Source organism: [Clostridium] ultunense DSM 10521 (genome assembly GCF_000511955.1).
GTDB classification, from domain to species: Bacteria; Bacillota; Clostridia; order Tissierellales; family Tepidimicrobiaceae; genus Schnuerera; species Schnuerera ultunensis.
In genome coordinates this window covers 40,617-86,108 of sequence record NZ_AZSU01000007.1, presented here as the reverse complement: position 1 = coordinate 86,108, position 45,492 = coordinate 40,617, and the positions used below count along the sequence as shown (strand labels likewise).

Genomic DNA, 45,492 nt, shown 5'->3' with positions numbered 1-45,492 from the left:
TTCATCACCTTGTGGAAGAATGATCTACGTTTATCCTGAAAAGGATCTTCGTGCTTATCCAGGGACTCTTCGTGATACAGAAGAATGGGATAAAGTTTATAAAATCCGTTCAGTAGTAGAGCAGTCCATAAATCATTTTAAAGAAAGTTTCTGTATTGCTGGACGTAAAACCCAAAATGAGAAAACCATTCATGCCGATTTACTACTAGCAGGCATCACACAATTAATTACTGTTGTCCTTGCTGATAAAATACATAAGCACGAGTACATCAGAAGTTTAAAACCATTAATTGCTTAGGTATTTATTTTAGATATTCATTTTTCTAGAAATTTGATACCTTTATTTTGTGTACCCTTTTTTAAGAACAACTTTTAGTTCTCGCTAAACTTTCACTTGGATTCCACTTTCCATTCTTGAAACTCTTTTTTTGAAGGATCTATATTCCTATTATTCAGTTTTTAGAAAGAGTTTCGCAATTACTTATAAAATATAAAATATAATTCTATTATATCAAATAGATATATAAACAGAAGCCAGTTCATATTATCATCAAAAAAACTCTAGTTTCAATAATATTTCATGAAACTAGAGTTTTACATCAAATTTATAATTTCATTCCCATTTAGGTTCATTGAAATTGCTGGGATCTTTTATCCTTTTAGCTTCTTCTTCAGATACAATATATCCAACTATACCTTTATTGTCGTAATCTTTAACTAGATTTATTGCTTCCTTTTTAGACATGGGTTCCGAAAACTTATTATTAGTTATAACAATGTACTTATCATCCATAGGCTTCTTCCTTTCATTTTAATGTTTAATTAGTATATGCAATTAGTTTAAAATTATAAAGGTATATCCTTAAAATCAGTTTGAAACCTTGTATATACGGTTAAAGCTACAGTTAATGTCAAAGCTTCACAAACTAAAGAGGAAATCCAGATTCCAAAATTTCCCCATATATTGGGAAGAATAAATAATATTAAGGTGATTAAAACATATCCTCTTAATGTTGAAATAACCGTTCCTTTAGTAGTTTCTTTTAATGCAGTAAAATAGCCAGAGAGAATGATATTAAATCCACAAATTAGAAATCCAAAACTAAATATCTTCAAGCCTTTTATGGACAACAAAAAAGCGTTCCTATTGGATGGCTCTATAAAGAAGGAAACCAATTGTTTTGGAAATAGCTGGGAAATTCCAAAGAATAAAACTGCAAAAGATATAGAGGTTTTTAAAGCTAGATCTAATAAATAATCAATATTCTTATAGTTGCCTTTCCCATTATAATAACTAATTAAAGGTTGCATTCCTTGATTTATGCCTACCATGGTCATAAGGACTAGATTATTTAAGTACATAATGACTCCGAAGGCTGCTAGGCCATAAGTACCTATATGTTTTGAAATTGCAAAGTTAAATACAAAGGTAGTGAAACCTGCCGATAACTCAGTTAAAGCTTCAGGAATACCTATGGTAAATAATTTGGCTATGGAAGAAAAATTAAATTTAGGCTTAACAAATTTCAAATTGGATTTTCCAAATAAAAAGTGGAATAAAAATGCCATACAGGATATAAACTGAGAAGCACCAGTAGCAAAGGCTGCACCTTTTATTCCATAGTTATAACGGATCACAAGAATATAATCTAGTACTATATTGGTTATGGCAGCTAGTGTAACGAATATTATGGAGTAGATAGGAAAACCATCGGCTTTAACTAGAACCTCTAGTGAATAAGCCACCATAAAGAAAGTGCTAAAAAGGATAATTATTTTTAAATAATCTACAACATAAGGTAATGTTTCAGCATTTGCTCCCAAAAAATATGCTATTTTTTCAATAAACATCAATGAAAGTCCAGTTAATACAATACCTATAATAGAAAGAAGGATTATATTTAAAGTAAATATTTCATTACTTTTTTCCTTTTCATTTTTGCCAAAATAGAATGTTATTAAAGTAGAAGATCCGACTGAAATCAACAGGGATACTGCAAAAACACCATTAATATAAGGCATAGATAGATTAACAGCTGCCAGGGCAATAGGGCCTACTCCTTTTCCGACGAATATTCCATCTACCATGGTGTAAATAGAAAAAAACCACATGGCGGTTACTGAAGGTACTAGGTATTTAAAAAATTTTTTAGTCAAATATGATTTCGACGTGTTTTGTTGCATAAAAATCACTCCTTGATTACTAATATAAACCTTGGTACAATACTAATGTCAAGGAAAAGTATAGGGGAGAAAATATATGAAGAAAGAATATACTATAGGCCAAATATGCAAACTATATAATTTAGGACCTGATTCCATCCGTTACTATGAAAGGAAAGGGCTTATTAATCCAAAAAGAAAGCCTAATGGATATAGAGTGTATTCTATAGACGATATTTGGCGATTAAATATAATCAAGGATTTGAGAAAATTAGATTTTTCTACTAAACAAATAAAAGAATATCTAGAAAATAGGAGTATAGATACTACCATCCATTTAATGGAGACAGAGATCCAATTGATTGAGGAGAAGATTAAACCATTGTTGGAATTAAAAGAAAATTTACGGGAAAAACTAGTAAATTTGGAGGGATTTAAGGATATAGATTCTTACGGAGAAATAAAGGTAAAGGAGATAAAAGGGAGAAAAATCATCTTAATTGAAGGTGTTATGTCGGAAGATGAAGAAGTAGATTTAGCTTTTCGTAAACTCGAAGGTAGGGATGATTCTAAATTATTCTTATTTGGGAATAAGGATATGGGAGTTTTTATTGCTGATGAAGGATTGGAAAGGGAGAATTATAGTTTATATGAAAATGCCTTCTTTTTCGTAGATGATCAAGAGAAAGATTATAATATGATATTGCCCCCAGGGTATTTTGTAACATTGATCTATCGTGGTTCCTATGAAAAAAGCCAAAAGTATTTTGAAAAGATGATGGATTTTATCAATAGAAATGGATATATACTTAATGGAAGACCTATGGAAATTTACCGTTTAGATATACATGGAACATCAAAGGAAAAGGAGTTTATAACAGAGATTCAAATTCCTATAAAGAAATGAAAAGCAACAGCCGTTGCTTTTCATTCTTCAATTACTATATCATATGTAACTGATGTGACCTTTTTAAGCATTGCAGTAACACCACAATATTTTTCTTGTGAAAGAGATACAGCCTTTTCTATATTTTTTTTCGGCAGATTCTTTCCTTTAAATATATAGGTTAAATGGATATTTTCATAAACCTTTGGATGTTCTTCTGTATTGTCAGCCTCCACTTGAATTTTTAAATCCTCAAGCTCTACTTTCATTTTTCTTAATATGGACATTACATCTATACCAGTGCAGCCAATTAAACCTGCCAAAAGGAGTTGTTTGGGCCGAGGGCCTAAATTATTACCCCCAATTTTCTCTGAGGCATCGGTAATGAAATTATGACCATCTAATTCCATTTCAAATCCCATAATTCCTTTTAATCGAGCTTCAATTTTAGTTTTTTTCATTTAAATGACCCCTTTCTAAAGACTTATACCTATGATACCCAAAAATACAAAGTCTAAAAGGAATCTATATTAGGAATAGTTTCTTGACTTTTTTGTGAAAATATTATATGATTATTTAAATTAAGTTAAATTCAATGCGTAGAAATAGTAGCTAAAGGTATATGGTTTTAGCGAGTCGGAGTTGGTGAAAGTCCGATATCATAGTTTTAGCGAATGGGTCTACAAGAAGTTTGTCGAAATGATTAGAATCAGAGTAGTCAATACCGGGGATTTCCCGTTATAGGAATAGGATATATAGCCTTAGGCTAGGTATCTGTGGAGGGGAGATTATCCAATGGATAGTCTAATTAAGGTGGCACCGCGAAAGCAGTCTTTCGTCCTTTTATAGGATGAGAGGCTTTTTTTATTTGATTAAATATAAAGGTGGTGAAGTAGAATGTTGTGAACAGAACTGGATGATTGGGAAAAAAGAAAAATAAAAAATGAAAAAGGAGATGTTTATAATGAAGTTGAGAAACAATATTTTTACAACATTGCTATTAGCCATTGGTTTTATTTTACACCAGATTACTCCAGGTATATTGGGTGGTATGAAATTTGATTTTCTTTTAATTTTTATGATAGTTTCACTCTTGCTGAATCCAAAATTTGAAAATGCTATATTAACTGGATTGTTGGCAGGATTACTCTCTGCTATGACTACCACTTTCCCAGGAGGTCAATTACCCAATATAATTGATAAAGTAGTTACATGTTTAATCCTATTTTTTATTATTAAATATCTTAGCCGAATTAAAATAAATCCTGTTGTAGTTGGATTAATTGGGGGATTGGGAACCTTTTTAAGTGGAATAATCTTTTTAGGGTCTGCTGCTTTTATTACAGGATTACCTGTTCCCATGAAGATGTTAATAACAACTGTAGTAATTCCCACTACTATAATAAATGGAATAGGTACAGTCTTTATTTACGGAATAACTAAAAAGGCTATAAAGTTATCGGGAATTGCTTTACATTAGTACAAGCTTGAATATAGTGACGAATTTTCCCGTCACTATATTCAAAAAGTTAACCTTCAAAATCAACTTTTATTAGTTTACCTGTTTCATCTAAGGTTATTTGTGTAATCTTAACTAATTTAGGCATATCATCAACTTTGGCACATTCAAGGACTTGATATACTTTCGAACTATCCTTATTTTCTTTAAAAACCTGTTTTAAAAGTTTAAAAATTGAATAGGGATGTTCTGGATCCTTTATACTTATGAAAGCGGAATTAGGGATAGCCATAGCTTGGGCTATTAATTTCTCAAAATTAATATCATTAATGCCCGGGATCAAGAAGTATTCAGCTTCATCATTTTTCAAATCATCAAAGCCTTTAACTTGAACGGCTTTAGAATTTATTTTAGCTACAGCCATTAAAGTAGCCATTAAAGGACGAATTCCCCAACCCTTATGGCCTGAAACTATGATTGATTCTTTTCTTGTGATAGCTTCCTCCAAATATTCACCCTGAGACTCTGTCATGAAATCCTGGTCGACTAATTTCTTTAACATTGGGTTCATTTATTATCACTCCTTTACCTATTTATATGCTACCTTTATATAATACCCTTTTTTCAGAATAAATAATAGTTTCAACTTAAATATGAAATTTATACTTGACCAGGACGAAAAAAAGTAGTATTATCTTATACGATGGGGATATAGTTCAGTGGGAGAATGCTTGACTGGCAGTCAAGAGGTCAGGGGTTCGAATCCCCTTATCTCCACCAATAAAGATAAAGGTCTTCTTAGTGCTAAGAAGACCTTTTAATATTATTTTCTAAATAAGCTTAGGAATCTTTCAAAAAAGCTTTTTTTACCTTCAACTCTTAATTCAATTTCTTTCCTTTCAGGTACAAGTTTAATAGCTGGGGTTTGCATTATAAATTGGAAAGTAGTATTGTTTTCATTTTTGTCATGGACAAAAGAGGTATATTTATTATCTGATTCATCTAATATAGAAAATCCATCAATTGAGTTTTTAATTTTTAATAATCCTTCATCATTTAAAGTGCTAATACCTTTTGTTATATTATTTTGTCCATCTATTAGCTTATCTACTTTGTTAGGCAAAGATTTAGTTTTATTGTTTAATTCTTCAAAGCTTCTAGTCATAGGTTCAAACCCATTAAAGATTGAATTAATACCTTCTGTTAATTGACTATGTCCTTTATACATATTTTCTAGTTCTTCAGGTAAGGGTTTTAACTGTTGGATTAGTTCATTTAAACCATATCCAATTGTATTAATACCTTTATTATATTCTTGGAATCCTAAGTCCAGTTCATTGACTTTTTCTCCAAGGATAATCAATCCATTAAAAGAATTGTTTGCACCTTGACTTAGGGCATCTATAGCTATCCCTTCTTTTATAACACCTTCAGCTAAGGCTCTAACCCTAGGGTCATTACTACTTGACAAGCTTTCTGCTAGAGTAACTAGATCCTTATGATTGGAATTAAGTTCATTTAACCCATCTTTTAATTGTTCGAATCCTTTATTTACTTCTTTAGTACCCTGATTAAAAGATGAAATGCCTTCTTGAATATTTTGTGTCTCAGTTTTTATTTCGTTAAAACCGTGGTTCAAATTATTGATTCCATTCCATAAACCTAGGATATTGTCAGTTAAAAGCTTAAAACCATTATTGAAATCCAGGAGACCTTTAGTTAATATTTGACTATTGGTACTAATTTCATTAAAACCAGAATAGAACTTGCCTATTCCACTGCTCAGTGTCTTAAGACCTTCCTTTAAACTGATAGTTCCCTTAGTTAGTTCAAAAGAACCCTCTTCTAATTCTCTTGCAGCTTTTGACATTTTGTTTATACCTTCAGAGAAACTGCCTATATCCTCTCCTAAATTTTTGGGTAAGGGTATATTAGATGGAGTAGAAGCTATGAGTATAGGATCCAATTCAATATTTTCACCTTTTGCTTCAATGCTAAATTCTTGGTTTTCAATGGGAAGATGGGTAAATACTACAGTCATAGTTTTTCCAATTACAGAATTTACTCCATTTCCTACTTTTATATCGGAAAATATATCTAGATTTAAAGGTATTTGGAATTGAGTAGTCAGGTCAGTACTATTTTTAATGGATATATTAATTTTCAAATTACCAGATTTTCCTGCTAACTCTTCTCCTTCAATCTCTTTCCCATCTAAAAAATAATCTATATCTATGGTCATGGGCAAATCCTTATTTAAACTGCCTTCGTAGTAGATATCCCTATTTCCTAAAAAAACTGTAGGCCATTTAATCGTATGGTCTTCTATTATTGGGTCAACTCCATCTACTAAGACTTTTAGGTCTTCATACTGACCATAATCTGTATAATACTCTTCCTTGCTATTTCCAGAAATATGATTTACTACTTTTATATTCTTAGTGGTACCATCATGATTCAAGTTTACATAGATAGTCTCGTTTCTATCTATTTCTGCTAATCCCAAAGTTGAAAAGGAGAATATCATAGTAAAAATCATTAAAAAACTTAAAAACCTTTTCATTGATTTCCCTCCTATTATTTACTTAACTCCTTTGGCCAATTGATTGTGGTTTTGCCTATTAAACCATTGCAAACAATCAAAATTGAAGGAAGTGCTACTAAAACCAATATTAAACTAATGATAGCACCTCTACCTATAAGAAGCGTCAGCTCTGCAGCGTTCCTCATACTTGTAATGAGATAGACACTTAAAGTACCAGTAAAGAGTATTAGAGCAGAGGTAAGTATAGGCCTTCCCGTATCCTCTATAGTTTTAATAGCTGCTTTCTCTTTATTTGGCAATATCTCTAGGTTTTCTTTGAAGCGAGAGGTATATAATATGGCATAGTCTACCGTTGCGCCTAACTGTATTGCACCTATTATGATGAAGGCAATGAAATTTAGAGAGGTTCCCTGGAAATAGGGTATGGCTAAATTTATCCATATGCCTAATTGGATGACAAAGACTAGTATTATAGGTAGAGTTAAAGATTTAGATGCTATAAGGATAATTCCACTTATTATGGCAATGGATAGTATAGTTACATTTTTAAAATCTTTGGAAGTTACCCTTTGTAAATCTGAATATATGGCTGCTTCTCCAGTTAAATACCATTCGTCATATATTTTAGATACAGTTTCTTTTATGGAATTTAAAGCTCTATCTGTAGACTTTCCTTCTATAGGTAAATTCATATTCATATTTATTAAAGTATATTTTTCTGATTGGAAATTGGTTTTAACGTCTTCAGGGATAAAATCTTCGGGTATGGTAATGTCTACCAAGGAATATAGCCCTTTAACTTCAGTAATTTCTTCTATATTTGTCAATTTATCTATTAAATTGAATTCCTTTAATTTGTCTCCCTTCGGTACAATAAGGGTCAATTGGTTCTTATTTGAAAACAATCTATCTATTTCCCTATTAGCCACATTGAAATCCGTAGATTCAGGTAGAATTTTTTCATCGGCGTAATAGTATTCTACATTGGCCTGAGCTAAAAAGGAAGGGATTGTAATCAATATAACAACTACTAAAAATACATAACGATTTTTAACTATGAATCTAGAGGATTTTTTAAAATTGGGTAGTAATATCCTATGGCGATACTTTTCTATTTGTCTATCAAATATTAATATCAATATTGGCAAAAGAGTAATTACAGATATTAGACTAAAAAACACACCTTTAGCAAGGACCAACCCTATATCCTTACCAATCCCATAGTTCATGGATATAAGGGCAAGGAACCCTCCTATGGTAGTTAAGGAAGATGATATTATGGAATTAAAGGTTTTTCCTATAGCTTTGACCATAGCTTGTTCTTTGTTTTTTTGGATTGTCTTTTCTTCAATATATCTATGGAGTAAAAAGATTGAATAATCCATAGAAACTGCTAACTGGATTATACTGGCTACAGAGTGAGTGGTAAAAGAGATGCTGTCAAATACTATGTTAGTCCCCATATTAAGTATTATGGCTACCCCTATGGCTATAAAAAATAGAATAGGTTCTACGAAGGATTCCATGGACATAAAAAGAATTATGGAGATAATTACAAAGGCTATAATAGAATAGTAGACCACTTCTTTTTTTGTAATGGTTTGCATATCCTTTGAAAGGGCAGCAGGGCCTCCTACATATCCAGATTTCCCCACAATTTTCTGTATTTTTCCTATGGCTTCCACAGTTTCTAATGAATCGTTGGAATTAATAAATCTAATTTGAATTAAATTTGAATTTTCTGATAGGAATTCCTCTTTAATATTGTCATCCATAAAACTTTCTGGTTTTAATATATCTTCACCAGTTCCAAGCCAGATTATATCCTTTACCTCTTCCATAGATTCTATGGTTTTAACAACTTTTTCTACTTCAGGCAAGGATTTGTCTTTCATCATCAAGAAAGCAATGCCATTAATGTCAAACTCTTCTTCCAATATATTTTTTCCCTTTATAGAATTAGCTTCCAAGGGTAAATAAGTGCTTAAATCATAGTTGATTTCCACGTAGTTATTTCCTATAAAGGATGAGACGATAAAGATGATGTATAAGATAAGAATAAATTTTTTATGGTTTACCACGAAATTTGCTAAGATATCCACATAAAATCCCCCCAATAAAAAATGTATTTAAACATATGATTAAAACAATTGTTTAAATACATCTTAATACTAAAGGTGAAAAAAATCAATCTTTTATTTTAATATGGTATCTACTAAATCTTCTATATATTTCTTTCTTTCTTTTTCCACACTAAAATCTATAAAGACACTTTTCTGACCTGAAATATTAGGCATAACCTGGAATAAAATTGGACCAAGGATACCAGAAAAAAGTTGTATGTATTTATAATTTAGAATCTCTTTATCTTTTATATGGGTAATAGAAGATATTATCCCTTCAATCTTCTCTTTAAACTCTATATTGTCGAAAAACTTCTTTATTATTTCAGGATTATAACTTTCATCCTGGATTACTAAATTTGCAACTAAAGGTATTAAGGCCGGACATTGAAACATAAATTCCATTAAATTATTTGCCCAGATGGTTAGTTTATCTTTTGGGCTGCTAGTTGGGTCTTTCAGGATTTGGTTTTGCATATCATATAAAAGATTAGAATAGTGTCTTTCTACAGCCTTTAAGAGATTATCTTTGCTTTGGAAATGGTAATTTATAGAGGCTACATTAACTCCTGCTTTATTTGCAATCTCCCTTGTAGTCATGTCTCCTTTAGAACCATATAGTTGAATAGCTGCAGAAAGTATTTTCTCCTGTGTAGTTGTATATTTACTATCCATTAAAATCACTCCTATCCAATCTATTATACCATTTAGTTCAAAAAAGAGGGTACTGACTTCGAAGTCAGTACCCTTTTTTTAAATCTATAATATTGATTAGCTTTTTTTTGTTTATATACCGTTTCATATTTTTATAGGCAATTTCATACCTTCTTCTAAAATTCATCTCTGAAGCCCAGGAATTATGTGGGGAGATGATTACATTCTCCATATCCCATAAAGGGCTATCTTCTGATAAAGGTTCAATTTCAAATACATCTAAAGCCGCTTTTTTTATCTTTCCTGATTTCAAATTGTTAATAAGTGCTTTTTCGTCTATTATATTACCACGGGCTATGTTGATTAGATAGGTTCCATCTTTCATACTTTTAAAAACATCTTCACTTATAAGATAATGGGTTTTTTCAGTATAAGGTGCAGCTACTATTAGAACATCACATTGACCTACTATATCGTTTATCTTATCTATGCTATGACATTGATGGAAGTAATCTGCTTTTTTTCCGCTAGCATTTACCCCAATTATATTTACACCAAATCCTTCAAATCTCTTTGCAGCTTCCTGAGCAATGGAACCGGTACCTATGAATCCTATGGTCTTCCCATAAATCTCCAAAAGAGAAGTATCTACTTTCCAGTCTTTATTTTTCTGTTTTTCATAAAATTCTTTGCTATTCTTATACATTTCCAAAGTTTTAAGAACAATCCATTCAGCTATAGGGATACTGTATCCTCCCCTATTATTGGTGAGGATAATATTTTGATTTACCATTTTATCTATTGGCACTTGATTGATACCGGCACTTAGAAGTTGAATCCACTTTAGGTTTGGCAACATGCTAATATCTAATTTGTCGAAGGGGTCGAAACATACCATAATGTCCGCATCTTTAATATCATTGGAAAAACTTATATCCCTTTCATCCTTAAAAATTATGTCGTAACCTAGGTCTTCTAGGCTTTTAAACTCTTCATCTGTATATTTAAAGGTGATAAGCGCTTTCAAAAGAAATCCTCCTTCCTCTTTTGTTTAATGTAATATTCCTTAATATATAAAATTATAAATGTTTAAAAATCCAATCTACCAGTTCTATACAAAGATCTGCTGTGATATCGTTTTCATCTAGGTAAGGATTTAATTCTACTAAATCCATAGATTTTATTGTCCTTGTATTCAAAAATTCTTTTAAGATTATTTTACCTTCTTCCAAGCTAAAACCATTCTCAACTGGGGTCCCGGTTCCCGGTACTAAACTTTTATCCAACACATCAATATCAAAGCTTAAATGGACTCCATCTATATTAGATTTGTTTATTTTATCAATAACTTCTTGTATTACAGATTCTAGGCCAACTTTTCTAATAGTGTCCATGGTATATAGGTTCAAATTTAATTCTTTAGCTAGTTTAATTTCTCCTTTATCCAAATCCCTGGCGCCGATAATGAATACATTCTCAGGTTTTACCTTGGATCCATTATAATAGACGTTAATTAGGGAAGGTTCCCCAACTCCTAAAGCTGCAGCTAAGGGCATACCATGGGAATTACCTGATGGAGATGTTTCATGGGTATTTATATCACCATGGGCATCAACCCATATTACTGCTAAATCCTTATGAAATTTACTCGAACCTGAGATACTACCTAGACCGATGGAATGATCTCCACCTATTATGAAAGGGAAACTTTTTGAAGCTAATGTGCTAAAGACCGAATGGGCCAAATTGGTATTTATATCAACCACAGGTTTTAAATACTTGATTTTCTTATGATGGGCATATTTATCTACTTCTGGAACATTGGGTATAAATAGATTTCCTAAATCATAAATATTTTCTCTATGTTTCTTTATAATATCTATTATACCTTTCTGTCTTAACTTTTCTGGTCCATATTGAGCGCCTTGGCGATCACAACCATACATAATGGGTACTCCAATTAAACTAATATCCATTATAAAACCTCCTTTATAATATAATATTTGACAAAAATAGCACTTGATACAATTTAATTATATCATTAATAATTTTCAGGACAAGTAGACATTTTAGATTATTGAAAATTTTTAGTCTTAAATAAATTCTTAATGTTTTCAAACAATAAGGTATATGGACCATATTAAAAAGAAGAAAAAAGACCCAAGGACTAGAAAATAGATGGAAGAAGTAGTAGAATGGATATACTAATATGAATTTAAGAGGTGGACTATGGCTAAGTACTATTATGCAGTCAGAAATGGTAGAAAAATAGGCATATATGAGACTTGGGTTGAATGCCAAGCTCAGGTGAAAGGTTATTCTAATGCAATATATAAGAAATTTTCTACTTATGAAGAAGCTTTAAGTTTTATTGAAGGCGCTGAAAAACCATCTGAAGAAAGAGATATAACGGAATTAAAAGAAAATGAAATGATTGCCTACGTAGATGGTAGTTTCGATTCAGACAATAAATACTACAGTTTTGGTGCTGTTATATTTACAGATCAAGGGAAGGAAACCTATTCAAAAAAAGAAAAGGATGTAAATCTAGTGGATATGAGAAATGTAGCTGGAGAAATAAGTGGATCCATATTTGCAATGGAGGAGGCTTTGAAAAGAGGTAAGGATATTCTCTACCTATATTATGATTATGTAGGGATAGAAAAATGGGCAATTGATCAATGGAAAACCAATAAACATGGCACCAAAGAATATAAAAAATATTATGATTCCATAAAGGATAGATTAAAGGTAGTATTTATAAAGGTAAAGGCCCATTCCGGAAATAAATACAATGAGGAAGCAGATAGATTAGCAAAGGAAGCCTTAGGAATATAGCACTAATGGGTATACCCATTAGTGCTATATTCTTTCAAAAGAAACATTATTTTTTTTCAATAATTCTATTGCATAATCATCAATCCTATAGCTATGCTTGTAAAAAAATTTTTTAATCCCAGCTTGTATTAATGCCTTCGTACAATTCAGACAAGGAAAATGGGTGACATATATTTTACAATCTTTAACTGAAATGCCTTCCCTAGCACAATATAGTAGGGCATTCATTTCAGCGTGTATGGTAGCTATACAATGGCCATCTCTCATAGTATGTCCTACATCATCACAATGGGGATTACCAGAGATAGAACCATTATATCCTGTAGACACTATCCTATTATCATCGTTAACGATTAAACACCCAACTTCTGCCCTGTCACAGGTAGAACGGGTTGCTACTATTTCAGCTATTTGCATAAAATACTCATTCCAAGTTTTTCTCTTTCCCATTTATCTTTTCTCCTTTTTAGATAATTTTATAATATATTATCATATTTTATTATTTAATTGAACCTAAAGGTTAGAGTATATGGATATATTTATCTATATATAATATAATGTAAGTACCTAGATATTTAATATAGATATAAGGAGAATGTGATGAGATATATAATTAAAGAAAAAATTTTTACGTTTGCAGATAGATTCAATATTGAGGATGAACATGGATATCCCCAATATGAGGTAGTAGGAAAAATATTTTCTTTGGGAAACAAATTGAATATATATGATTTAAATGGAAGAGAGCTTATATATATAGAACAACAAGTATTTAGATTTTTACCAGAGTATAATATCTATAGGGAAAGAAACCTTATTGGAAAGATTAAAAAGGAGTTTACGTTTTTTAAGCCTAAATTTTATATAGAAAGCTCCTATGCTAATTTTACCATCGAAGGGGATGTATTCCATCATAATTTCAATATTTTGAAAAATGGTAAATCCATTGCATGGATAAATAAGAAATGGATATCTCTTTCCGATACCTATTCTGTGGATATACTAGATGAGGAAGATCAGCCATTTATTCTATCCATTGTAATAGTATTAGACCAAATATTTTATGATGGTAATAGAAACAATTCCTAGAAAAATTTAAGGGATGTGGTATTAATGGAGTTGTTTGATATACAAAAATCCGTTCGGGAAGTAGCTGAGGCTATTTCCGCAGTGTTAAATGTAGATGTAACCATTGTAGATAAAAATTTAAATAGGGTAGCAGCTACGGGTATGTATAGGGGTCTAATTGGTAAACCCTTACCTAAAAATTGTTCATTTGAATTAGTAGCTGAAAAAAGAGAAGCTGAATTCATTGACAATCCCAATATAAGTGAAAAATGTTTTGGTTGTAGTTTAAAGGGGAATTGCGCTGAATTAGCCACTATTGGGTATCCGATTATAAGTCAAGGGGAATTACTAGGTGTTATTGGGCTTATAGCTTTTAACATAGAACAAAAAAGGAAAATCCAAGAGGATTATAATTCTTTAATCGTTTTTTTAAGCAAGCTAGGAGACCTATTAGCAGGGAATTTAAAATATGCCAATATGATAACTGCTTTAACTATACAAGGTGAAGAAACAAAGATGATTATAGATGGGCTAGGCAATGGAATTATATGTACCGATATTGAAGGGAGTATAAAGTTTATCAATTCTAAAACTGAAGACTATTTACAAATCAGAGCTTATGATTTAATTAACAAATCAATATCTGAAATCTTACCAGAGCTGAAATTCGATTTAAAGGCACAAATTCCCATTGAAACTAAAATAACTGTGAGAGGGAAAAGAAAAAGTTTTATAATAAAAGCCTTTCCAGTAATGGTAAAAAATGAAAAAGTAAGTAATATAATCGAAATACACGAAACTTCGGACATGATAAAAAGTGCATATAAATTAATAGAAGGTGGAAGTAGTATAACCTTTGACCATATAATTGGAAATAGTCCTAAAATGGTAGAAGTAAAAAATTTAGCTAATAAAGTAGCCTCAAGCCAATCTACAGTATTACTAAGGGGAGAAAGCGGTACAGGGAAGGAATTGTTTGCTAGGGCTATTCACAATGCTAGTAATAGAAGAAGTTTTCCCTTTGTAGCTATAAACTGTGCTTCAATTCCAGATAATCTGTTGGAGAGTGAATTATTTGGCTATGATGGAGGGGCTTTTACAGGAGCAAGTAAGGAAGGACAGATGGGTAAGTTTGAACTAGCCAATGGTGGTACTTTATTTTTAGATGAAATAGGGGATTTGCCCTTACATTTACAGCCAAAGATTTTAAGGGTTCTACAAGAGGGAGCTTTTATGAGGGTAGGAGGTAGAGAATTAATTTCTGTAGACTTTAGATTGATAGCCGCTACCAATCGGAATTTAGAACAGATGATAAAGGAAGAAGAATTTAGGGGGGATTTATACTATAGACTAAATGTTATACCTATCTATATTCCATCTTTGAGAGAAAGGATAGAGGATATTGATAAGTTGAGCCAATATTTACTTATTAAATATTGTAACAGACTGGGAAAAGATTTAAAGGTTTTTTCTAAGGAGGTAGAAGAAGCTTTCCGTAGATATAATTGGCCAGGCAATGTAAGGGAATTAGAAAATGTTGTTGAATACCTTGTAAATGTGGTAAAGGATGAAGAGATAGTATTTGAAAATTTACCTCATATAATAAAGAATTATTGTGATAATAGCCATATAAAAATAGAAAAAAATAATAGGTTAAATGATATTCTAGATAATTATGAGAAGGGAATACTCGAATCCTATTTAAAAGAATATGGTAGAACTACAGAGGATAAAGAAAAAATATCTTCAATTTTAGGAATTAACTTATCCACTCTATATAGGAAATTAAATAAATACAATTTGCAATAATGCAAAAAATTTGCAAAAATGAGGAATTTAATGATCCCGCTATTTTTGTAGGGTAATATAAGCATATTCTTATGGTTTAATATATAATTCTCAATAATAGGAAAGATCTCTTATTAAAATTTTAGTCAAATGAAAGGACAAACTGAGAAATCATCAGTTTGTCCTTTTGTTTTTTTATATTGGCATAAATATTGCATGAATAATAGGGTAGTAACCTATGAAAAGAAAGGCGGTGGCAGAATGGTAGACAATAGCATAGTAGAAAAACTATTAATCATAATAAAAGAGGAAACCATACCGGCTTTAGGATGTACTGAACCTGTGGCTGTAGCTTATGCAGCCTCCGTTGTCAACAAATATTTTGAGGGAGAAATTGATAGACTGAAAATAAGGACAAGCAAGAATATATTTAAAAACGGCAAATCTGTTATTATTCCCAATACAAAGGAATGGGGTCTAGATTTAGCGGGAGTTTTAGGAATTATAGTAGGGAATCCAGATGATGAACTTATGATTTTGAAAAATATAAAGGATGAACATATTAGAAAGGCTCATGAAATATTAGAGCAGGGTATAGTAGATGTGGATTATCTGGAAAACACTCCTGATGTATATGTGGAGATATATGTACAAGGAGAAGAAAGGATAGTGGAAGTAGTATTGAAAGATGCCCATAATCATATAGATAGGGTAAAGGTAGATGGAAAAGTAGTTTACAAAGGCATGTTAGATCAGGATAAAGGTTTAGCTCCAGATTTTATTAAAGATCTATCATTTAATGATATAATAGAAATTACGGAATCAATGCCCATAGAATCCATCGCTTTTGTAGAAGATGGAATAAGGATGAATAGGAAGGCTGCTGAAATGGGAATAAAGATAGAAAATGGCTTGAATATTGGTGGAGGCCTTATAAAATTAGAAAGGGAAGGAAGATTAAAAATTGATGGGCCAACTAGGGCAAGAATTCTAACTGCGGCAGCTGCAGATATGAGAATGGGCGGAGGTAATTGCCCAATAATGACTAGTTCAGGTAGTGGTAATCAAGGCCTAGGAGTGGTTTTACCTATAATAGTAGTGGCAGAGGAAAATGATATATCAAGGGAAAGATTAATTAGGGCTATATTCCTAGCCCATATAATAAATAAATATGTGAAATTGCATACTGGCAAACTTTCTGCCATGTGTGGTTGTGCCATTGGAGCTGGAGTTGGAGCCAGTGGAGCCATATCTTGGATGTTGGGAGGTAGTCAAGAACAGATTAGCGGAGCTTCTAATAATATGTTAGCTAACCTAACTGGTATGATATGCGATGGAGCTAAGGACACTTGTGCTTTAAAACTATCTGCATCAGCAGAAGAAGCGGTTATTGCTGCTTACCTAGCCAATGAAAATATTATAGTTAAACCAAATATCGGAATTATAGGTAATGCTGTAGAGGAAACTATTAAGAATTTAGAAATCCTATGTAAAGAAGGTCTTTCCAATGCAGATTCAATAATTGTAGATATAATAAAAGCATCTGATAATTAGCAGATGTTTTTATTATGATAACAATGGGTATTAATTAACAAACAAAACATATGCTAGGAGGAATTAAAGTGTTCAAAGAATTTAAAGAATTTGCAGTAAAAGGTAATGTAATTGATTTAGCAATAGGAGTTATTATAGGCGGAGCTTTTGGTAAAATAGTCTCTTCTTTAGTAAATGATGTGATAATGCCTGTAGTTGGTGGATTAATTGGAAATATTGATTTTAGTAATTTTTTTATCAGCCTTGATGGTAATAATTATTCAACACTGCAACAAGCTAAAGACGCAGGTGCTGCTACTCTAAACTATGGTTTGTTTTTAAATACCGTCATTGAATTCTTAATAATATCCTTCTCTTTATTCTTAGTCATTAGGCAGATTAATAGGTTTAAAAGAAAAGAAGAGCCAGTTCCTGTTACAACTAAAAAATGTGAGTATTGCTTTAGTGAAATACCTATAAAAGCTACAAGATGTCCCCATTGTACTTCAGTATTAGAAGAAAAATAGGTTTAGAATTTTTAGATCCTTCATATAATAAAAGAATAAAATTGGTTTAATTGAGGTGTAAATTATGTATGGTTTAGTATTAGAAGGCGGTGGAGCCAAAGGTGCCTATCATATTGGGGTTTATAAAGCGTTAATAGAAGAAGGTATTGAGGTAAAAGGCATAGCCGGTACATCTGTGGGAGCTTTAAATGGGGCTATGATAGCCCAAAGTGATTTTCAAAGAGCCTATGAAATATGGCATGATATTTCCTATTCTAAAATTATCAATGCTAGTGAAGAAGAGGTAAAAAGGATAAAAAGTGGTAGATTAAGCAAAGAGGATATTTCCTTATTGGTAGATAATATTAGGGGATTTTTTGTTGACAAAGGATTAGATATAACACCTTTAAAAAATCTCCTATTGGAATTAATAGATGAAGAAAAAATTAGAAATTCAGGCAAGGATTTTGGAATAGTCACCGTTTCATTAACGGATCTGAAACCATTGGAGATATACATTGAAGATATTCCCTCTGGACAACTGGTGGAGTATTTACTGGCTAGCGCCTACCTACCTGTATTTAAATCAGAAAGGATAGATGGGAAAAGATATATAGACGGGGGAATTTATAATAATTTACCTGTAAATTTGTTAAAGGATAAGGGATACAAGGACTTAATAATAGTTAGAACCCATGCTCCAGGTATTGTTAAAAAGATGAACTTTGACGGATTGAATATTATAACTATATCCCCAAAAGATAACTTAGGAAGGGTCTTGGATTTTGACACGGAAACTGCTAGATATAATATTAAATTAGGATATTATGATGGGTTAAAAGCCCTTAGGGGATTAAAAGGACATCATTATTATATTGAGTCTATCAATGATGAAGATTATATTATAGATTATTTGTTGAGCTTAGATGAGGAAAGGATAGGGAAGTTGAAAGGGATATTTAAGATAGAAGGTACTCCTGATAAAAGAGCCTTATTCGAATTGATTATTCCTAAACTATCGACTATTCTAGGGGTAGAAAAAGGAGCAGACTATGAAGGTATATTTATATCTTTATTAGATAGACTAGCAGAAATCTATGAGATTGAAAGGTTTAAAATTTATACTTATCAGGAATTACTAAATCTAGTGAAAAAAAATTTAATCTCACAAGAATATGAAAAGGTCGGGATAATTGATAGGATAATAGAAAAGGTAGATGTATTGTCTTTACTTACCAAAAGGGAGATTATAAAAGAAGTTGGGAAGATTATTCTATAACTTTAGTTTTTAAATAATATTTGGATTAAATTATCAAAAATTAGTTGCTATTTTTTTCAATACGGGTTATAATTAATTGAAACTTTAATTCATCAGTAAAACATATTTATTGAGATTCACTTAATTGAAATTGGTTTAAAGAAATAAGATTTATATAGATTATAAAATCTCCAAATCTTTATTTCTTATTAAGGCCCTGTGAATTAAAGGAAATAAATTTTTGGAGGTAGTTAAGAATGACTAACGGTACAGTTAAATGGTTTAACTCAGAAAAAGGTTTTGGATTTATTCAAACTGAAGAAGGAAACGACGTATTCGTACATTTTTCCCAAATCAATAAACAAGGATTCAAAACTCTAGAAGAAGGAGAAGCAGTATCCTTCAGAATAGTTGAAGGCCAAAAAGGTCCTCAAGCAGAAGACGTTACACCAATTAAGTAATCAAAAACCCTAAAGCCAATGGCTTTAGGGTTTTTAAATAAATAGCAATAAGTTCTATTTATAGTGCCAGGCACCAGAATAAGAACTTATTATGATAGTGATAATTATTATCAAATCATGTTTAAAAATTTTAAAAATGGATATAAATAAGATAGTTGCAAAAGAATAGACTTAAATATAGGAGGTAAGAAATGGAAAGATTAGTAGGAAGAAAAGCACCAGATTTTGTAATGAATGCTTGTGAAGGGGACGGAAGTGATTTTTGTAAAATTGGGTTAAAGGATTATGAAGGCAAATGGCTGGTTATGTTCTTCTACCCATTGGATTTTACATTCGTATGTCCTACGGAAATTACAGGATATAGTAAGAGATATGAAGATTTTAAAAAAGAAAATGCAGAAGTACTTGCTATAAGTGTGGATAGTGAACATTCTCATAAAGCTTGGATTAATTCGAGTCTAGGAAAAATTAATTTCCCAATAGCATCAGATATGACAAAGAAGGTTGCAAAAGATTATGGAGTATTAATTGAAGAAGAAGGCGTTGCTCTAAGGGGGCTATTTATAATTGATCCAGAAGGCATTGTTAGATATTCTGTAGTACATGATCTAAATGTGGGAAGATCTGTTGACGAAACATTAAGGGTGTTAAGGGCACTTAAAACAGGGGGACTTTGTCCAGTAGATTGGGATGAAGGAGAAGCTCTGTTATAATATAAGAAGGCGGTCATGTATGACCGCTTAAATTTTTTATGGGGGTATATCTATGGATATAGAAGATATTATTAATAAGATAAAGGGAAGAAGACCAGAACCATTGGAGGTCAAGCAAAAATATGCAGTTCTTATTCCATTAATAAAAAATCAAGGTAGATGGGAATTAATATATGAATTAAGAGCTAAAAGCTTAAAAAGACAACCTGGAGAAATATCTTTTCCAGGAGGACAATTAGAAAAAGATGAAACTTATAGGGAAGCAGCTATAAGGGAAACTATGGAAGAACTTAATATTGAAAAGGAAAATATAAATATAATAGGAGAATTAGATTATCTTGTTTCCCATGCTAATACAGTAATCCATTCTTTTTTAGGCACAATCCATAATATAGATGTGGATAAGATTAAGCCAAATGAGGATGAAGTAGACCATATATTCACAGTTCCAATAGATTTTTTTATAAATAATGAACCTAACCTTTATTATATAGATTTGCATCCAGCTATAAGTGAGGATTTTCCATATAATCTAATACCTAATGGAAAAGATTATAACTGGCGGTTCGATAAGCATTCGGTCTATTTTTATAATTATAATGATTATATAATCTGGGGTTATACTGCTAAGATGACTAAGCATTTCATAGATTTAATAAAATGAGTTCCCTTTTGGCATGAAGCCAAAAGAGAACTCATTTGTTTTACCTTTCTTCGATCATCCTATTATTTATGTGAATACCATTATTTAATTCTTTTAAATCCTTTATCAAAAATAAAGCGGTTACAATTGATGCAGTCAGGTCCGATACTGGACCTGCTAACCATACTCCTGTTAGACCAAAAAATCTTGGTAAAATCAATAGGGCTGGTATTAGAACTAACACTTGCCTAGATAGACTTAAAAAGGCAGATTGTTTAGGTTTGCCAGTAGCTTGAAAATAATTAGAACTAACTATTTGGAAACCTATAATAGGTAACATAGCTAAATAAATCTTTAATCCTTTAATACCAACGTCTGCTATTTTATCCATTTCAGGTCCTTTTTCTAAAAACATACCAAATAACCTATGGGGTATTGTCTGAGTTATTAGGAAGCCTAAAGTTAATACAGCAGTTGCAGCCATTATTGCTTTCTTTAAAGCTTCTTTTACCCTTGTATATTTTTTTGCACCATAGTTAAAACCGATAATAGGTTGAGCTCCTTGATTTATACCAAAGACTGGCATAAGTATTAACATAGTAATACTATGGATAACTCCCATACTTGAAACAGCAATGTCTCCTCCGTAAGTATTTAAACTGTTATTTAAAATAGCCGTTACTAAGCTAGCAGCTAGTTGCATACTAAAAGGAGCAAAACCAATGGAGAAAATACTTTTAATAATACTAGTTTTCAATTTCATATTTTCTTTTTTTAAATTTAACATACTTCTACTACCAAAGAAATAACTGAGAACCCAAATGGCAGAAACTGCTTGAGAAATAATAGTAGCTAATGCTGCACCTTTTATTCCCATATTAAATATAAATATGAATATATAATCCAATATTATATTAAGGATTGCTCCAATTAGCATGGTAATCATTGCAATCTTTGGATTACCTTCTCCTCTAATAAAAGCGTTAATTCCAAAGCCTACAGCTTGGAAAGGTGCTCCTATAAGGATTATGGACATATAGTCTACAGCATGGGGCAGTATGGTTTCACTTGCACCAAAAATTTTAAGTAATGGTTCAATAAAAATTAGGCCTGAAATACTAAGAGTTATTGAAATAATGAATAATAATACTAGAGCGTTTCCTAAGATTTTTTCTGCTTCATCTTTCTTATCTTCTCCTAATCTTATAGATGATAGAGAATTTCCACCAAATCCTATTAGCATACCAAAGGCCATAAGAATTAAGGCAACAGGTGAAGTGACAAATATGGCACCAATTCCTATGCTGCCTACTCCCTTACCTATGAATATTCGGTCTACTATATTATATAATGCATTTACTAACATACCTACTATAGCAGGAATAGAAAACTTCAAAAGAAGTTTACCAATTTCTTCTTCACCTAAAAATTTTGATCTTTCATTTCTTTCACTCATTAATCATCCCTCACTTTTTCCAATATTTCTACGATGGTTTTTAGACTTTCATTAAACTTATTAATTTCTACTTCAGAAAGAATATGAAAAAGTTCTTCTATTCGTTTATTAAACTTTTCTTCTTGTTTTGCATAATATTGTTTACCTTCTTCGGATAATTTAATAATAGTCTTTCTTTTATCTCTTGGATCATCTTCCCTATATACTAGATTCATATTTTCCATTGAATCAATTAAAGTAGTAATACTGCCTTTTTCCATATCCATACACTTACCTAATATGGTAGGAGTAATTTCATTGATTCTACCAAGAATCATTATTGCTTTTATCTGGTTTTTTGTGCAGCCATATATATCGTCCGTTTCTTTTTTAAAGGTTGGAGTAAACAATCTATGAAACAATGACATGAATTTAATTAATCCATATCTAACATCTATAATAGTATTATCCATAATTGTACCACCTCAAACAAAAAAGTAGTTAGAATTCTAATTATTAGAATTCTAACTACTTATTCTATACTTTTACTCTATTAAAGTCAAGGCTAATTTGTGAACATCTGAGTCCAATAGGTAGTACCATTAGCTTTAACATAACCAACCCCAATAGTTCCGAAGCTTGGATTAAGTATATTTGCCCTATGACCTGATGAATTCATCCAGCCGTTGACTACAGATTTAGCACTGGAATACCCTTTAGCAATGTTTTCGCCAGCCGTCTTGTATTGAATGCCAAAGCTTCTCATCATACTAAAGGGATCTCCATATGTAGGAGAAGTATGACTAAAATAATTTTTATTGGACATATCCTGAGACTTAGCTCTGGCTACCTTAGATAATTCTTCACTATAGGTTAATGGAGTTAATCCAGCTTTTTGTCTTTCTATATTTACAAGTCTTACCACTTCCATCTCTATTGAAGTATTGGATTCTTCTTCCACTTCAGGAATTGGGTTGCTTGGTTTTGTTTCAGGAGTATTATTGGTTTTATCCTTGCCCTTATCAATATCTGATTCTGGAGTTTCTACATCTTTTATAGGAGTTTCAGGCTTTATAGGGACATTAGTATTATTGTCATCCCAATATTTTGGAGTCCATCTAATAATTATATTACTATATCTATTTTGTAAATAATTATTAGAGTAATTATTATAAGTAATAACATAGCCTTTCTTATTGTATTTGCCGCTATAAGGCGTATAATAGGTATTATCCTCGTAATTTATACTTGCAGCCTGTCCTACGGATGTTGATAAAAGCATAGTTGCAGCTAATGAGATTAGTATCTTTTTACCCTTTTTCTTCATCTTTTTTCCTCCTTAAAATTTAGATTCGATCCGGCCCCCTTTCGTATTTATGATTTTTTAAAAGTATAACATTAAATTTATATCAAATAAACACTCAATAGTTGGTAGGTCAACATAATATTGGTATTAATGTAAAAACAAAAAGTCCTGTTTAAACAGGACTCCTATCGAAGCATGTTATTTTATTCTTATTTGATGATATACTTTCTTACCTTTTCTAACAAGGATTTTATCGTCTTTAAAATTATCTAAGGTAATGATTTTATCTATGTCTTCAACTTTTACATCATCTATGGATATTCCACCTTGTTCTATAAGTCTTCTACCTTCGCTATTGGATTTAGTCAGACCTACATTTTTTAATAAATCTAACATTCCTATACCCTTTTCAAATACATTCCTGTTAAATTCTGTAAAGGGTATAGAACCATCCTCTTCAGAGCCAGTAAATAATGCTTTGGATGCTTTTTGTGCTTTAATAGCTTCTTCTTCCCCATGGACCATTTTAGTTACCTCAAAAGCTAGGATTTCTTTTGCTTTGTTAATTTCTGCTCCTTCCAAAGAACCTAGCCTTTTTACCTCATCCATAGGCAAGAAGGTTAATAGACTCAAGAATTTTTCTACATCTCTATCATCAGAATTTCTTAGGTATTGGTAAAATTCATAAGGAGATGTTTTTTCAGGGTCTAACCATATAGTACCAGCTGCAGTTTTACCCATTTTAATCCCGGCAGCGGTAGAGAGTAATTTGAAGGTCATAGCATATACCTTATCCCCTTCCAGTTTTCTCACCAGTTCATATCCTCCCAGTATATTAGACCATTGGTCGCTACCTCCTACTTGGAGACGACAGTTATAATCCCTATATAGTTTTAAATAATCATAAGACTGCATAAGCATGTAGCTAAATTCAAAGAAGGTCAACCCTTGCTCTAATCTGTTTTTGTAGCAGTCAAAGGTTAACATTCTATTTACAGAAAAGTGAACTCCAACTTCTCTCATGAAATCTAAGAAATTCAAATCCAATAACCAATCTGCATTATTGACCAATATAGCTTTATCATCATCAAAATCGATGAATCTTGAAAGTTGTTCTTTAAATTTTGAAGCATTATGATCAATCATTTCTTTAGTCAGCATCTTCCTCATATCAGTTCTTCCGGAAGGGTCTCCTACCATGGTAGTTCCACCGCCTAGTAAAGCAATGGGTCTATGTCCAGCTCTTTGCATATGCATCATTACCATTATTTGAATAAAATGGCCTAAAGTCAAGCTATCGGCAGTGGCATCAAATCCAACATAAAAGGTTACAGACTCCTTATCTAAAAGCTCTTTTAGTTCTTCTTCGTAGGTTACCTGATCGATATAACCTCTTTTGTGTAATACATCAAATACATTAGCCATAATATAACCTCCTAAAAATTACATTAATTTTTATTTTCATTAAAAAAGGGCATCTTCTCCTAAAAGGACGAGAAGACACCCGTGGTACCACCTTAATTTGCATAAAGCCTCTAATCACGTAACGTGTGATAATCGCAATAGTTTCCTATTGAAACTTTGGATTCGTAATTCACTCTATTATTAGGTTACAGATCTCTCACTAATGATCTATTCTCTGTATTTTAACCATAATAGGCTACTGTTATCCGTCATCGTTTCATATTGATTTTAAATGTATATTAATATATAAAACCTATATTGTCAAGGGAAAAAGAAAAAGAGGACTTACTAGTCCTCTACTACTAATTCTACACTATTTTCCCACAAACCATGGATATTACAATAGCTTGTAGCATGAAGGGTTCCGGATCTTTCCACTTTAAATTTAGCCGATACATAAGGCTCAGTGAAGGTACCATGCTCTCCATGGCTATTAAAATTATAACTTCCTACTTCTACTGGGAAATTACTCCCTTCTGGATGGAAATAGAGCTTAATCCATGCTATGTAATGTTCTTGAGTATTTGGATGAGCGATTTCTTCACCTATATTGAGATTAACTTCTACTAAGTCTCCTTTTTTAACTTTTTCAGGTGCATGGATTACCGGCACATGCTTTTCACCTTTCCAATCTCCACTTTGATATAGTTTTCCTATACTTTTCATATTTCAAAACCTCCCAAATTTATTGATTATATTTCTTAAGAATAACTTATATAGATTAATACCCAAATAATATAAAAAATACACAGGGGAAGTAATTATTTATTATTTTAGGTATAATAGAGTTGAAACAATTTAGAAAGGAAGTATATTATGGAACAAATTGAGTTAATTGCAACAACAACCTTTGGATTGGAAGCCATTGTGAAAAGAGAATTACAAAACCTAGGATATAATGATTTGATGGTTGAAAATGGCAAGATTACCTTTAAAGCGACTGAAAAGGATATTCCTATTACTAATTTATGGTTAAGATCTGCTGATAGGGTGTTACTAAAGATGGGAGAGTTTAAAGCCATTTCTTTTGATGAACTATTTGAAAAAACTAAGGCTCTTCCCTGGGATGAATGGATTACTGAAGATGGAAAATTTACCGTAGAGGGAAAATCAGTGAATTCAAAGCTATTTAGTATTTCCGATTCTCAAGCTATTGTAAAAAAGGCTGTTGTAGAAAAATTGAAAACTAAATATAAAAGGGATTGGTTTGAGGAAACTGGGGCTAAATTTACAATAGAAGTATCTTTACTTAAGGATATTGCAACCTTGACCATTGATACCTCTGGGTCTGGATTACATAAAAGAGGCTATAGAACCCAAAGCGTAGAAGCACCTCTTAAGGAAACTTTAGCAGCAGCATTAATCCAATTAAGTTATTGGAATAAGGATAGATTTTTACTGGATCCATTCTGTGGTTCGGGAACTATTCCTATTGAAGCAGCAATGATTGGTAAAAACATCGCTCCAGGTTTAAATAGGAATTTTGCCTCTGAAGGTTGGCCTAGGATTAAAAAAGAATATTGGCAGGATGCAAGAAGGGAAGCATGGGATGTAATGGTTAAAGATTTTGATTTGAATATTATTGGTTCAGACATAGACAAGAAAGCCATAGAATTAGCAAAGGAGAATGTAGCTAATTTAGGTTTAGAAGAGGATATAAAATTTATCACTAAAGATTTTAGAGATTTCAAGTTTAGAGATAACTACGGGGTAATTATCTGCAACCCTCCCTATGGGGAAAGAATAGGAGAAGAAAAAGAAGTAGATAAATTGTATAAGGACATGGGAGAAATTTTTAGAAAGCTAGGTACCTATTCTATATACGTTTTAACTTCCAGTGAAGATTTCGAAAGATTATATGGAAAAGATGCAGATAGAAAAAGAAAACTTTATAATGGAAGGATTAAAGTAGATTATTATCAATACTATGGTCCAAGACCACCAAGAAATTAATGAGAATATAGATAGTATAAGGGTATAATTGAATTAAAAGAATGGAGGGGGAAAAGTTTATGAGTATTTATACAAAGACTGGAGATAAAGGAACTACTTCTTTATTTGACAACAAAAGGGTATCTAAGGATGATATTAGAGTGGAAAGCTATGGGACAGTAGATGAGCTAGTCTCCTTTTTAGGTCTAGCTAAGAATTATATTGATGAAGGGGAAATATATAACATAATTCAAGAAGTTCAAAACAAGCTATTTACTGTAGCTAGCAATTTAGCGACAGAGGATAAGACCAAAGTAAAATACTATATAATAGAAGAGGATATTGAATATTTAGAGGATAATATTGATGAGTATATGGGGAGATTGAATAACCCTACTGGCTTTATAATTCCTGGTTCAGGAAAGAAGTCGGGATATCTTCATGTTTGTCGCACTATATGTAGAAGGGCTGAGAGGAGAATAATCACCTTAGGATCTCTTAGTGAAGTGGACCCCTTGGTGATTAAATATGTAAATAGACTTTCTGATTTAATATATGCTTTAGCTAGGTATCTTGAAGAAGAAGAAATAAAGGTAGAATATATACCTTAATTGAAATTAAATCTTAATATGCTCTATCATTTTATTTAGTTCATCAGCAATGGAAGATAGGCTTCCAATAGAAGCAGCAATCTCTTCCATAGAGGCAAGGTTATTTTCTACAGCAGCAGCGCTAGTTTCAGAAGCTGCTGTTGTTTCTTCTGAAATAGCAGATATTTCTGAGGCCCTTTCCAATATATACTCACTATTATTACGTACATCTTTTGCAGCTTCTGTAATTTCTACTATCAAAATATTTATTTGATCGATTTTAACTAATAAATCATCAAAGGATTTTTTAGTTAAATCTGCAATATTTACGCTTTTTTCCACAACTTCACTTACTTCATCAATACTAGTTACTGCACTTTTGCTACTATTGGTAACATTGGAAGTAATGGCGGATATTTCTCCTGAATATGTATGAGTAGCATCGGCTAGTTTTCTAATCTCCTCAGCAACTACTGCAAAGCCCCTACCAGCTTCTCCAGCTCTTGCAGCTTCGATGGCAGCATTTAACGCGAGGAGGTTAGTTTGTTCGGCTATTTCGTTAATAATAATTACTATATTATCGATATTTTTAATCTGATGGTTCAATTCCTCTATAATGTTTGAAGTATCCTTTGTAGTATTTTCTATTAAATTAACCATATGGATAATTTCGTCCACATCTTCATAACCTTTTTTAGCAGACTGGGCCATGGCAATAGAAAGTTCCCCTGCTTGCTCTGCAAAATTTTCTGTATCTTGAGATAGATTGTTTAGGTTGGAAATAGCTTCACTCAATTCGGTAATGTTCATAGAAGTGTCTTCAGAACCTTTGGCAATTTCATTAACACTTACGGCTATGTTTTCAATAGAAGAGGTAGTGTCTTCAATTACAAGGGACAAATTTTTTGCATTATCTGCTAAAATATTTGCATTATCCTTGACGTTTGAAGTCATTTTCTTGCTTGCTGCTATTATCTTATTTAAAGATTCATTTATATGGGGTAGTTCCTTAATATCCTTAATCTCCTCTAATTTTGAATAATCACCTTTGGCCATATGTTCTATTGTGAAAGATATATTATTTAAGGTTTTGCTGATTATTTTATTGAATAGGGCCCGGATAACTAAACCGATTATCAATGTATTTACTATGGCCGTAATAAATATATATAGTTGTAAATTTTGTATTAAATCGATTTTGATAGTATTCACAATGAAGTAAGTTAGGACAATGCTAAAAAAAATTGTTATAAAAACTAAAGTAAAAAAATTTAGTTTTAATTTATTAAAATGATTTTGACTAGATTTATTTTGCTTCATTAAAATTTCCTCCTTCTATTTTAAACTATTATATATATGATACTATATATTTAATTTTATGTTAATAGAAAGTTAAGAAATAAGTGGAAAAATGGCAAAAAATATATAAAAAGGTGTTCTGAGTTATAAATAATTAGCTATAAACATATATTAAAAAACTTTGTATTTTAAAAATTATTATGATATTATTAAACCAAGTACCTATTTTATTTAAAGGGTGATAATATGCTAATTAGAGAAGAATTCAACTCTTTAGTTGAAAATATGAAAGAATATAGTATATTGAATTATCAGGTTTTGGAAAGTATGGCAGATTGGGTTAGAGTAGTAGATATAAATGGTACTATTATATACGTTAACAAGGCTATGAAAAAGGCTTTGGGGGATGATTTGGTAGGCAAGAAATGTTATCAATCTATTGGCAAAGATGAACCCTGTGGTTTTTGCATATCTAAAAAGAGTATAAGGACCAAAGAAACGGTCCAAAAAGAAGAAAAAATAGATGGTAGATATTTTTCTGTAAAAAGCTCTCCAGTTATTGATTCTAACGGTAACGTAATAGCTGTAGTAGAAGTTCTTAGAGATGTAACAAGGGAAAGAAAACTGGAATTAGAGTTAATCGAGAGAAATAAAAAGATGGTTAAGGATCTAAGGTTTGCTAAAAGGCTTCAACATAGAATATTACCAAAGAAGGGCATATATAACAGATTGAAAATAGATCATCTATATAAGCCTTCGGAGATGTTAAGTGGAGATATGTTCGATATTTACCAGATTGACGAAGATCATATAGGGCTATATATCTGCGATGTGGTGGGAAATGGTATTACAGCCTCCATGATGACCATGTTTGTTAGACAAACTATGAGGGCTATAAAAGATGATGTCTTAAGTCCATCTGTAGCTTTAACTGAACTCCATAAAAGATTTAGCACTTTAGGCCTAGAAGTAGATAAATATTTTACAATATTTTATGCAGTATTTAACACTAAAGATAATCATTTCAAATATGCAAATGCTGGTCATAACTGTATCCCAATTAAGTATAACTCCAATGAAACTCAACTATTAATAACCAAGGGATTCCCTATATCTTTAATATTTAATGAAATATATTATGAAGAAAATGATATTTTTTTAAATAAATATGATAAAGTACTCTTTTATACTGATGGTATAACGGAGGTGAAAAATGTAGAGGGAGAGGAATTTGGAGTAGATAGAATAGTTAATATTATAAAGGAGAATGATGGGGATATATTGAATAATATCGTGGAGAAGGTGGAAAGATTTAGATGGGGAGAACAGGAAGATGATTTTGCAATGGTATTAATGGAAGTGTTAGAATAATAAAAAGTCCTAGAAGGTAACTTCTAAGTCTTTTTATTATTCTTAATATTATATAGATTAATAATAAATGTATGGAGGTAAAATCATGGAAAATATTACATTTGATTATTCCAATAGTTTGCTTGAACAACATGAAATAAAATATATGAAATCCATTATAAAACTCACCCATAGATTACTCCAGGATAGGAGTGGGGCAGGTAAGGAATTTACTGGGTGGATAGACTTACCTAAAAATTATGATGAAACGGAATTCGAAAAGATTAAAGCCACTGCTGGTAAAATAAGACGGGATTCCCAGGCTTTTGTACTAATAGGTATAGGAGGGTCTTACTTGGGAGCTAGAGCCTGTATAGAGGCTTTAAATCATAGTTTTTATAATAATCTATCATCGGATAAGCGAAAGGGACCTGAAATCTATTATGCAGGAAACAATATAAGCAGCAATTATATATTAGATCTAATGGAGTTGTTAGAGGATAAGGATATAAGTATCAATGTAATATCTAAGTCAGGAACTACTACAGAACCAGCATTGATTTTTAGAGTTTTTAAGGAGTATATGGAAAAGAGATATGGAAAAGAAGGAGCAAGGGAAAGGCTATATGTTACTACGGACAGTTCTAAAGGAGCTTTAAGGGAGTTAACTGAAAAGGAAGGATATACTTCTTTTATAATACCCGATGATATAGGAGGAAGATATTCAGTACTTACAGCTGTAGGCCTGCTTCCCATAGCTGTTTCGGGAGTCCATATAGATAAGCTTATGGAAGGAGCCTTGATGGGCATGAAGGAATACTCAAAGGAGGAGTTAGAGGATAATATTTGCTACCAATACGCTTTAATAAGAAATATTTTATATAATAAGGGAAAGGATATAGAAGTACTTGTAAATTATGAACCAAATCTACAATATTTTGCCGAATGGTGGAAACAATTATATGGAGAAAGTGAAGGAAAGGATAATAAAGGGATTTTTCCTGCATCTGCTAATTTTACTACCGATTTACATTCTTTAGGTCAATTAATCCAAGACGGGAAAAGGAATCTATTTGAAACTACAATAAATATAGAAAGGCCAAAAAAAGATATAACCATAGGAGCGGATAAGGAAAATTTGGATGGGCTTAATTTTTTGGCAGGTAAAACCATAGATTATGTTAATAAAAGAGCTTTTGAAGGTACTTTAATGGCCCATACTAAGGGTGAAGTACCTAATCTAATAATCAATTTACCAGAGTTAAGCGAATTCTATTTGGGGCAATTAATATATTTTTTTGAAAAGGCCTGTGCAATTAGCGGATATGTATTAGGTGTCAACCCTTTTGACCAGCCAGGGGTAGAGGAATATAAAAAGAATATGTTTAAACTATTGGGTAAACCTGGATATTAAATGAACTCAGTATCATTTAATTGTTAATTAATATACAAACTCTAGTTGTTTTATCATACAATATTTGATAGAATATAGATACAGACAGGCTAACAGAATTTTAATAGGGAGGTGGAAACTATATGGATTTTAATGATGTTTTGTTTAAAAAGGATAGAAATATAGGTATAATATCCATCAACAGACCTAATGCCTTGAATGCTTTAAATTCCAACGTTCTAGGTGAACTAGATAATACAGTTGATATGGTAATAGATGACGATGATGTACATATACTAATAATTACTGGAGAAGGACGAGCTTTTGTTGCGGGAGCAGATATTTCTGAAATGAAGGATATGAATATGGTTGCAGCGAGAAAGTTTGCAGAGAAAGGGTCAAAGCTTTTTAGAAAAATAGAGTTAATGGAGAAACCAGTTATAGCTGCTGTAAATGGATTTGCTTTAGGAGGCGGATGTGAACTAGCCATGTGTTGTGATCTAAGAATAGCTTCAACTAAGGCAAAATTTGGGCAACCTGAGGTAGGCTTGGGGATCATTCCAGGATTTGCAGGAACTCAAAGGTTATCCCGCATAATAGGTTTGGGAAAGGCTAAAGAGTTAATATTTACTACGGAGATGATAGATGCGGAGGAAGCCTATAGAATAGGTTTAGTCAACAAGATAGTTCCAGGAGAGGAACTAATGGATGAAGCAATTGCTATGGCTAACAAGATTGTATCAAATGGACAAATTGCAGTAAGATTTGCAAAAGTTGCAATAAATAGGGGAATAGAAACGGATATTGAAACGGGTATGGATATTGAAAAGAATTTGTTTGGACTGTGTTTTGCTACAGAAGATCAAAAAGAAGGTATGGAAGCGTTTTTAGAAAAACGCAAACCAAACTATAAATTGAAATAAAATTTGGGGGTGTCTAGATGAAAAAAATTGGTATATTAGGTAGAGGGACTATGGCTTCAGGGATAGTGCAGGTTTTTGCTCAAAATGAATATGATGTAATAATGTGGGTTAGAAATATTGATCCATCAGATCCAAAGGGAAGTCTAAAAGTAGTAGATAAAAATTTAGGTAGATTAGTGAAAAAAGAAAAAATCACTGAAGATAACAAAGATAGTATATTGGAAAGAGTTGAAATAACAACTGATTACGAAGATTTAAAGGATTGTGATCTAATTATTGAAGCGATTGCAGAAGATATGGATGTAAAGAAGGAGACTTTTAAAAGATTAGATGAATTATGTAAGGAAGATACCATATTAGCTACAAATACATCTTCTTTATCCATTACTGAAATAGCAAGTAGCACTAATAGACCAGACAAGGTAATAGGAATGCATTTCTTTAATCCAGTTCCTGTGATGAAATTAGTGGAGGTTATAAAGGGAATTGGTACTTCGGAAGAAGTTAAAAGCAAAATAATAGAATTATCTAAAGCCTTAGGTAAGACTCCTGTTGAAGTAGAGGAGGCTCCAGGTTTTGTAGTAAATAGAATACTTATTCCTATGATCAATGAGGCTATAGGTATATTAGGAGATGGAGTAGCAGCGGCAGAGGATATAGATGAAGCCATGAAACTTGGTGCAAATCATCCAATAGGCCCCTTAGCTTTAGCCGATTTGATAGGGCTAGATGTTTGTTTAGCCATTATGGATGTACTATATACTGAATTTGGCGACTCAAAATATAGGGCTCATCCACTTCTTAGAAAGATGGTAAGGGGTGGTCTTTTAGGAAGGAAGACTAAAAAAGGATTCTTCGATTATTCTAGGTAAACCAGATAGATTAGTTGATAAAAACTTTCTTTTTAGGTGTTTAAACACCTAAAAAGAAAGTTTTTTGATATATAAAGGTTTGGATTGGACACAATATATAGAAATAATATTAGTGGAAGGTGGCTAATAAATGAAGACTTTTTGGAAAGTATTTATTGTGTCCTTTATTTTTTTCTTTGTTGCTATTTTTTTAGGTTCCTACTCCTATTTAAAATCTAATGAGTATAGATTAGGCTCCAATATTAGTAGTAAAGAATCTAGAATAGATGAAGAATCTAGTATTGAAAAGACCACTCCAACGATAAGAAGCTATTCTTCATTAGCAGAAGCTTTTAAGGATAGTAATAGAATAAATCTAATTTTGTTAGGTATGGAGGATATTAGAACTGACACCATTATATTTGCAACCTTTAACCCTAAATCTAAGCAAGTAAACACAATTTCTATACCAAGGGATACTTATATTCATAGGAGAGGATATAATCAAGGAGAACAGAGGAAAATAAATGCTATTTATGGGGATCATGGAGTAGAAGGAGTCAAAAAAGCTGTATCCCATATATTAGAAGGAGTTCCCATTCATCATTACATAATGATAGATTATGAGGGGGTAGAAAATATTATTGATTCAATTGGAGGGGTAGAGGTGATGGTACCTTTCCATATGAAGTATGAGGATCCTACTGCCGATCCTCCTTTGAATATAGATATAAAGGAGGGGAAACAAGTATTGAATGGGAAGAAGTCCTTAGATTTTTTAAGATATAGGAAGGGTAACAATAATCAAGGTGGCTATATTGATGGGGATTTAGGAAGGATAAAAGCACAACAACAATTTCTCCAATCCTTTACGGATAAAGTTTTGACTTATCGATTGCCTATAGTGATTAAGAAAGGGTTTGACCATATTAATACTGACATTAAACTATTTGAAGGTCTTGCTTATTCTAGGAAGGCTTTAGGCATTAAAAGGGATGATTTTACATTTATAACTTTACCAGGAAAGCCAGAGTTAAAAAAAGTTAATGGAAAAATATTATCCTATTTTATATTTGAACCTAGCGAGATTAACAAGGTGTTAGAAGAAATTTATAATGTAAAATAGAACTTTGGATTAGGGAACCCCCTATAATATAGGGGGTTATATAGCCTCTTTTTTATTATTTTCAAGCAGGGATTCTCCTATGGTATAGACATTACCTGCTCCCATGGTAACTACAACATCTCCTTTTTTAGCATTATCAAGTATATAATCTTCTATACTATCAAAAGAAGAAATATATTTAGCATCTATTCCATTCTTTAACAATGCTTCTACTAAATGAGTAGAATGGATTAAACCGTTATCTTTTTCCCGAGCAGCATATATATCCGGTATTATTACTTTATCTGCTTCAGAAAAGGATTCAGCAAAACTATTCAATAGTATTTTGGTTCTCGTATAAGTATGGGGTTGAAATATACACCAGATCCGGTTATCTGTTGAATTTTTTAATGCTCTTAGTGAGGCTTTAATTTCAGTAGGATGATGGGCATAATCATCTATTATTTTTATTCCATTTATAATTCCCTTCACTTCCAGCCGTCTATGGGTTCCCTTATATGCCTCTATGGATTCTAATATAGTATCTATGGGCACTCCTAAAGTATGGGTAGCCGATATGCTAGCCAATGCATTATAAACATTATGAATTCCCATTACATTCAATTTTACTGGGTATAAGGACTCGTCTTTTATATTGAGCATAAACCTAGGATATCCATCAGTGGTAAAGGAAATATTTTCAGCAGAATAATCGGATTTACTATTTAACCCAAAGGTAATTATCTTTGCCCTAGTATTTCCTATTACCTTCCTAGCATTAGAATCGTCGGAGTTTATAATTAAATATCCATCCTCATATATATTTTGTCCGTATTGAGTAAAAGTATCTACTATATGATTAATGTCTTCGAAATAATCTAAATGTTCTTCTTCCATATTTAAAATAATAGCTATAGTAGGGTAGTATTTTAAAATATTTCCTCTATATTCACAAGCTTCTGTTAAGAGATATTTTTTAGTACCTAGCTTAACATTTCCCCCAATTTCATCTAATTGACCTCCAAGCAAAATAGTCGGCTTTAAAAGGGAACGGTTTAAGATTGTGGCAATCATGCTAGTAGTTGTGGTCTTACCATGGGTTCCCGATACTGCAATAGAGTTTTCATAATTTTTCATCAATGCACCAAGAAAAGTTGCCCTATCAACGGTTTGAACACTATCTTCTAAAGATTTTATCAGTTCCTCATTATCCTTTGAAATGGCATCTGTATATACGATTAAATCTGCTCCCTTAATATTATTCTCGCTATGACCTATGTATATATCAGCACCTAAATTTTTTAACCTTTCAACTATATAGCTATTATTCATATCAGAGCCAGAAACTTTATATCCCTCTGTCAATAAAATTTCTGCTAAACCACTCATACTGATCCCACCAATTCCAATAAAATGGACGTGAGAGTAATTATGGTCATTTATGCAAAATTCAAACATAAACTTACCTCCTATGTTAGTCAAAATTGAATGCTTTCTTTCAATATTATTACCAAGTTACATATTAATATTATTTTATTCTGACAAGAGATTTTTGTCACTGTTTGATTATATCATATTACTATAATAATAAAAAGGCAATATAAAAGGCAAATTACAAAATTTGTAAAGACTAATTTGAATCCAATTTAAATTTATCATTATTTGTGGATTTAATCCAAATTTAATTAAAAAATTAAAAAAGGTAAAATAATTTCCAAAATAAGAAGGATTTTTTAAAAATATAGAGAATATAGAGAATATTTAATAATATTTTTTTGGCTTCTATGGAAGGTGGTGAACTTATACTGTGAAAGTAACTGACGTAAGAATTAGAAAGGTTGCCGAAGAAGGGAAGATGAAGGCAATAGTATCTGTAACCTTTGATGAAGAATTTGTTGTACACGATATTAAGATAATCGAAGGACAGAATGGATTGTTTATTGCAATGCCTAGTAGGAAAATGCCAGACGGTGAATTTAGGGACATTGCACATCCTATTAATGCAGAAACTAGGAAAAAGATTCAAGATGCAATTTTTGAAGAATATGAAAAAATTTTAATATCCGAGTGAAAAAGGACCTTAAGGTCCTTTTTTACCTTAATAACGAATTAATAGCGAATAGGAAAGTTCCAACTTATAAAGTGTTAATTAATAAGAACTTACCCTAATTGAGTTTCAAAAAAAGGATTTCATAATTACGTTTTCATAGAAGCTTTTTTTATAAATTCATGGAGATTTGACAATAATCTGGGATATTATTAAGAAAATTATATATTTAGTGTGGACTTATAGGCTAAATAGGTTAAAATATAATTTGGATAGATAAATATAAAAGAGGTGTTAGTATGAATATATCGATAATATTGGCTGCAGGAGAAGGTACAAGGATGAAGTCTAAAATTCCAAAGGTATTACATAAAATATGTGGGAAACCTATATTGGAGTATGTTATAAATGCGAGCAAAAATGCTAATATAGAGAAAAACTACGTAGTAGTAGGTCATGGGGGAGAAAAAGTAAAGGAAAAGTTTAAGGATTCCCATATCCTATTTAAAACCCAACCTATAGGTGATGAATATCCTTATGGAACGGGCTATGCTGTTATGCAAGCTATTGACCATATAGATGATAATAGCAATGTGATAATCCTATATGGGGATACTCCTTTAATAAGGGATAAAACAATAAAAAGACTTGTGGATTATCACGACAAAAATGATTATGATGGTACAATTCTAACAGCCTATTTAGAAGATCCGGCTGGTTATGGCAGAGTTATAAGGGATGATGAAGGATATATACTTAAAATCGTTGAACATAAAGATGCAACAGAAGAAGAATTAAAAATAAAGGAAATTAATTCTGGTATATATTGCTTTAACGGGAGACAGTTGAAATATGCCCTTAGTAAAATTGATAATGACAATGCTCAAGGCGAATATTATATTACAGATGTGATTAAGATTCTAAAGGAAGAAGGTTGTAAAGTCGGAGCTTATGTAATAGAAGATTCAAGGGAAATTCACGGAGTTAACTCTAGGGTTCAATTAGCTTTCTGTGAAAAGGTTATGAGAAGTAGAATTAATAAAAGATATATGGAAAATGGAGTAACTATAATAAATCCAGAAAATACCTATATAGAACCTAGCGCTACTATTGGAAAAGATAGTATAATATATCCAGGGACAATAATTGTTGGAAAAACTATAATTGGTGAAGATTGTATAATAGGAGAAAATTGTAGAATAGAAAATAGTAAAATTGGCAATAAGGTGGAGATATACTCATCAAATATTAGTGATAGCATAGTAGATGACGAATGTATGATAGGACCTTATGCTCATTTAAGACCTAATAGCCATTTAGGCAGGAATATAAAAATTGGTAACTTTGTGGAAGTTAAAAATTCTACAATTGGAGACAATTCTAAAGCTGGACATTTAGCCTACATAGGAGATGCGGATGTAGGGAAAAATGTAAATGTAGGTTGTGGAGTAGTGTTTGTAAATTACGATGGCCGTTCAAAGTTTAGATCTTTAGTTGAAGATAATGTATTTATTGGCAGCAATTCTAATCTGGTAGCCCCTGTAGCTGTAAGGGAATGGGCATATATAGCAGCTGGTTCTACTATAACTGAAGAGGTAGAAGAAGGCAATTTGTCTATTGCTAGAGCTAGGCAGGTAAATAGGGATGGCTGGGTTGAAGAAAAAGGTTATAAAGATAATAAGTAAACTGATAGGAGGAGTATTAAATGAAATTACGAAAGGGTCAAATTAAGGTTTTTTCGGGAAATTCCCACAGAGAATTGGCAAAAAGTATTTGTAAGGAGCTGGATGTACCTTTTGGCTGTTGTGAAGTAGGTAAATTTAGTGATGGAGAAATTTTTGTAAATATTGACGAGACCGTCAGAGGTAGTGATGTGTTTATAATCCAACCTACTTGTACGCCTGTAAATGATAATTTAATGGAAATATTAATACTTATAGATGCCTTTAAACGAGCTTCTGCTGGACGAATAAATGCAGTGATCCCATATTATGGGTATGCAAGACAGGATAGAAAGACAAAGGCTAGGGAGCCTATTACCGCTAAGTTAATTGCAGATTTGTTGACGGTAGCTGGAATAGATAGAGTTGTAAGTATGGATTTACATGCTGGACAAATCCAAGGATATTTTGATCTTCCTGTAGACCATCTATCTGGAGTACCAATCTTGGCAGAATACTTTAAAGATATTATTGATAGGGAAACTGTTATTGTATCCCCAGATTTAGGCGGAGTAGCCAGAGCGAGAAATTTTGCTAATCTATTAGATCTTCCTATAGCCATTATTGAAAAGAGAAGACCTAAAGCCAATGTTTCAGAAGTAATGAATGTAATTGGAGATATAGAAGGGAAGAATGTTATAATAGTAGATGATATAATCGATACGGCTGGGACAATAACTAAAGCAGCTCAAGTGTTGAAAAACTTTGGAGCTAAATCCGTTTATGGTTGTGCTACCCATCCCGTATTATCAGGACCTGCTATTGAAAGAATTGAAAATTCAGTGATTGAAAAGTTTGTTGTAACGAATACTATACCATTAGGAGAAGAGAAACTAATCGATAAGATAGAAGTAGTAAGTGTAGCGCCAATATTTGCCGAAGCTATAAGGAGAATCCACTACAATGAATCCGTAAGTATATTGTTCGATTAATCTATGAGGTGATAAATTGTTTGTAGTAGTCGGGTTAGGGAACCCTGGTAAAAATTATTTTAATACTAGACATAATGTTGGTTTTGATACTATAAATTTATTAGCTAATAGGAATAATATAATAATAAATAAGATAAAGTTCAAATCAGTATATGGTGAAGGAACTATTGGTGGTGAAAAGGTCTTCCTAGTAAAACCCCAAACCTATATGAACAATAGTGGTATGGCGGTATTGGATTTGTATAACTTCTATAAGCTTCCTCTAGAGAATATAATAGTAGTGGTGGATGATATAGATATAGAATTTGGGACTATTAGGATAAGGAAGAAAGGCAGTGCCGGTTCTCACAATGGATTGAAATCCATAATATACCATTTACAATCTGAGGATTTTCCGAGAATAAAGATTGGAATAGGAAACAAGAGAGAAGGACAAGATTTAGCCGATTTTGTTTTGAGTAGATTTGACAAAGATGAGAGAATGGATATTGACGTTGCCATAGAAAAGGCTGCTCAGGCTGTAGAAACCATTATAACTTATGATATGAATACGGCCATGAATCAGTTCAATAAAAAAGGAGACTAAGCCCAGGATTTAATCCTGGGCTTAAGGCCTATGTATAAATTAAGGAGCGCTGATATAATGCTAAATATGTTTATTGACCCGTTGAAAAACCTAGCTTCTTATAAAAAAATGCTAGAGGATATAGAAAAAAGGAGAAGCCCTATATCAACTTATGGAATTATTGACCAGAATATAGGGCATATTTCTTATGCCCTAAACCAACATCTAGGCAGACAGATTTTAATACTTACTTACGATGAAGGGAAAGCTAAGAAGATTTATGAAGATATCAAGAATTTTGATGATAATGTAGTAGAAATATTCCCTAATAAGGATATACTGTTCTACAAAGTAGATGCTATTAGCTCTGAAAGGACTAATGAAAGATTAAGGGTACTTTCTCGCCTAATAGAAGGGGAGCAGATAATCGTTGTGGCACATATTGAAGGAGTATTAAATAAACTTATAAATCCTATTCTATTTAAAAATCAATCCATGAAGATTGACCTGGAAAGCAGGATGGTATTGGAGGAGCTGGCCTCACAATTTATAGCTTGTGGATATGAAAGGGAGAGCATGGTAGAAGGAATAGGTCAGTTTAGTATAAGGGGAGGTATTGTGGATTTCTTCCCACCTAATAGTGAAAATCCCTATAGAATAGAGATGTTTGATGATGAGATAGACTCTATAAGAACCTTTGATTTAGGAACCCAGAGGTCCTTAGAAATGGTAGAGTCTGTATTTATACCTCCAGTAAAGGAAGTATTGATATTAGACCATTATAGGGATAGTACTATAAAAAGCATGGAAAGGACTTTAAACAAAGTAATTCGCAAGTTAGAAAAAGGTTCTAAGATTAGGCAAAATATTGAAGATAAGTTTACGGATTATATTGAAGAGCTTAAAGAGAAACTATATATTTCAAATATGGATATGGTACTTCCCTTTATACCTGAAGAATATTTGTCCAGTATATTTAATTATTTTCAAGATAATAGTCTTGTATTTATTGACGAGCCAAGAAGGATAGAGGAAAGATCAAAAAGTATAGAGGAACAATTTTTACTTAAATACTCTTATGTTTTAGAGGCAGGAGAGGTTCTTCCTGGTCATGAGAAGATCAGTTATAGATATAAGGATATAGTAGATAGTATAGAGGGAAAAATTTCAATACTCAACTCAGCTTTATTAAAAAATGACCCTAAATTTAAGCCAGAGTCCCTATTGAGATTTACCACTAAATCTATGCAATATTTTCATAATGATATGGACCTTTTAAAGGAAGAATTAGATCATTATAAATATAGAGGATATAAGGTAATAATTTTATCGGGTACAGAAGAAAGAGGAAGAAGATTACAATCAACTTTGATGGACCTAGACTTTATATGCAGTTTTGTAGAAGATGGCAATCGGCATATTAAATCAAGCCAAGTTTTCATAACTACCGGAAGCATTAATAAAGGATTTGAGTATCCAGATATTAAAATGGCTATTATCACGGATGAAGAGATATTTGGTTCCTCTAAAGAGGTTCGGAAGGTGAAACGTAAGTCAAAAGCAGATACTATTAATTTTTCTGATTTAAAAATAGGGGATTTTGTAGTCCATGAAAACCATGGTATTGGCCAGTATGAAGGGATTGAACAATTAAATATACAAGGCATAATTAAAGACTATCTAACTATTAGGTATAGGGGAAACGACAAATTATATGTGCCTATAGACCAGATGAATTTAATCCAAAAATATATTGGGGCAGATTCCATTAAGCCAAAGGTCAATAAACTTAGCAGTTTAGAATGGTCTAGAACGAAACAAAGGGCAAAAAAGGCAGTAGAAGATATGGCAAAGGACTTATTGGAACTATATGCTAAAAGGGAGAGTTTAAAGGGATTTTCTTTTTCTAAGGATACTGTATGGCAAAGCCAATTTGAAGATCTATTCCCCTATGAGGAAACGGAAGGTCAGATTAAAAGTATAGAGGACATTAAGAGGGATATGGAAAAGGGGAAACCAATGGATAGACTATTATGCGGTGATGTAGGATATGGGAAAACGGAAGTAGCTTTAAGAGCTGCTTTTAAAGCTATAATGGATGGAAAGCAGGTAGCCTTTTTAGTACCTACTACTATATTGGCTCAACAACACTATAATACCATAATGGAAAGGTTCAGCACTTTTCCTATTAAGGCTGCTATGTTAAGTAGGTTTAGAACTGTTAAGGAACAGAAGGATACCATTGATGGGATTAGAAAGGGGACTATAGATATTGTAGTAGGTACCCATAGGCTCCTATCTAAGGATGTAATTTTTAAGGATTTAGGACTTCTCATCGTAGATGAAGAACAGAGATTTGGGGTGAAGCATAAAGAAACCTTGAAGAAGTTAAAGGAAAATGTGGACGTGTTAACCCTTACAGCAACGCCTATTCCTAGAACTCTTCATATGTCTCTAATAGGTATTAGGGACATGAGTGTTATAGATGAACCGCCTGAAGAAAGATATCCGGTCCAGACTTATGTAGTAGAGTTTAATGAGCAGATGATAAGAGAAGCCATTTTAAAGGAGATGGAAAGGGGAGGGCAGGTCTATTTTGTATACAATAGGGTAGAAACTATTGACAAGATGGCAGTACAGTTAAAAAAATTGGTTCCAGAGGCTAGTATAACGGTAGGTCATGGTCAAATGAGTGAAAGGGAATTAGAAAAGGTTATGATGGATTTCATATCTAATGAATACCATGTTTTAGTATGTACAACCATTATTGAAACGGGCCTAGACATACCCAATGTGAATACAATTATCATATACGATGCCGATAAAATGGGGTTATCACAACTATACCAACTAAAAGGTAGAGTTGGAAGGACAAACAAAGTTGCCTATGCATATTTCACCTATGAAAAAAACAAAGTCTTAACTGAAGTGGCAGAAAAAAGGTTAAGGGCAATAAAGGATTTTACCGAATTTGGCTCTGGCTATAAAATTGCCATGAGGGATCTAGAAATAAGAGGAGCAGGAAACCTTTTAGGGGTAGAACAACATGGACATATTGAAGCCATAGGTTATGACCTTTATGTTAAATTTTTAAACCAAACTATTAAGAAGATTAAAGGTGAAGATTTTGAGGAAATTGTAGATACGACCATTGACTTAGCAATAGATGGGTATATATCTTCTAAATATATTGAAGATGAGGAACAAAAGATTGAAATTTATAAAAAGATTGCTGCTATTGTAGATGAAGAAGATTATAATGAATTATTAGATGAACTAATAGACAGGTTTGGAGATATACCTAAAGAGGTAAACAATTTAATGGATATTTCCTATATTAAAAACAATGCAAGCCTATATCATATTAAGAATATCAGTCAGTCTGAGAATATAATTACTCTAGAATTTAGTTCCATAGAATTCATTTCTCCAGATTTAATTCATTATCTATCGAAAGAATATGGAAGGAAGATCAATTTTGATCTATCTAATACTCCCTCTTTTAATTATAGAACTGGTAGAGATTTAATATCCGATTTAAGGGGATTAATTGAAAAAATTAGAGGTTTCCATAATGTGAAAAATGCTATATAATATAATTATACTTATTAGGGAGGATGTTATGAGTGTTTAGATTAAATAAAAGACTTTTAATATTGGTAGTAATAGTCGGTTTAATGTCCTGGTTTATTCCAGGTTGCGCTAACAAAGAAAAGGAAGAAGGTATAGTAGCTAAAGTAGATGGTGAAATAATCACTCAAAAAGAATTTGATGAGGATTTTGAATTGGCAAAAAAGGTGCGCCAAAAACAATTTGGAGAGGATATCTTATCTCAAGATATGGGAGATAATAAAGTTTTTGAAGATGTATTAAGAGAAAATATATTAGGAAGCTTAATATTAGAGAAGATATTGGCTAAAGAATTGGATAAGATGGACATAGCTGTAACTGATGAAGAGATAAATGATGCAGTTAAAAATTATTATATGAACGAGTTAGAATTAACCGATGAAGAACAGTATAGGCAGTATTTGGAGAAGAATGGTTTTACCGAAGAAACTCTTAAAAGAGGGTTAAAGAGAGAATTAATATATATAAAACATAGAGACAATTTTTATAATAAAATCGATTTATCAGAAGAAGAAATCAAAGAATATTTTGATAAAAACAAGGACTCCTTTGTTAAGGTTAGAGCAAGCCATATTTTGGTTAGAACTGAAGAAGAAGGTAATAGGGTATTAGAAAAGCTAAAAAATGGTGAGGATTTCCATAGTTTAGTTGCTACTGAATCAGCAGACTCAAACTCAGCGATACAAGGCGGGGATCTAGGTTATTTTACTAAGGAATCACTATTAGAAGGGTATAAAGCATTAGGGGATGCAGCTTTTAATTTGGAAATAGGGGAAACCAGTGGCTTGATTAAGACTGAATCGGGTTATCATATTATATTATTAGAGGATAGAATAGATAGCTATGAAGAATTAAAAGAGGATGTGGTTTCAGTACTAAAATACAGCAAATATATGGAAAAGATATCGGATATGAAGGAAAAGGCAGATGTAAAAATATATATGGATAAAGATAGTAAGGATGGCAAAAAAAATTAACGAAAACTCCACTTTTTAGTGGAGTTTTTCAATTAATGTAAATACTTTAACTTAAGATTACCATAAATGTATAAAAAATTCCTATTAGTAAAATAATAAATACACAATAAATTTTCTTGAGGAGGGAAAAGATGAAGGCAACTGGCATAGTAAGACGTATTGATGATTTAGGAAGAGTTGTTATACCTAAAGAAATCAGGAGAACCTTGAGAATAAGAGAAGGAGACCCATTGGAAATATTTACAGATAGAGAAGGTGAGGTAATACTTAAAAAATACTCTCCTATCGGAGAATTAAATGAGTTCGCCAATGAATATTGCGAGTCCTTATATGAAGCTACTACTTTTACTGCCATTATTTCAGATAGGGACCATATAATTGCAATTGCTGGAGGCTCAAAAAAGGAGTACCTAGAAAAAAGGATAAGTCCTGATTTGGAGAGAATCATGGAATCAAGAAATAGCTATTTGACAAAAGATACAGATAAACCTATTAAATTATTTTATGAAGATGAAAGTTCAGATGAATATACAGCTCAGGCAATAGCGCCAATAATCATGCAAGGGGATCCAATAGGAACTGTAATATTAATGTCGAAGGAACCAGATGCAATTATGGGTGATGTTGAAGTAAAATTAGTTGAAACGGCAGCAGGGTTTTTGTCAAAACAGATGGAAAGCTAAAAAGGGCCTACCAAATTGGTAGGCTATATTATTTTTATTATAGGAATATTAAAAAATATTCCATATTGGCTTTCCTTGTTATAATAGTATATTATATTAAATATATTTTTGGTATAATGGGTTTAGTTTGTATTAAATAGATAGTTGCAAAATATGATTTTAAAGTTATCCACAGAAAATAGGAGAAAATAGGCAATTAAACGCTTTTAAACATCTTAAGTTTTCAGATATCCACAAAAAAGGCATAGCAAAGCAAAGGTTCAATGAAACCTTTTAAAAACTGGTTATCTAGTTTCAGAGATTAAAGTTAAGCAATCAAAGATTTAATAGCAAGAGGTTTATCATAATTTTTAGACTTAAATATAAGTATAAAAGCAATTAATTGAGAAATACAGGCAAGTAGAATATCTGATTTTAAAGATACTGTATTTCTAACTCTTGATGATTTAATTTGAATGAAATTCTTAATTTGACAAATGGATCTTTCGCAGATAGTTCTAAGTCTATATAGTTTCTGCCACTTTAAGCTATCACGAGGGATAGAAGAATTAAAGCGATAATTATGATGTATAGTAATTTGTTTAATTCTTCCGCATTTTGAACTAGTGCAAGGATTTTCACAATTTAATATATAGCTTAGTTTACCATTGA

At 31.9% G+C, this 45,492-nt stretch carries 43 protein-coding genes, 1 tRNA gene, 1 pseudogene and 1 other annotated feature; of the genes and pseudogenes, 27 read left to right on the top strand and 18 right to left on the bottom strand.

Annotated elements, in window-relative coordinates; translation table 11 throughout:
- Nucleotides 1–209: pseudogene (locus CUL_RS17650) on the top strand (ISNCY family transposase); the annotation flags it as partial.
- 404 nt (nt 210–613) lie between these two features.
- Here the strand turns inward: CUL_RS17650 and CUL_RS0115095 are convergent.
- Entirely contained in the window at nt 614–793 is a 180-nt protein-coding gene (locus CUL_RS0115095) for a hypothetical protein (protein WP_005582823.1), read from the bottom strand.
- A gap of 53 nt (nt 794–846) precedes the next feature.
- Entirely contained in the window at nt 847–2,184 is a 1,338-nt protein-coding gene (locus CUL_RS0115090) for an MATE family efflux transporter (protein ID WP_025642525.1), read from the bottom strand.
- Between the two features lie 76 nt (nt 2,185–2,260).
- Between CUL_RS0115090 and CUL_RS0115085 the strand changes: the two genes are divergently transcribed.
- A complete protein-coding gene (locus tag CUL_RS0115085; RefSeq protein WP_025642523.1) occupies nt 2,261–3,070 on the top strand; it encodes a MerR family transcriptional regulator in 810 nt (269 codons plus the stop codon).
- Nucleotides 3,071–3,090: 20 nt separating this feature from the next.
- On the opposite strand, the gene CUL_RS0115080 is transcribed toward CUL_RS0115085, so the two are convergent.
- Nucleotides 3,091–3,510 (bottom strand): OsmC family protein, encoded by a 420-nt coding sequence (locus CUL_RS0115080; protein WP_025642521.1) that lies wholly within the window; start codon nt 3,508–3,510, stop codon nt 3,091–3,093.
- Between the two features lie 125 nt (nt 3,511–3,635).
- Nucleotides 3,636–3,895, top strand: a binding site (T-box leader).
- A 118-nt stretch (nt 3,896–4,013) separates the two neighbouring features.
- On the opposite strand from CUL_RS0115080, the gene CUL_RS0115070 reads away from it, so the two are divergent.
- Complete coding sequence (locus CUL_RS0115070; RefSeq protein ID WP_025642519.1) at nt 4,014–4,529, top strand: tryptophan transporter; 516 nt, start codon at nt 4,014–4,016, stop codon at nt 4,527–4,529.
- Nucleotides 4,530–4,578: 49 nt separating this feature from the next.
- On the opposite strand, the gene CUL_RS0115065 is transcribed toward CUL_RS0115070, so the two are convergent.
- Nucleotides 4,579–5,079: a hypothetical protein gene (locus tag CUL_RS0115065; protein ID WP_025642517.1), complete on the bottom strand. Its 501-nt coding sequence runs from the start codon at nt 5,077–5,079 to the stop codon at nt 4,579–4,581.
- Between the two features lie 134 nt (nt 5,080–5,213).
- On the opposite strand from CUL_RS0115065, the gene CUL_RS0115060 reads away from it, so the two are divergent.
- Nucleotides 5,214–5,288: transfer RNA gene (locus tag CUL_RS0115060), tRNA-Ala, on the top strand.
- A 43-nt stretch (nt 5,289–5,331) separates the two neighbouring features.
- Here the strand turns inward: CUL_RS0115060 and CUL_RS0115055 are convergent.
- From CUL_RS0115055 to rocF, 5 genes are all read right to left on the bottom strand, one after another.
- A complete protein-coding gene (locus tag CUL_RS0115055; protein ID WP_025642515.1) occupies nt 5,332–7,071 on the bottom strand; it encodes a hypothetical protein in 1,740 nt (579 codons plus the stop codon).
- Nucleotides 7,072–7,085: 14 nt separating this feature from the next.
- Complete coding sequence (locus CUL_RS0115050; RefSeq protein ID WP_025642513.1) at nt 7,086–9,155, bottom strand: efflux RND transporter permease subunit; 2,070 nt, start codon at nt 9,153–9,155, stop codon at nt 7,086–7,088.
- A gap of 93 nt (nt 9,156–9,248) precedes the next feature.
- Nucleotides 9,249–9,851, bottom strand: a complete 603-nt coding sequence (locus tag CUL_RS0115045; protein ID WP_005582571.1) for a TetR/AcrR family transcriptional regulator — start codon at nt 9,849–9,851, stop codon at nt 9,249–9,251.
- Nucleotides 9,852–9,915: 64 nt separating this feature from the next.
- Nucleotides 9,916–10,857: a phosphoglycerate dehydrogenase gene (locus tag CUL_RS0115040; protein WP_025642511.1), complete on the bottom strand. Its 942-nt coding sequence runs from the start codon at nt 10,855–10,857 to the stop codon at nt 9,916–9,918.
- A 52-nt stretch (nt 10,858–10,909) separates the two neighbouring features.
- On the bottom strand, nt 10,910–11,806 hold the full coding sequence (gene rocF / locus CUL_RS0115035) for an arginase (protein WP_025642509.1): 897 nt from the start codon (nt 11,804–11,806) through the stop codon (nt 10,910–10,912).
- 253 nt (nt 11,807–12,059) lie between these two features.
- Here rocF and CUL_RS0115030 point away from each other — a divergent pair, with 253 nt between their 5' ends.
- On the top strand, nt 12,060–12,668 hold the full coding sequence (locus CUL_RS0115030) for a ribonuclease H1 domain-containing protein (protein WP_005582569.1): 609 nt from the start codon (nt 12,060–12,062) through the stop codon (nt 12,666–12,668).
- Between the two features lie 24 nt (nt 12,669–12,692).
- Here the strand turns inward: CUL_RS0115030 and CUL_RS0115025 are convergent, their stop codons facing one another.
- Nucleotides 12,693–13,118 (bottom strand): deoxycytidylate deaminase, encoded by a 426-nt coding sequence (locus CUL_RS0115025; protein WP_025642507.1) that lies wholly within the window; start codon nt 13,116–13,118, stop codon nt 12,693–12,695.
- Nucleotides 13,119–13,268: 150 nt separating this feature from the next.
- Between CUL_RS0115025 and CUL_RS0115020 the strand changes: the two genes are divergently transcribed.
- The 8 genes from CUL_RS0115020 to CUL_RS0114985 all read left to right on the top strand — a co-directional run bounded on the left by CUL_RS0115020 (nt 13,269) and on the right by CUL_RS0114985 (nt 20,659).
- On the top strand, nt 13,269–13,757 hold the full coding sequence (locus CUL_RS0115020; RefSeq protein ID WP_025642505.1) for an LURP-one-related/scramblase family protein: 489 nt from the start codon (nt 13,269–13,271) through the stop codon (nt 13,755–13,757).
- 24 nt (nt 13,758–13,781) lie between these two features.
- Complete coding sequence (locus CUL_RS0115015) at nt 13,782–15,545, top strand: sigma 54-interacting transcriptional regulator (protein WP_025642503.1); 1,764 nt, start codon at nt 13,782–13,784, stop codon at nt 15,543–15,545.
- 195 nt (nt 15,546–15,740) lie between these two features.
- On the top strand, nt 15,741–17,078 hold the full coding sequence (locus CUL_RS0115010) for an L-cysteine desulfidase family protein (RefSeq protein ID WP_201767918.1): 1,338 nt from the start codon (nt 15,741–15,743) through the stop codon (nt 17,076–17,078).
- Between the two features lie 68 nt (nt 17,079–17,146).
- Nucleotides 17,147–17,584: a large conductance mechanosensitive channel protein MscL gene (mscL, locus tag CUL_RS0115005; RefSeq protein ID WP_005582564.1), complete on the top strand. Its 438-nt coding sequence runs from the start codon at nt 17,147–17,149 to the stop codon at nt 17,582–17,584.
- Nucleotides 17,585–17,648: 64 nt separating this feature from the next.
- On the top strand, nt 17,649–18,842 hold the full coding sequence (locus tag CUL_RS0115000; RefSeq protein WP_025642500.1) for a patatin-like phospholipase family protein: 1,194 nt from the start codon (nt 17,649–17,651) through the stop codon (nt 18,840–18,842).
- Nucleotides 18,843–19,078: 236 nt separating this feature from the next.
- On the top strand, nt 19,079–19,282 hold the full coding sequence (locus tag CUL_RS0114995) for a cold-shock protein (RefSeq protein ID WP_005582562.1): 204 nt from the start codon (nt 19,079–19,081) through the stop codon (nt 19,280–19,282).
- A gap of 191 nt (nt 19,283–19,473) precedes the next feature.
- Nucleotides 19,474–19,995, top strand: coding sequence for a peroxiredoxin (locus tag CUL_RS0114990; protein ID WP_005582561.1), 522 nt, complete (start codon nt 19,474–19,476; stop codon nt 19,993–19,995).
- 52 nt (nt 19,996–20,047) lie between these two features.
- Nucleotides 20,048–20,659 (top strand): NUDIX hydrolase, encoded by a 612-nt coding sequence (locus tag CUL_RS0114985; protein WP_005585094.1) that lies wholly within the window; start codon nt 20,048–20,050, stop codon nt 20,657–20,659.
- Nucleotides 20,660–20,699: 40 nt separating this feature from the next.
- On the opposite strand, the gene CUL_RS0114980 is transcribed toward CUL_RS0114985, so the two are convergent.
- The 5 genes from CUL_RS0114980 to CUL_RS0114960 form a co-directional block, all read right to left on the bottom strand.
- Nucleotides 20,700–22,094 carry an MATE family efflux transporter gene (locus tag CUL_RS0114980; RefSeq protein WP_005585093.1) on the bottom strand — a complete coding sequence of 465 codons (1,395 nt, stop codon included), beginning with the start codon at nt 22,092–22,094 and terminating at the stop codon, nt 20,700–20,702.
- Nucleotides 22,094–22,546 carry a MarR family winged helix-turn-helix transcriptional regulator gene (locus CUL_RS0114975; protein ID WP_005585092.1) on the bottom strand — a complete coding sequence of 151 codons (453 nt, stop codon included), beginning with the start codon at nt 22,544–22,546 and terminating at the stop codon, nt 22,094–22,096. Before CUL_RS0114975 ends, CUL_RS0114980 begins: the two co-directional genes overlap by 1 nt.
- A gap of 92 nt (nt 22,547–22,638) precedes the next feature.
- A complete protein-coding gene (locus tag CUL_RS19325) occupies nt 22,639–23,400 on the bottom strand; it encodes a CAP domain-containing protein (protein WP_005585090.1) in 762 nt (253 codons plus the stop codon).
- A gap of 177 nt (nt 23,401–23,577) precedes the next feature.
- Complete coding sequence (gene tyrS, locus CUL_RS0114965; protein WP_025642496.1) at nt 23,578–24,804, bottom strand: tyrosine--tRNA ligase; 1,227 nt, start codon at nt 24,802–24,804, stop codon at nt 23,578–23,580.
- Between the two features lie 327 nt (nt 24,805–25,131).
- Nucleotides 25,132–25,509, bottom strand: a complete 378-nt coding sequence (locus CUL_RS0114960) for a class II SORL domain-containing protein (protein ID WP_005587642.1) — start codon at nt 25,507–25,509, stop codon at nt 25,132–25,134.
- 150 nt (nt 25,510–25,659) lie between these two features.
- On the opposite strand from CUL_RS0114960, the gene CUL_RS0114955 reads away from it, so the two are divergent.
- Together CUL_RS0114955 and CUL_RS0114950 are read left to right on the top strand one after the other, a co-directional pair.
- Nucleotides 25,660–26,796 carry a THUMP domain-containing class I SAM-dependent RNA methyltransferase gene (locus CUL_RS0114955; RefSeq protein WP_025642494.1) on the top strand — a complete coding sequence of 379 codons (1,137 nt, stop codon included), beginning with the start codon at nt 25,660–25,662 and terminating at the stop codon, nt 26,794–26,796.
- 59 nt (nt 26,797–26,855) lie between these two features.
- Entirely contained in the window at nt 26,856–27,386 is a 531-nt protein-coding gene (locus tag CUL_RS0114950; RefSeq protein WP_005587640.1) for a cob(I)yrinic acid a,c-diamide adenosyltransferase, read from the top strand.
- Between the two features lie 6 nt (nt 27,387–27,392).
- Here the strand turns inward: CUL_RS0114950 and CUL_RS0114945 are convergent, their stop codons facing one another.
- Nucleotides 27,393–28,685: a methyl-accepting chemotaxis protein gene (locus CUL_RS0114945; protein ID WP_005587639.1), complete on the bottom strand. Its 1,293-nt coding sequence runs from the start codon at nt 28,683–28,685 to the stop codon at nt 27,393–27,395.
- A 225-nt stretch (nt 28,686–28,910) separates the two neighbouring features.
- Here CUL_RS0114945 and CUL_RS0114940 point away from each other — a divergent pair, with 225 nt between their 5' ends.
- From CUL_RS0114940 to CUL_RS17645, 5 genes are all read left to right on the top strand, one after another.
- Nucleotides 28,911–30,035: a SpoIIE family protein phosphatase gene (locus CUL_RS0114940; protein WP_025642491.1), complete on the top strand. Its 1,125-nt coding sequence runs from the start codon at nt 28,911–28,913 to the stop codon at nt 30,033–30,035.
- A gap of 85 nt (nt 30,036–30,120) precedes the next feature.
- Nucleotides 30,121–31,428, top strand: a complete 1,308-nt coding sequence (locus tag CUL_RS0114935; protein ID WP_035143337.1) for a glucose-6-phosphate isomerase — start codon at nt 30,121–30,123, stop codon at nt 31,426–31,428.
- A 122-nt stretch (nt 31,429–31,550) separates the two neighbouring features.
- Nucleotides 31,551–32,330 carry a short-chain-enoyl-CoA hydratase gene (locus CUL_RS0114930; protein ID WP_005587635.1) on the top strand — a complete coding sequence of 260 codons (780 nt, stop codon included), beginning with the start codon at nt 31,551–31,553 and terminating at the stop codon, nt 32,328–32,330.
- Nucleotides 32,331–32,347: 17 nt separating this feature from the next.
- Entirely contained in the window at nt 32,348–33,202 is an 855-nt protein-coding gene (locus CUL_RS0114925) for a 3-hydroxybutyryl-CoA dehydrogenase (protein WP_005587634.1), read from the top strand.
- 130 nt (nt 33,203–33,332) lie between these two features.
- Entirely contained in the window at nt 33,333–34,307 is a 975-nt protein-coding gene (locus CUL_RS17645; protein WP_005587633.1) for an LCP family protein, read from the top strand.
- Nucleotides 34,308–34,343: 36 nt separating this feature from the next.
- Here CUL_RS17645 and murC read toward each other — a convergent pair whose 3' ends face one another.
- Complete coding sequence (murC, locus tag CUL_RS0114910) at nt 34,344–35,744, bottom strand: UDP-N-acetylmuramate--L-alanine ligase (RefSeq protein ID WP_025642486.1); 1,401 nt, start codon at nt 35,742–35,744, stop codon at nt 34,344–34,346.
- Between the two features lie 349 nt (nt 35,745–36,093).
- On the opposite strand from murC, the gene spoVG reads away from it, so the two are divergent.
- The 7 genes from spoVG to spoVT all read left to right on the top strand — a co-directional run bounded on the left by spoVG (nt 36,094) and on the right by spoVT (nt 44,841).
- Nucleotides 36,094–36,357, top strand: a complete 264-nt coding sequence (spoVG, locus tag CUL_RS0114905; protein WP_005587631.1) for a septation regulator SpoVG — start codon at nt 36,094–36,096, stop codon at nt 36,355–36,357.
- Between the two features lie 275 nt (nt 36,358–36,632).
- Entirely contained in the window at nt 36,633–38,018 is a 1,386-nt protein-coding gene (gene glmU / locus CUL_RS0114900; protein WP_005587630.1) for a bifunctional UDP-N-acetylglucosamine diphosphorylase/glucosamine-1-phosphate N-acetyltransferase GlmU, read from the top strand.
- A gap of 20 nt (nt 38,019–38,038) precedes the next feature.
- Nucleotides 38,039–38,986 (top strand): ribose-phosphate pyrophosphokinase, encoded by a 948-nt coding sequence (locus tag CUL_RS0114895; protein ID WP_005587629.1) that lies wholly within the window; start codon nt 38,039–38,041, stop codon nt 38,984–38,986.
- Nucleotides 38,987–39,002: 16 nt separating this feature from the next.
- The gene (pth, locus tag CUL_RS0114890) at nt 39,003–39,572 is read left to right on the top strand and encodes an aminoacyl-tRNA hydrolase (RefSeq protein WP_005587627.1); all 570 of its coding nucleotides are present in this window, start codon (nt 39,003–39,005) and stop codon (nt 39,570–39,572) included.
- Between the two features lie 57 nt (nt 39,573–39,629).
- A complete protein-coding gene (gene mfd, locus CUL_RS0114885) occupies nt 39,630–43,145 on the top strand; it encodes a transcription-repair coupling factor (RefSeq protein ID WP_236616487.1) in 3,516 nt (1,171 codons plus the stop codon).
- Between the two features lie 32 nt (nt 43,146–43,177).
- Nucleotides 43,178–44,158 (top strand): SurA N-terminal domain-containing protein, encoded by a 981-nt coding sequence (locus CUL_RS0114880; RefSeq protein WP_005587624.1) that lies wholly within the window; start codon nt 43,178–43,180, stop codon nt 44,156–44,158.
- A 131-nt stretch (nt 44,159–44,289) separates the two neighbouring features.
- Nucleotides 44,290–44,841 carry a stage V sporulation protein T gene (spoVT, locus tag CUL_RS0114875; protein ID WP_025642480.1) on the top strand — a complete coding sequence of 184 codons (552 nt, stop codon included), beginning with the start codon at nt 44,290–44,292 and terminating at the stop codon, nt 44,839–44,841.
- 307 nt (nt 44,842–45,148) lie between these two features.
- Here the strand turns inward: spoVT and CUL_RS19805 are convergent.
- A partial coding sequence (locus CUL_RS19805) for a transposase (protein ID WP_236616486.1) occupies nt 45,149–45,492 on the bottom strand: 344 nt, incomplete at its 5' end.

Bases quoted from the DNA above. Each gene is read 5' to 3' on its own strand.
- CUL_RS0115095 (WP_005582823.1), bottom strand. From the start codon at position 793: ATGGATGATAAGTACATTGTTATAACTAATAATAAGTTTTCGGAACCC.
- CUL_RS0115090 (WP_025642525.1), bottom strand. From the start codon at position 2,184: ATGCAACAAAACACGTCGAAATCATATTTGACTAAAAAATTTTTTAAA.
- CUL_RS0115085 (WP_025642523.1), top strand. From the start codon at position 2,261: ATGAAGAAAGAATATACTATAGGCCAAATATGCAAACTATATAATTTA.
- CUL_RS0115080 (WP_025642521.1), bottom strand. From the start codon at position 3,510: ATGAAAAAAACTAAAATTGAAGCTCGATTAAAAGGAATTATGGGATTT.
- CUL_RS0115070 (WP_025642519.1), top strand. From the start codon at position 4,014: ATGAAGTTGAGAAACAATATTTTTACAACATTGCTATTAGCCATTGGT.
- CUL_RS0115065 (WP_025642517.1), bottom strand. From the start codon at position 5,079: ATGAACCCAATGTTAAAGAAATTAGTCGACCAGGATTTCATGACAGAG.
- CUL_RS0115055 (WP_025642515.1), bottom strand. From the start codon at position 7,071: ATGAAAAGGTTTTTAAGTTTTTTAATGATTTTTACTATGATATTCTCC.
- CUL_RS0115045 (WP_005582571.1), bottom strand. From the start codon at position 9,851: ATGGATAGTAAATATACAACTACACAGGAGAAAATACTTTCTGCAGCT.
- rocF (WP_025642509.1), bottom strand. From the start codon at position 11,806: ATGGATATTAGTTTAATTGGAGTACCCATTATGTATGGTTGTGATCGC.
- CUL_RS0115030 (WP_005582569.1), top strand. From the start codon at position 12,060: ATGGCTAAGTACTATTATGCAGTCAGAAATGGTAGAAAAATAGGCATA.
- CUL_RS0115025 (WP_025642507.1), bottom strand. From the start codon at position 13,118: ATGGGAAAGAGAAAAACTTGGAATGAGTATTTTATGCAAATAGCTGAA.
- CUL_RS0115020 (WP_025642505.1), top strand. From the start codon at position 13,269: ATGAGATATATAATTAAAGAAAAAATTTTTACGTTTGCAGATAGATTC.
- CUL_RS0115015 (WP_025642503.1), top strand. From the start codon at position 13,782: ATGGAGTTGTTTGATATACAAAAATCCGTTCGGGAAGTAGCTGAGGCT.
- CUL_RS0115010 (WP_201767918.1), top strand. From the start codon at position 15,741: ATGAATAATAGGGTAGTAACCTATGAAAAGAAAGGCGGTGGCAGAATG.
- CUL_RS0115000 (WP_025642500.1), top strand. From the start codon at position 17,649: ATGTATGGTTTAGTATTAGAAGGCGGTGGAGCCAAAGGTGCCTATCAT.
- CUL_RS0114995 (WP_005582562.1), top strand. From the start codon at position 19,079: ATGACTAACGGTACAGTTAAATGGTTTAACTCAGAAAAAGGTTTTGGA.
- CUL_RS0114990 (WP_005582561.1), top strand. From the start codon at position 19,474: ATGGAAAGATTAGTAGGAAGAAAAGCACCAGATTTTGTAATGAATGCT.
- CUL_RS0114985 (WP_005585094.1), top strand. From the start codon at position 20,048: ATGGATATAGAAGATATTATTAATAAGATAAAGGGAAGAAGACCAGAA.
- CUL_RS0114980 (WP_005585093.1), bottom strand. From the start codon at position 22,094: ATGAGTGAAAGAAATGAAAGATCAAAATTTTTAGGTGAAGAAGAAATT.
- CUL_RS0114975 (WP_005585092.1), bottom strand. From the start codon at position 22,546: ATGGATAATACTATTATAGATGTTAGATATGGATTAATTAAATTCATG.
- CUL_RS19325 (WP_005585090.1), bottom strand. From the start codon at position 23,400: ATGAAGAAAAAGGGTAAAAAGATACTAATCTCATTAGCTGCAACTATG.
- tyrS (WP_025642496.1), bottom strand. From the start codon at position 24,804: ATGGCTAATGTATTTGATGTATTACACAAAAGAGGTTATATCGATCAG.
- CUL_RS0114960 (WP_005587642.1), bottom strand. From the start codon at position 25,509: ATGAAAAGTATAGGAAAACTATATCAAAGTGGAGATTGGAAAGGTGAA.
- CUL_RS0114955 (WP_025642494.1), top strand. From the start codon at position 25,660: ATGGAACAAATTGAGTTAATTGCAACAACAACCTTTGGATTGGAAGCC.
- CUL_RS0114950 (WP_005587640.1), top strand. From the start codon at position 26,856: ATGAGTATTTATACAAAGACTGGAGATAAAGGAACTACTTCTTTATTT.
- CUL_RS0114945 (WP_005587639.1), bottom strand. From the start codon at position 28,685: ATGAAGCAAAATAAATCTAGTCAAAATCATTTTAATAAATTAAAACTA.
- CUL_RS0114940 (WP_025642491.1), top strand. From the start codon at position 28,911: ATGCTAATTAGAGAAGAATTCAACTCTTTAGTTGAAAATATGAAAGAA.
- CUL_RS0114935 (WP_035143337.1), top strand. From the start codon at position 30,121: ATGGAAAATATTACATTTGATTATTCCAATAGTTTGCTTGAACAACAT.
- CUL_RS0114930 (WP_005587635.1), top strand. From the start codon at position 31,551: ATGGATTTTAATGATGTTTTGTTTAAAAAGGATAGAAATATAGGTATA.
- CUL_RS0114925 (WP_005587634.1), top strand. From the start codon at position 32,348: ATGAAAAAAATTGGTATATTAGGTAGAGGGACTATGGCTTCAGGGATA.
- CUL_RS17645 (WP_005587633.1), top strand. From the start codon at position 33,333: ATGAAGACTTTTTGGAAAGTATTTATTGTGTCCTTTATTTTTTTCTTT.
- murC (WP_025642486.1), bottom strand. From the start codon at position 35,744: ATGTTTGAATTTTGCATAAATGACCATAATTACTCTCACGTCCATTTT.
- glmU (WP_005587630.1), top strand. From the start codon at position 36,633: ATGAATATATCGATAATATTGGCTGCAGGAGAAGGTACAAGGATGAAG.
- CUL_RS0114895 (WP_005587629.1), top strand. From the start codon at position 38,039: ATGAAATTACGAAAGGGTCAAATTAAGGTTTTTTCGGGAAATTCCCAC.
- mfd (WP_236616487.1), top strand. From the start codon at position 39,630: ATGCTAAATATGTTTATTGACCCGTTGAAAAACCTAGCTTCTTATAAA.
- spoVT (WP_025642480.1), top strand. From the start codon at position 44,290: ATGAAGGCAACTGGCATAGTAAGACGTATTGATGATTTAGGAAGAGTT.